The 56,751-nt window shown below is 63.6% G+C and carries 52 protein-coding genes and 1 pseudogene (2 of these 53 only partly in view); 25 read left to right on the top strand and 28 right to left on the bottom strand.

Going from position 1 to position 56,751, the window contains the following annotated elements; translation table 11 throughout:
* Positions 1-380: the 5' portion of an NUDIX hydrolase gene (locus AC0L2O_RS01315; protein WP_473368418.1), read on the bottom strand. The gene continues 85 nt to the left of window position 1, outside the view; 380 of the gene's 465 nt are visible here — the first part of the coding sequence; the start codon lies at positions 378-380; its stop codon lies beyond the left edge, outside the window.
* A gap of 131 nt (positions 381-511) precedes the next feature.
* Here AC0L2O_RS01315 and AC0L2O_RS01310 point away from each other — a divergent pair, with 131 nt between their 5' ends.
* Positions 512-1,546 (top strand): L,D-transpeptidase family protein, encoded by a 1,035-nt coding sequence (locus tag AC0L2O_RS01310; RefSeq protein WP_473368417.1) that lies wholly within the window; start codon positions 512-514, stop codon positions 1,544-1,546.
* A 32-nt stretch (positions 1,547-1,578) separates the two neighbouring features.
* Here the strand turns inward: AC0L2O_RS01310 and AC0L2O_RS01305 are convergent, their stop codons facing one another.
* From AC0L2O_RS01305 to AC0L2O_RS01290, 4 genes are all read right to left on the bottom strand, one after another.
* Positions 1,579-2,529 carry a lytic transglycosylase domain-containing protein gene (locus tag AC0L2O_RS01305; RefSeq protein WP_473368416.1) on the bottom strand — a complete coding sequence of 317 codons (951 nt, stop codon included), beginning with the start codon at positions 2,527-2,529 and terminating at the stop codon, positions 1,579-1,581.
* Positions 2,530-2,737: 208 nt separating this feature from the next.
* Entirely contained in the window at positions 2,738-3,013 is a 276-nt protein-coding gene (locus AC0L2O_RS01300; RefSeq protein WP_369725592.1) for a hypothetical protein, read from the bottom strand.
* A gap of 77 nt (positions 3,014-3,090) precedes the next feature.
* Complete coding sequence (locus tag AC0L2O_RS01295) at positions 3,091-3,948, bottom strand: VOC family protein (protein WP_473368415.1); 858 nt, start codon at positions 3,946-3,948, stop codon at positions 3,091-3,093.
* Between the two features lie 160 nt (positions 3,949-4,108).
* Complete coding sequence (locus AC0L2O_RS01290) at positions 4,109-5,302, bottom strand: urate hydroxylase PuuD (protein WP_473368414.1); 1,194 nt, start codon at positions 5,300-5,302, stop codon at positions 4,109-4,111.
* A gap of 202 nt (positions 5,303-5,504) precedes the next feature.
* Here AC0L2O_RS01290 and AC0L2O_RS01285 point away from each other — a divergent pair, with 202 nt between their 5' ends.
* Positions 5,505-6,821, top strand: coding sequence for a PQQ-dependent sugar dehydrogenase (locus tag AC0L2O_RS01285; protein WP_473368663.1), 1,317 nt, complete (start codon positions 5,505-5,507; stop codon positions 6,819-6,821).
* Positions 6,822-6,982: 161 nt separating this feature from the next.
* Here AC0L2O_RS01285 and AC0L2O_RS01280 read toward each other — a convergent pair whose 3' ends face one another.
* Genes AC0L2O_RS01280 through AC0L2O_RS01270 form a run of 3 tightly spaced genes read right to left on the bottom strand, consistent with a single transcriptional unit; the run spans position 6,983 to position 9,170 of the window.
* The gene (locus AC0L2O_RS01280; protein WP_473368413.1) at positions 6,983-7,783 is read right to left on the bottom strand and encodes an SDR family NAD(P)-dependent oxidoreductase; all 801 of its coding nucleotides are present in this window, start codon (positions 7,781-7,783) and stop codon (positions 6,983-6,985) included.
* Position 7,784: 1 nt separating this feature from the next.
* The gene (locus AC0L2O_RS01275; RefSeq protein ID WP_369725588.1) at positions 7,785-8,339 is read right to left on the bottom strand and encodes a carboxymuconolactone decarboxylase family protein; all 555 of its coding nucleotides are present in this window, start codon (positions 8,337-8,339) and stop codon (positions 7,785-7,787) included.
* An 18-nt stretch (positions 8,340-8,357) separates the two neighbouring features.
* The gene (locus AC0L2O_RS01270) at positions 8,358-9,170 is read right to left on the bottom strand and encodes an SDR family NAD(P)-dependent oxidoreductase (protein WP_409189693.1); all 813 of its coding nucleotides are present in this window, start codon (positions 9,168-9,170) and stop codon (positions 8,358-8,360) included.
* 243 nt (positions 9,171-9,413) lie between these two features.
* Here AC0L2O_RS01270 and AC0L2O_RS01265 point away from each other — a divergent pair, with 243 nt between their 5' ends.
* Genes AC0L2O_RS01265 through cyoD form a run of 4 tightly spaced genes read left to right on the top strand, consistent with a single transcriptional unit; the run spans position 9,414 to position 13,258 of the window.
* Positions 9,414-10,247: a cytochrome ubiquinol oxidase subunit II family protein gene (locus tag AC0L2O_RS01265; protein WP_473368412.1), complete on the top strand. Its 834-nt coding sequence runs from the start codon at positions 9,414-9,416 to the stop codon at positions 10,245-10,247.
* A complete protein-coding gene (cyoB, locus tag AC0L2O_RS01260) occupies positions 10,237-12,237 on the top strand; it encodes a cytochrome o ubiquinol oxidase subunit I (RefSeq protein ID WP_473368411.1) in 2,001 nt (666 codons plus the stop codon). Before AC0L2O_RS01265 ends, cyoB begins: the two co-directional genes overlap by 11 nt.
* A complete protein-coding gene (locus AC0L2O_RS01255; RefSeq protein ID WP_369725584.1) occupies positions 12,237-12,878 on the top strand; it encodes a cytochrome (ubi)quinol oxidase subunit III in 642 nt (213 codons plus the stop codon). The genes cyoB and AC0L2O_RS01255 overlap by 1 nt, the downstream gene beginning before the upstream one ends.
* Positions 12,875-13,258: a cytochrome o ubiquinol oxidase subunit IV gene (gene cyoD / locus AC0L2O_RS01250; RefSeq protein WP_473368410.1), complete on the top strand. Its 384-nt coding sequence runs from the start codon at positions 12,875-12,877 to the stop codon at positions 13,256-13,258. The genes AC0L2O_RS01255 and cyoD overlap by 4 nt, the downstream gene beginning before the upstream one ends.
* A gap of 242 nt (positions 13,259-13,500) precedes the next feature.
* Here the strand turns inward: cyoD and AC0L2O_RS01245 are convergent, their stop codons facing one another.
* A complete protein-coding gene (locus AC0L2O_RS01245) occupies positions 13,501-14,289 on the bottom strand; it encodes a thermonuclease family protein (protein ID WP_473368409.1) in 789 nt (262 codons plus the stop codon).
* A gap of 204 nt (positions 14,290-14,493) precedes the next feature.
* Here AC0L2O_RS01245 and AC0L2O_RS01240 point away from each other — a divergent pair, with 204 nt between their 5' ends.
* From AC0L2O_RS01240 to AC0L2O_RS01220, 5 genes are all read left to right on the top strand, one after another.
* A complete protein-coding gene (locus tag AC0L2O_RS01240) occupies positions 14,494-16,092 on the top strand; it encodes a GMC family oxidoreductase (protein ID WP_473368408.1) in 1,599 nt (532 codons plus the stop codon).
* Between the two features lie 7 nt (positions 16,093-16,099).
* Positions 16,100-16,549, top strand: a complete 450-nt coding sequence (locus tag AC0L2O_RS01235) for a hypothetical protein (RefSeq protein ID WP_473368407.1) — start codon at positions 16,100-16,102, stop codon at positions 16,547-16,549.
* Positions 16,550-16,636: 87 nt separating this feature from the next.
* A complete protein-coding gene (locus AC0L2O_RS01230; protein ID WP_473368406.1) occupies positions 16,637-17,656 on the top strand; it encodes a S1C family serine protease in 1,020 nt (339 codons plus the stop codon).
* 351 nt (positions 17,657-18,007) lie between these two features.
* Positions 18,008-18,709, top strand: coding sequence for a cysteine hydrolase family protein (locus AC0L2O_RS01225; protein WP_473368405.1), 702 nt, complete (start codon positions 18,008-18,010; stop codon positions 18,707-18,709).
* A gap of 10 nt (positions 18,710-18,719) precedes the next feature.
* Positions 18,720-20,387, top strand: coding sequence for a regulator (locus AC0L2O_RS01220; protein WP_473368404.1), 1,668 nt, complete (start codon positions 18,720-18,722; stop codon positions 20,385-20,387).
* Between the two features lie 140 nt (positions 20,388-20,527).
* Here AC0L2O_RS01220 and AC0L2O_RS01215 read toward each other — a convergent pair whose 3' ends face one another.
* Positions 20,528-21,079 carry a TetR/AcrR family transcriptional regulator gene (locus AC0L2O_RS01215; RefSeq protein WP_473368403.1) on the bottom strand — a complete coding sequence of 184 codons (552 nt, stop codon included), beginning with the start codon at positions 21,077-21,079 and terminating at the stop codon, positions 20,528-20,530.
* Positions 21,080-21,193: 114 nt separating this feature from the next.
* Between AC0L2O_RS01215 and AC0L2O_RS01210 the strand changes: the two genes are divergently transcribed.
* Together AC0L2O_RS01210 and AC0L2O_RS01205 are read left to right on the top strand one after the other, a co-directional pair.
* Positions 21,194-22,051 carry an oxidoreductase gene (locus AC0L2O_RS01210; RefSeq protein ID WP_473368402.1) on the top strand — a complete coding sequence of 286 codons (858 nt, stop codon included), beginning with the start codon at positions 21,194-21,196 and terminating at the stop codon, positions 22,049-22,051.
* A gap of 54 nt (positions 22,052-22,105) precedes the next feature.
* Positions 22,106-23,110, top strand: a complete 1,005-nt coding sequence (locus AC0L2O_RS01205; protein WP_473368401.1) for an NADP-dependent oxidoreductase — start codon at positions 22,106-22,108, stop codon at positions 23,108-23,110.
* Positions 23,111-23,134: 24 nt separating this feature from the next.
* Here the strand turns inward: AC0L2O_RS01205 and AC0L2O_RS01200 are convergent, their stop codons facing one another.
* From AC0L2O_RS01200 to AC0L2O_RS01155, 10 genes are all read right to left on the bottom strand, one after another.
* Complete coding sequence (locus AC0L2O_RS01200; protein WP_369725574.1) at positions 23,135-23,959, bottom strand: carbohydrate ABC transporter permease; 825 nt, start codon at positions 23,957-23,959, stop codon at positions 23,135-23,137.
* Entirely contained in the window at positions 23,956-24,891 is a 936-nt protein-coding gene (locus tag AC0L2O_RS01195) for a carbohydrate ABC transporter permease (RefSeq protein WP_473368400.1), read from the bottom strand. Before AC0L2O_RS01195 ends, AC0L2O_RS01200 begins: the two co-directional genes overlap by 4 nt.
* Positions 24,888-26,213 carry an ABC transporter substrate-binding protein gene (locus tag AC0L2O_RS01190; RefSeq protein WP_473368399.1) on the bottom strand — a complete coding sequence of 442 codons (1,326 nt, stop codon included), beginning with the start codon at positions 26,211-26,213 and terminating at the stop codon, positions 24,888-24,890. The genes AC0L2O_RS01195 and AC0L2O_RS01190 overlap by 4 nt, the downstream gene beginning before the upstream one ends.
* Before the next feature lie 80 nt (positions 26,214-26,293).
* Positions 26,294-27,073: a sulfur oxidation c-type cytochrome SoxA gene (soxA, locus tag AC0L2O_RS01185; RefSeq protein ID WP_473368398.1), complete on the bottom strand. Its 780-nt coding sequence runs from the start codon at positions 27,071-27,073 to the stop codon at positions 26,294-26,296.
* Entirely contained in the window at positions 27,070-27,390 is a 321-nt protein-coding gene (soxZ, locus tag AC0L2O_RS01180) for a thiosulfate oxidation carrier complex protein SoxZ (RefSeq protein WP_369725570.1), read from the bottom strand. The genes soxA and soxZ overlap by 4 nt, the downstream gene beginning before the upstream one ends.
* Positions 27,390-27,857, bottom strand: coding sequence for a SoxY-related AACIE arm protein (locus AC0L2O_RS01175; RefSeq protein ID WP_409189683.1), 468 nt, complete (start codon positions 27,855-27,857; stop codon positions 27,390-27,392). The genes soxZ and AC0L2O_RS01175 overlap by 1 nt, the downstream gene beginning before the upstream one ends.
* An 8-nt stretch (positions 27,858-27,865) precedes the next feature.
* On the bottom strand, positions 27,866-28,318 hold the full coding sequence (gene soxX, locus AC0L2O_RS01170; RefSeq protein WP_369725568.1) for a sulfur oxidation c-type cytochrome SoxX: 453 nt from the start codon (positions 28,316-28,318) through the stop codon (positions 27,866-27,868).
* Entirely contained in the window at positions 28,311-29,594 is a 1,284-nt protein-coding gene (locus AC0L2O_RS01165) for an FCSD flavin-binding domain-containing protein (RefSeq protein WP_473368662.1), read from the bottom strand. The genes soxX and AC0L2O_RS01165 overlap by 8 nt, the downstream gene beginning before the upstream one ends.
* Positions 29,595-29,642: 48 nt before the next feature.
* On the bottom strand, positions 29,643-31,826 hold the full coding sequence (locus tag AC0L2O_RS01160; RefSeq protein ID WP_409189682.1) for a xanthine dehydrogenase family protein molybdopterin-binding subunit: 2,184 nt from the start codon (positions 31,824-31,826) through the stop codon (positions 29,643-29,645).
* Positions 31,827-31,835: 9 nt separating this feature from the next.
* Complete coding sequence (locus AC0L2O_RS01155; RefSeq protein WP_473368397.1) at positions 31,836-32,285, bottom strand: (2Fe-2S)-binding protein; 450 nt, start codon at positions 32,283-32,285, stop codon at positions 31,836-31,838.
* Positions 32,286-32,516: 231 nt separating this feature from the next.
* Here AC0L2O_RS01155 and AC0L2O_RS01150 point away from each other — a divergent pair, with 231 nt between their 5' ends.
* Positions 32,517-34,136 (top strand): B12-binding domain-containing radical SAM protein, encoded by a 1,620-nt coding sequence (locus AC0L2O_RS01150; RefSeq protein WP_473368396.1) that lies wholly within the window; start codon positions 32,517-32,519, stop codon positions 34,134-34,136.
* Between the two features lie 10 nt (positions 34,137-34,146).
* Here AC0L2O_RS01150 and AC0L2O_RS01145 read toward each other — a convergent pair whose 3' ends face one another.
* Positions 34,147-35,535 (bottom strand): MFS transporter, encoded by a 1,389-nt coding sequence (locus AC0L2O_RS01145; RefSeq protein ID WP_473368661.1) that lies wholly within the window; start codon positions 35,533-35,535, stop codon positions 34,147-34,149.
* A gap of 492 nt (positions 35,536-36,027) precedes the next feature.
* Here AC0L2O_RS01145 and AC0L2O_RS01140 point away from each other — a divergent pair, with 492 nt between their 5' ends.
* Entirely contained in the window at positions 36,028-36,996 is a 969-nt protein-coding gene (locus tag AC0L2O_RS01140; RefSeq protein ID WP_473368395.1) for an ABC transporter substrate-binding protein, read from the top strand.
* Positions 36,997-37,111: 115 nt separating this feature from the next.
* On the opposite strand, the gene AC0L2O_RS01135 is transcribed toward AC0L2O_RS01140, so the two are convergent.
* Positions 37,112-38,014 carry a heme-binding protein gene (locus AC0L2O_RS01135; protein ID WP_473368394.1) on the bottom strand — a complete coding sequence of 301 codons (903 nt, stop codon included), beginning with the start codon at positions 38,012-38,014 and terminating at the stop codon, positions 37,112-37,114.
* Positions 38,015-38,529: 515 nt separating this feature from the next.
* Between AC0L2O_RS01135 and AC0L2O_RS01130 the strand changes: the two genes are divergently transcribed.
* A complete protein-coding gene (locus AC0L2O_RS01130) occupies positions 38,530-39,621 on the top strand; it encodes a phosphatase PAP2 family protein (protein WP_473368393.1) in 1,092 nt (363 codons plus the stop codon).
* 113 nt (positions 39,622-39,734) lie between these two features.
* Here AC0L2O_RS01130 and AC0L2O_RS01125 read toward each other — a convergent pair whose 3' ends face one another.
* The gene (locus tag AC0L2O_RS01125; RefSeq protein WP_473368660.1) at positions 39,735-40,478 is read right to left on the bottom strand and encodes an SDR family NAD(P)-dependent oxidoreductase; all 744 of its coding nucleotides are present in this window, start codon (positions 40,476-40,478) and stop codon (positions 39,735-39,737) included.
* 140 nt (positions 40,479-40,618) lie between these two features.
* Between AC0L2O_RS01125 and AC0L2O_RS01120 the strand changes: the two genes are divergently transcribed.
* From AC0L2O_RS01120 to AC0L2O_RS01100, 5 genes and pseudogenes are all read left to right on the top strand, one after another.
* The gene (locus AC0L2O_RS01120; RefSeq protein WP_369725559.1) at positions 40,619-41,389 is read left to right on the top strand and encodes a methyltransferase domain-containing protein; all 771 of its coding nucleotides are present in this window, start codon (positions 40,619-40,621) and stop codon (positions 41,387-41,389) included.
* Positions 41,390-41,588: 199 nt separating this feature from the next.
* Positions 41,589-42,590: a DctP family TRAP transporter solute-binding subunit gene (locus tag AC0L2O_RS01115; RefSeq protein ID WP_473368392.1), complete on the top strand. Its 1,002-nt coding sequence runs from the start codon at positions 41,589-41,591 to the stop codon at positions 42,588-42,590.
* Between the two features lie 67 nt (positions 42,591-42,657).
* Positions 42,658-43,194: pseudogene (locus AC0L2O_RS01110) on the top strand (TRAP transporter small permease); the annotation flags it as partial.
* 243 nt (positions 43,195-43,437) lie between these two features.
* Entirely contained in the window at positions 43,438-44,721 is a 1,284-nt protein-coding gene (locus AC0L2O_RS01105; RefSeq protein WP_369726483.1) for a TRAP transporter large permease, read from the top strand.
* 255 nt (positions 44,722-44,976) lie between these two features.
* A complete protein-coding gene (locus AC0L2O_RS01100; protein ID WP_473368391.1) occupies positions 44,977-46,905 on the top strand; it encodes an alkyl/aryl-sulfatase in 1,929 nt (642 codons plus the stop codon).
* A 162-nt stretch (positions 46,906-47,067) separates the two neighbouring features.
* Here AC0L2O_RS01100 and AC0L2O_RS01095 read toward each other — a convergent pair whose 3' ends face one another.
* On the bottom strand, positions 47,068-48,138 hold the full coding sequence (locus tag AC0L2O_RS01095) for a glycosyltransferase family 4 protein (protein WP_473368390.1): 1,071 nt from the start codon (positions 48,136-48,138) through the stop codon (positions 47,068-47,070).
* 283 nt (positions 48,139-48,421) lie between these two features.
* Here AC0L2O_RS01095 and AC0L2O_RS01090 point away from each other — a divergent pair, with 283 nt between their 5' ends.
* From AC0L2O_RS01090 to AC0L2O_RS01075, 4 genes are read left to right on the top strand one after another with little or no spacing between them, the layout of a single operon-like run.
* On the top strand, positions 48,422-50,185 hold the full coding sequence (locus AC0L2O_RS01090) for an ABC transporter ATP-binding protein (RefSeq protein ID WP_409189674.1): 1,764 nt from the start codon (positions 48,422-48,424) through the stop codon (positions 50,183-50,185).
* A gap of 59 nt (positions 50,186-50,244) precedes the next feature.
* Complete coding sequence (locus AC0L2O_RS01085; protein ID WP_369725555.1) at positions 50,245-52,449, top strand: amylo-alpha-1,6-glucosidase; 2,205 nt, start codon at positions 50,245-50,247, stop codon at positions 52,447-52,449.
* A gap of 22 nt (positions 52,450-52,471) precedes the next feature.
* Positions 52,472-52,993: a PRC-barrel domain-containing protein gene (locus AC0L2O_RS01080; RefSeq protein ID WP_473368389.1), complete on the top strand. Its 522-nt coding sequence runs from the start codon at positions 52,472-52,474 to the stop codon at positions 52,991-52,993.
* Between the two features lie 23 nt (positions 52,994-53,016).
* Entirely contained in the window at positions 53,017-54,312 is a 1,296-nt protein-coding gene (locus tag AC0L2O_RS01075) for an MFS transporter (protein ID WP_369725553.1), read from the top strand.
* A gap of 64 nt (positions 54,313-54,376) precedes the next feature.
* On the opposite strand, the gene AC0L2O_RS01070 is transcribed toward AC0L2O_RS01075, so the two are convergent.
* The 4 genes from AC0L2O_RS01070 to fixL form a co-directional block, all read right to left on the bottom strand.
* Positions 54,377-55,075 (bottom strand): helix-turn-helix domain-containing protein, encoded by a 699-nt coding sequence (locus tag AC0L2O_RS01070; RefSeq protein ID WP_473368388.1) that lies wholly within the window; start codon positions 55,073-55,075, stop codon positions 54,377-54,379.
* Positions 55,076-55,178: 103 nt separating this feature from the next.
* A complete protein-coding gene (locus AC0L2O_RS01065; protein ID WP_409189670.1) occupies positions 55,179-55,568 on the bottom strand; it encodes a response regulator in 390 nt (129 codons plus the stop codon).
* 79 nt (positions 55,569-55,647) lie between these two features.
* Positions 55,648-56,265: a response regulator FixJ gene (gene fixJ / locus AC0L2O_RS01060; protein ID WP_409189669.1), complete on the bottom strand. Its 618-nt coding sequence runs from the start codon at positions 56,263-56,265 to the stop codon at positions 55,648-55,650.
* 3 nt (positions 56,266-56,268) lie between these two features.
* Positions 56,269-56,751, bottom strand: partial view of a sensor protein FixL gene (gene fixL / locus AC0L2O_RS01055; protein ID WP_369725550.1) — the 3' end only. The gene runs 1,035 nt beyond the window's last position; only the last 483 of its 1,518 coding nucleotides appear in the window; its start codon lies beyond the right edge, outside the window — the gene reads right to left on this strand; it ends in the stop codon at positions 56,269-56,271.

Here is a 56,751-nt window from a genome sequence, read left to right as displayed (position 1 = left end):
AACCATTCCGCCCGATCGACCTCCGGGAAACTTTGCCGCTTGCCGCTGCGTGGCGGCCATTCGATGTCGAACATGTTGCTGCGAATGCTGCCCACGTCGACATCAAATTCTGCGGCGAAAGCGGTGACGATCTTGCCGCCGCGCTGCTTGACCTGACCGAGCGCGACCAGCGGCACCGTCAGCTCTACTCCGAGCTCTTCGAAAAATTCCCGTCGCGCGGTTGCCTCGGCATCCCCTTCGTCGGCGAACTCGCCCTTCGGGATCGACCAGGCGCCGAGGTCCTTGTTGCGCCAGAACGGCCCGCCGGGATGAACAAGCAGGACCTCGAGGCCTGTAGGCCGGCTTCGGTAGGCGATGATCCCGGCGCTTCTCGACGGCATCGCAGGTTCCTTCGGATCATGGCGGCTTCGCCGGGAAAGCCTGGAACTGTGCATGTCAACGCAAGTTGGTAGCTCGAGGATACACCGGCTGGCTCTTCGCGAGCAGGTCGGGCGATCGCGAGAGACGCAGGATGTCCCGAGTTCTTGCCGCGCTGGTACTCTGGCTTGTTGCCGCAACGCCCGCGCTCGCGGCTCGCCTTGACGCCGCCGCGATCAACGAGGCGGCTCTGCCGACGAAGCTGCCCGGTCGTGACAAGCCCAACGCATCGATTGCGAAGCTGGAGATCCTGCTCGACCGTGCCCGCTTCTCTCCCGGCGAGATCGACGGCAAGCTCGGCGAGAACGCGCAGAAGGCGCTTACTGCGTTTGCCGAGGCCAACGGCCTGACTTTCGACAAGGCGATCACGCCGGAACTCTGGGACAAGCTTGCCGCGACCGCCGACGGCCCTGTCATCGTCGATTACAGGATCGCGGATGCCGACGTGAAGGGACCATTCCTCAAGAAACTACCGACGAGGATGGAGCAGATGAAAAGCCTGCCCGCGCTCAGCTATACCAGCCCGCGCGAGGCGCTCGCCGAGAAATTCCACATGAGCGAGGAGCTGCTCGCAACGATCAATCCCGGCAGGAAATTTGACAGACCCGGTGAGACCATCGCCGTTGCGAATGTTGTCCCAAAGCCCGATCCGATGCCGGTCGCGCGCATCGAGGTCGACAAGACGCGACAGACGCTGAAGGCATTCGATGCGTCGGGACAGCTGCTCGCCTTCTATCCGGCGACGGTCGGGAGCTCCGAGAAGCCGACGCCGAGCGGAACGCTGAAAGTGACAGACGCGCATGAAAACCCGACCTACCGCTACAATCCGGATTACAAGTTTGCCGGCGTCAAATCCAGGAAGCCCTTCACGATCAAGCCCGGGCCGAACAATCCGGTCGGCTCATACTGGATCAATTTGTCGGCGCACGGCTATGGCATTCACGGCACCGCTTATCCCGGCAAGATCAGCAAGTCCGAATCGCACGGCTGCGTGCGACTGACCAATTGGGACGCGCATACGCTTGGCGCGAGCGTCAAGCGCGGCACGCCGGTGGCTTTCCTGGACGCGCCGACCGAAGCCTCATCCAAGGTGTCGCAACAGGCAACGACGAAAAGCCCGCCGAACTGACGACGGGCTCATCGTGTCGTTCCGCCGGCGGCTTAGCTGGCGGAACGTTCGCGCGACGCGACGTGGATTGCGCGAGCCCGTGCGTTCTTGCCGGCGGCCCGCGTCGCCACGATGCTGCGTGCCTTGCCGCGAGCCGACGCATTCTTCCTGAGCAAGGACGCGAACCGCTTGCGTGCGCGGTTGGTGATCGCGGCCTCCGCATTGCGAATGATGGTGGTGACCGCCGGCGCCAGGTTCACCGGAACCCAGGCGACGTCCTTCGTCTTCGAGAGGTTTCCGACACCTTCGCAGGGTGCTTCGCGCGGCAGGTCGATCCGGATCGCCAGGGCCGCAGAACGCTCGGTCCAATCCTCCGCTTTGGTGCCGGTGATGATCCGGACATAGTCGCGCGTCTCGCGCGGCAGCTCGCTTTCCTTGGCGAGCCATTTCTGGATGCGGCCGGGGCCTGCGTTGTAGGCGGCCGCGGCGAGGCCGAGATTGCCGAAATCGTCGCGGAGCTTGCGCAGGAACTTTGCCGACGCGGGTAGCGCCTTCATGGCATCGAAGGGATCATCGAGACCGACTTCTGCTGCCGTCTGCGGCATGAACTGCGCGACGCCTTGCGCGCCTGCCTGGCTGACCTCGTCGGAGCGAAATCGGCTCTCCTGCCAGAGCAGGCGGGCGAAGAACGGCACTGGAATGCCGCTCTGCTCGGCCGCTTCCCTGAGCGCGTGGCAGAATTGTTCAGTCGGCGAAGCCGACGGTTGCGCGGCGGTTTCATCCGCGCGCGCCGGCTCGATTGGCTCCGCATACGACGCCCGCGCATTCGCGAGCTCGATCGCCTGTACGCTTGCGAGGAAGAGTTCGGCGAGTGGGACCAGTGAAGATCCACGATCGGCTTTGGGGGGGGCGTTGTCGACATGTGAGGCTTGCGAGGGCGGCGGCGAGCCGACGTCGCACATCAGAGCCAGAAACGCAGCGCAAGCCGCGACGAGAAATCGCATCTCGGTCAAAGTCCTCGAACTGTGGGGGGAACAACCGGCGTGCGCCGGTGACAAGGACTTATTAACCGCAATTGCGGCGAAGCTGCGATTCCGGAAGACGGCCCGGTGTTAGTACGGTGTTCCCGCAGCAGAAAGTGCGATCCCGCCCGCTGATCCGGAACCCGGGCAATATAAGGTTCCAGGCGTAATGACTGAAGACGGGTGTTGCTTACGCCTTCGGAAAGTCCTTGCGCATCGCGATCTCGGCAGCATCGCCGGGCGACAGCACGGTCTGTTCGAACGCCGCTTGCGGCGGCGTCATGATGTCGTAGAGCGAGATGCCCTTGATCGGCTTTTCCATGAGTTCGCGGACGCAATCGGCGAGCGTGCCGTTGTAGACGAGATAGGGCGGACCTCTGTCCTTCTGCCTCTCGCCTTTCAGCGACGGCCACTTCTTCAGTTCGGCCGGCGCGTCATAGGCGATCGGCGAGCCCTCTTTAAACATGCGCTTGGTCCCGGCGGCGTGGATAGCTGAAATCCTAGGGCCGGCGCGGTAAACGCTTGTTAAAGAATTAGCTCAAATCAGCCGGCAATGAAGGCGAGCAGGGTGCCGTTGGCTTTGGCCGGCGGCACGCAGATGGCCGCCCCGCTACGCCCGCCCGCTGAACCCAGCGCCTTCTCGGTCGCCGCGAGATCGCCGCTGACAAGAACCAGCGCCGCGCCGCCGCGCTCCGAGAGGCCCGCGAGCGGCACGCCGGGATAGCGTTTCCCGAGCTGGTCCAGTGTCAGATAAACGAAGTCGGCACGATCACCGCCGGAGGGCACGGTCACCGCGCCGTCGGCTTCCGCCGCGGGTTCGCGATCGATCAGTCGACCCAGATGCGCAGCTTCCTTTGCGGGCTGCGGCGTTGCGATCAACGTCTGCTTGATCCGCTTCGCCGCATTGGCGTGTGCCATCAGTTCGGGTATCCAAACCGTTTCGCGCGTCTTGTGCTGGCAGGCGAAGATGCGCACGCCGCCGGGCGCTTCAGCGGTCGGCCACATGAAGGTGCGGAATTTTGCGGCGGAGACCGTGCCGTTTGGCAGCATCACCGGCCGTTCGAAGTCGGTCGGGCCGATCGGCTCGAGCCCGCGCGCGCGGATCTCCTCGGCGCCGGCGGCGGAATCGACCGCGGTGAAGGCGATGCGCTCGATGCCCTCGCCGCGCTGGTCGAGAAAGGCGCGCGCCGGCGCGTTGTGTTCGGTCGCGGCGAGCACGCCGAGCAGCTCCATATAGTCCGGGTCGAACATGATCGTGTAATTGCCGGTGCCCATATGCGCGCTATGGGTGCCGCGCGGCGAGATCGTAAAGCCGAGCTTTCTGTAGTTCTCGGCAGCCTTGTCGAGGTCTTTCACCATGACCACGGCGTGGTCGATACCGATGACGTTCTTGAGGGCCACTGTGATGTCCTTAGGCGCAAATGCAAACTGACTTTCGACGGCCCAACGCGGCCGCCCGCCTTATCTACGCCCGATAGGCGCTCAAGTCATTTTGAAATCGCCGGCAGATGCGGAATTTCGTTCCGCGAAACGCCGCATCGACGCGCCGCGATCGATGGCGTCAGTGATCCTGCTCGCTGAGATAGGCGGCGAGGATGGCGCGCTCCTCGCTGGTCATCTCGGTGATGTTGCCCGGCGGCATTGCGTTGGACCAGGCGGCGACGCGGCCGATCAGGCGGATGTTGCGATGGATATGCTCGGGCGCGTCGAGCAGGATGCCCTTCGGCGCGGTCACGATGCCGGCCCAGACCGGCTCGGCCGCGTGGCACATGCTGCATCGGGACATCACGATCTCCTCGACATCGGCGACCGTGGGCTGCGCCGACAGCGCGCCCGTCTTCACCTCGCGGGGGCCGGCGGCGGAGAGAAAGAAAATCGCGATCGCTCCCGCCGCCGCGATGCCCCACACCCACCACGGCGATTTGCGGCCGGCGTGCCGCTCGTTGAAGAAGTGGCGGATCACCGGCCCGAGCGCCAGCACGATCGCGACGATGATCCAGTTGAAGCGGGTAGCGTAGAGCAGGGGATAGTGGTTGCTGATCATCAGCACGATCACCGGGAGCGTCAGATAGTTGTTGTGGACCGAGCGCTCCTTGCTGGTCTTGCCGAGTTTCGGATCCGGCGCCTGTCCCGCGATCAGTGCTGCCACGATCTTCTTCTGGTTCGGGATGATCAGCGCGAACACGTTGGCGACCATGATGGTGCCGATGATCGCCGCGATCTGGTTGAAGGCGCCGCGGCCGCTCAGCACATGCGTGAACACATAGGTCAGCGCGACCAGGAACAGATAACCGCCAATGGCGAAGGGCAGCTCGCGCTGCGCCAGCCCGGTGCGGCAGGCGATCTCGTAAAGCAGCCAGGCCAGCGCCAAACTTGAGAAGCTGAACAGCCCGGCCTGGAGCGGCGTGAGGTCGAGGATCGATCTGTCGACCAGGAACAGATCGGCATCGAGATAGTAGACCACCACCATCAGCGCAAAGCCGGACAGCCAGGTGGTGTAGGCCTCCCATTTGAACCAGGTCAGCTCTTCCGGCATCTGACTCGGGGCCACCAGATATTTCATGATCCGGTAGAAGCCGCCGCCATGGACCTGCCAGGCTTCGCCCTGCACGCCGTCCGGCAGGTCAGATTTCGGCTTCAAGCTGAGGTCGAGATGGATGAAGTAGAACGAACTGCCGATCCAGCCGATCGCCGCCACCACATGCAGCCAGCGCAGCAGCAGGCTCACCCATTCCGATAAGATCGATCCCCACATGATCACCCCATCAATCGCGACATCGATGCCGCAGCTTTGATGACCGCAACCGGCGGTCGTCCCCTTACAATGTGTCGCACCGATCCGCAGTGTTTTCCAGTACGATGGACCCGGGCTGTTGCACATCGTGCGGGCATGAGCTGACGTGGGATTTGGCAGTGAAGTCCGGGAGGAAGATGACGTGAGGATTCATGTTTCGCTCATGATCGTGCCAACCTGGCTTTTCGCAGCCTGCGCCGGCGCGCAAGCAGAACCCGTGCTGCAAGGCAAGGACGCGTACGGCAGCTGGCACGCCGACAAGCCCGGCATGGTCAGGCTGATCCGCCCGCAGGATCTGGCCAAACCCGGCGCCACGCCGTCGGTCGCCAACCCCACGCGCGTGACGGCGCGCGGCAGTGCCACGCCGCTCGTGCCGGAAGGATTCAGGATCGAGCTTTTGGCTGATGGCCTGTCCGACCCGCGCGTGCTGCGTGTCGCGCCCAATGGCGATATCTTCGTTGCCGAGACCGGGTCAGGGCGTATTCGCGTGCTGCGTCTCGGGGAGGGCGGCACCAAGGTCGCAACCAACGAGGTCTATGCCAGCGGACTCACCCGTCCCTTCGGCATCGCCTTCTTCCCGAGCGGCGACAACCCGCAATGGGTCTATGTCGCCAACGCCGGCAATGTGGTCCGCTTTCCCTATCATGCCGGCGATCTGAAGGCGTCAGCCAAGCCCGATGTCGTGGTGGCAAACCTGGCGCAGGGATCGGGCCATTCCACCCGCGACATCGTGTTCACGCCTGATGGCAAGCGCATGCTGGTGTCGGTCGGTTCCGCCAGCAACGACGGCGAAGGCATGGGTAACCCGCCCGGCGGGCTCGAGGCGTGGTCACGCACCCAGCCGCTCGGTGCGTCCTGGGGCTACGAGGCCGAGCGCGCCGCGGTGCTCGCTTTCAATCCCGAAGGGAAGGACCGCAAAGTCTATGCGACCGGCATCCGCAACTGCGTCGGCCTTGCCATCCAGCCGCAGATCGGGCTGCTCTGGTGCTCGACCAACGAGCGCGATGGCCTCGGCGACGATCTGGTGCCCGACTACGTCACCAGCGTGAAGGAGGGCGCGTTCTATGGCTGGCCGTGGTTTTACATTGGCAACAACGAAGACCCGCGCCACGCCGGCGCACGACCGGACCTCAAGGACAAGGTGACGATTCCGGACGTGCTGGTGCAGGCGCACTCGGCCTCCCTCGGCATGACCTTCTACCAGGGCACGCAGTTTCCGTCCGAGTATCAAGGCGACGCCTTCGCCGCCGAGCACGGCTCCTGGAATCGCTCCAAGCGCACCGGCTACAAGGTGATCCGCATCCGGATCAAAGACGGCAAGCCGACCGGGGAGTACGAGGACTTTGTCACGGGCTTCGTCGTCAACGACACGCAGGTGTGGGGACGGCCGGTCGGGATCGCGGTGGCCAAGGATGGATCGCTGCTGATCTCGGAGGACGCCGGCGGCACGATCTGGCGGGTGACGCGCGCGCCGCAGTGAGCGAGGTCCCTTCGTCTCTCCCCGCGTGCGGGGAGAGGCCGGAATTTGCGAGAGCAAATTCCGGGTGAGGGGGACTCTCCGCGAGTCCAACTGCCATTGTGATTGCGGAAGCAGCCCCTCACCCCAACCCTCTCCCCGTAAGAACGGGGAGAGGGAGAAGACTACCCCCGTCTCACACTCGCGCCACCATCCACCGGCAGCGTGACACCCGTAATAAAATTCGCTTCATCCGACGCCAGGAACAACGCGGCGTTTGCGACGTCCCATGCTGTCCCCATCTTCTTTCGCAGCGGCACCTTGCTGTCGCGCTCGGCTTCGACTTCGGCGCGGGTCTTGGACCATTCGCGGGCGCGAGTATCGACCGCCATCGGCGTGTTCATCAGGCCCGGCAAAATGACGTTGGCGCGGATGCCATACTCGGCGTTCTGATAGGCGAGCTGTTCGGTGAAGGCGATCATCGCCGACTTCGTTGCCTTGTAGGCGACATAGGGATAGGTGGTGATCGCAGCCATCGAGGAGATGTTGATGATGACACCGCCGTTCAGCGCGCGCATCATCGGGATCACCTCTTTCGCCGTCAGAATGCAGCTCTTCAGATTGATGGCGACGACGCGGTCGAAGGCTTCTTCGGTCAGCTGAAGCAATTCGGCGTCGCCGCCGGACAGGCTGACGCCGACATTGTTGTGCAGCACGTCGATCCGGCCCCAGCGCGATTGCGCGTCCGCCACCATCGCCTTGATGTCCGAGGATTTGGTGACATCGGCCCTGAAGGCGGCTGCAGTGCCGCGTTCGGCGGCGATCATCGCCGCGGTTTCCTGCGCCGATTCCAGATGATGATCCACGCACAGCACTTTCGCGCCCTCGCGCGCGAAGGTCAGCGCCGTGGCACGGCCGTTGCCCATGCCTTCGCCGGGGCTCTGGCCGGCGCCGACGACGATCGCGATCTTGTCTTTCAAGCGCATGTCAGTTCACTCCCGGGATCGGGTACTGCTGGAGTACCTCTTTGTAGGTTGACTCGTTGTCGATCTTCATGGTGGCGAGCACGCGCACCACGCCGCAATAGAAAGCGATAGTCAGCACGAGATCGACCATGTGCTCGTCGGAGAGATGTGTCTTGATCTCGGCGAAGGTCGAATCCGACATCGCAAGCTGGCGCACCATCTCGCGGGCGCCTTTCAGGATCGCGCTCGCCAGCGGCTCGAGCTTCGACGGCTTGCCTTCGGTCTCCGCGATCAGGCCCGCGATATCCTCGTCGGTGACGCCGAATTCCTTGCCGATCTTCACGTGATGGGTGAATTCGTATTCCGACTTCTCCATCCAGCCGACCTGGAGGATCGCAAGCTCCCGCAGGCGCGGGTCGAGCTTGCTTTCGAAGCGGATATAGCCGCCGACGCCGTTGAAGGCGCGCGCCATCTCCGGTGAATTGACCAGGAGCTTGTGCAGGTTGGTGTTGCGCTTGAGCATATCGCGGTATTCGGGCGCGACCTGGTCGGCCTCGAGATAGGGCAAGCGGGCCATCCCTGTGTTTCCTCCTTGCTAGTGTTCTTGTGACTCGCGTTCGGGCGCTTGCAGCGTCACGCCACCGTCGACCACCAGCACCTGGCCGGTGATATAGCGCGCAAAGTTGCCGAGCAGGAATTTGACGGCGTGGCCGATGTCCCAGCCGGTGCCTTCGACTCTCAGCACGGAAGCTTTGGCGCGCTGGGCCCGGGCCTGCTCGCTCATGCCCCGCGCATAGACCATCGGCGTGTAGATCGGCCCCGGGCAGATGCAGTTGACGCGGATGTTGTCGCGGCCGTGATCGACCGCCATCGCCCGGGTCAGGCCGATAATGGCCGCTTTCGAGGTGGTGTAGCTCGTGAGCCCCCGCGGCCGCAGTGCCGAGATCGAGGAGATGTTGACGATCGCGCCGCCTTTGGCGGTTTTGATCATTGCGGGGATCGCGTGCTTCGACAGCAGGAACATGGTTTCAACATTGACCTGCATGACGCGCCGATATTGCTCCGGCGTCTCATCCACCACGCTGCCGCGGCTGCCGATGCCGACATTGTTGTCGAGGAAATCGAGCCGGCCCCAGCGATCCAGCGCGGCTTCGACCAGCGCCCTGCAGTCGTTCTCGCTGGTGACATCGCCGCCATGCGCCGCGGCCGTGCCGCCTTCGGCTGCGATCATCTCCACCGTGCGCTCGGCGAGCTTGAGGTCGCGATCGGCGACCAGCACCTTTGCGCCGGCGCGGGCGAGCAGGATGGCTGCGGCGCGACCGTTGCCGATCCCGTCGCCTGCGGCGCCGCCGCCGCTGATCAATGCCACCTTGCCGGTGAGGCCGGCATCGTCCTCAGGGCCTTGCATGGCGTTTCTTCCCTTTGCCGTCTCGTTGTTTTTTTTCGACGATAGCAACCGGGCGCGGGGGTGAGAAGGCCGACTGTCCCGCGCCCATGTCATTGACATCGCATGGAATTGCATGCCGCCGCGCGAGATGATGGACGATTGAGCAGCGTCATTAGGAACCGACCTCGCGCACTCGCGTTTGCTGCCGGGGCCTTTCTCGCGCTAGGCTCTCCCCAGGGGCTTCCCAACCGCCAGTGGTTGCCGATGAATCTGCTCGATCCGCAAGGGCCCGTCGCTGCGGCCAACAGCACGATCCTGGTCGATTCCGTCTTCATCATGCTCGCGATTGTGGTGCCGACCATCATCGCGATCCTGGCCTTCGCGTTCTGGTTTCGCGCCTCCAATCCGAGAGCGCAATTTCAGCCCGACTTCGTCTACTCCGGTCGCGTCGAAATGGTGGTGTGGGCGATCCCCGCGCTGACCGTGATCCTGCTCGGCGGCGTCGCCTGGATCGGTTCGCATCAACTTGATCCCGCAGCGCCCGTGCCAGGGACTGGCAGCCCGGTGCGGATCCAGGCGGTCTCGCTCGACTGGAAATGGCTGTTCATCTATCCGGACCAGCGCATCGCCACCGTCAATACATTGACGGTTCCGGCCGGCGCCGAGCTGAATTTCCAGCTGACGTCCTCAAGCGTGATGAACGTGTTCTTCATTCCGCAGCTCGGCAGCATGATCTACACCATGAACGGGATGGTGACGAAGCTGAACCTGCGCGCCGACAACGAAGGCAAGCTGCAAGGCCTGTCAGCGCATTTCTCCGGCGACGGCTTTCCCGACATGATGTTCGACGTCAATGTGATCTCGCCGCTTGCGTTCCCGGATTGGGTGGCGAACACCGCGAAGTCGGACGCCGTCCTCAACGAGGACAGCTACAAGAAGCTGATGCAGCAGGGCATCGAGAAGGGCAGGCCGACCTATCGGCTGGATGATCCCCGGCTGTTCGACCTGATTTCGAACCAGCACATTCCGCCAGGGCCGGGCCCGGAGTTGATGTCCGAGGCTGGCCGGTCGCAGAGTGGAGGAGACCATGCTCGGTAAGCTCGATTGGTCGGCGATCCCGTTCGACCAGCCGATCCCGCTGATCGCAGGCGCCGTGGTGCTGGTTGCGATCCTCGCCGTGCTGGGCTGGGTCGTGGTGAAAGGACATCTGCCCTATCTCTGGCACGAATGGATCACCAGCGTCGATCACAAGCGCATTGGCGTCATGTACATCCTGCTCGCCTCGGTGATGCTGCTGCGCGGCGGCAGCGACGCCATCATGATGCGGATCCAGCAGGCGATCGCCTATCAGTCGCAGGGCTATCTGCCGCCGGAGCACTACAACCAGATCTTCTCGGCGCACGGCACCATCATGATCTTCTTCGTGGCCATGCCATTCGTGATCGGGCTGATGAACCTCGTCGTGCCGCTCCAGCTCGGCGTCCGCGACGTCGCGTTTCCGACGCTCAATTCAGTCGGCTTCTGGCTCACTGCGACCGGCGCGTTGCTCGTCAACCTCTCGCTCGTGATCGGGGAGTTCGCGCGCACCGGCTGGCTCGCCTTTCCGCCGCTGTCGGAATTGTCCTACTCGCCCGGCGTTGGCGTTGACTATTATGCATGGTCGCTGCAGATCTCGGGCGTTGGCACGCTGGTCGCCGGCATCAATCTCGTGACGACTGTGCTGAAGCTGCGCACCAAGGGCATGAACTACCTGCGCATGCCGATGTTCTGCTGGACCACGCTGGCCTCGAACCTCCTGATCGTCGCGGCCTTCCCGATCCTCACCGCCACGCTCGCGATGCTGCTGCTGGACCGTTATCTCGGCTTCCACTTCTTTACCAACGAAGCCGGCGGCAACGTCATGATGTTCATGAATCTGATCTGGGCCTGGGGACATCCCGAAGTCTACATCCTCGTGCTGCCCGCGTTCGGCATCTACTCCGAGGTGGTGTCGACCTTCTCCGGTAAGGCGCTGTTCGGCTATCGCTCGATGGTGCTCGCCACCATGGCGATTTGCGTGATCTCTTTCATGGTCTGGCTGCATCACTTTTTCACGATGGGCGCGGGGCCCGACGTCAACGCGATCTTCGGCATCGCCAGCATGGTCATCGCGGTGCCGACGGGAGTGAAGATCTACAATTGGCTGTTCACGATGTACGGCGGCCGGATCCGCTTCACCACACCGATGCTGTGGTCCGTCGGCTTCATGGTGACCTTCATCATCGGCGGCTTGACCGGCGTGCTGGTCGCGGTGCCGCCGGCCGACTTCATGCTCCACAACAGCATGTTCCTGGTGGCGCACTTCCACAACGTCATCATCGGCGGCGTGCTGTTCGGTGCATTCGCCGGGTTCGAATACTGGTTTCCGAAGGCGTTTGGCTTTCGCCTCGACGAGCGCTGGGGCAAGATCGGGTTCTGGTTCACCTTTCTCGGCTTCTACGTCACCTTCATGCCGCTCTACATCGCCGGCATGCTCGGCATGACCAGGCGGATGCAGCACTATGACGTCGCGGCCTGGCGGCCCTGGATGATCATCGCGGCGTTTGGCATGGCGCTGCTCTCGATCGGTGTCCTGAGCCAGGTCATGCAGGTCGTGGTCAGCATCCGCAACCGTGAAAGCCTACGCGACCGCACCGGCGATCCCTGGGACGGACGCTCGCTGGAATGGGCGACCTCGTCGCCGCCGCCGGTGTTCAATTTCGCCTTCAGTCCGGATGTGCGCGGCGAGGATGCCTATTGGGATTTGAAGGCCCATGCCAAACAGCAATTGCTCGAGAACCCTGAGCCGGAGTATCGGGACATCGAGATGCCCCGGAACTCGCCCACCGGATTTGTCTGCGCGTTCTTTGCCACCATCATGGGCTTTTCGCTGATCTGGCATATCTGGTGGTTGGTGATTGTGGGCGGCATCGGCGCGTTCGCGACCTTCGTCGTGTTCGCCTGGCGCGATCATGACGAATACGTCATTCCGGCCGCGGAAGTCGCCCGCGTCGACCGCATCAATCGCGAGGAACGACGCAACCTCGTCAGCATGGCGGGGGCGGTCTGATGTCGATGACGGCAACGGTCGGCCGTGCCCACGCCGATCCCCATCATATCGGCCGCGCTGCCGAGCACGAAGGGCCGGCGCCGAAGCGCATCGTCACGGCTTACGGCTTCTGGATATTCCTGCTCTCCGACATCGTGATGTTCTCTTGCTTCTTCGCGGCTTACGCGGTGCTGTCCGGGCAGACCGCCGGCGGCCCGAAAGGCTCCGAGATATTCGATCAGAAGAACGTCGCCATCGAGACGGTCTGCCTGCTGCTGTCGAGCTTCACATGTGGCATGGCCAGCATTGCGGCCGATGTGCGCAACCGGCTCTGGTTCTATCTCAGCATGGCCGTGACTTGCGCGCTCGGGCTCATATTCCTGTCGATCGAGTTCCGCGAGTTCGCCGACCTCGTCGCGCGCGGCTATGGTCCGTCGCGTAGCGCGTTCCTGACCGCGTTCTTCTCGCTGGTCGGCTGCCACGGGCTGCACGTCTCGGCGGGTGTGCTGTGGCTCCTCACCATGATGGCGCAGGTCTTCGCAAAAGGCTTTCGCGCCGACATCCTGCGCCGGATGATGTGCTTCGCACTGTTCTGGCACGCGCTCGACATCATCTGGGTTGCGGTGTTTTCGGTGGTCTATCTGCTTGGGAGTGGCGCATGAGCGATCAGACGCACATCGAACATGACCTCGCCCCCGGCGAAGCCGAAGAACACAGTGTCGGCGCCAGGAGCCTCGGTTACGTCGTCGGCCTCGGCCTCGCACTGCTGCTCACGGCAACCTCGTTCTTCATCGCCGGCACCAATCTGGTCTGGCAGCCTTCCATCCCGGTCGCGTTGATCGTGCTCGCGATCGCGCAGATGGGCGTGCATCTGGTATTCTTCCTGCACATCACCACGGGCCCGGACAATACCAACAACGTGCTGGCGCTGGCCTTTGGGCTCCTGATCGTCTTCCTGGTGGTTGGCGGTTCGGTCTGGATCATGTCGCATCTGAACGCCAACATGCCGCCGATGGACCAGATCATGCGGATGCGGATGTAGGGGCGCCCATAAAGAAGGCCGCCTGTCGTGGACAAGCGGCCCAAGTCTAGGGAGGAAACGCCCGTGCAAAGACAATCGGGCCGGAGCCGGATCGTCTGCCAAGGATGCGCTAGCGCAAGCGCTACCGCATGCGCCTAGAAATGCAGCAACTCTCGATAGAGTTCAATTCCGGATCAATACTGTCTCCAGCGACCCCCTCACGAGCGCGTGAGGAGATTCGTCGCTTGAACCCTCGCTGACCCTTATTTGGGGCGGCGGCAATTGTAGGCTTTGCGGAAGCCTGCGGCCTGCGCGTCGTCCTCGGAGCAGAACCAACGGTCCGGCTTCGTGGTCGCGGCGTAGCTCGGGCAGCCCCTCAAATGGTAGATGCCGATGTTGCCGGTGACCCGCGCGCGCACCGCGAGCTTGCCCTTGATGCCGCAGCTTGGCGGCATCGCCAGGTCGTCCGGAAACAGCGCCGCACGAATCTCCTTGTCGCGGTCGGAGCGGCAGGCGGCGCCCAGCAGGGGGCCGTCCTTCTTGCCGGTCCGGAATTCTTGCGGCGCAACAAAGCAGCCCTTCCAGATGCCGGCCGAGGCGGTCCTGGCGTCGGCGGCCGCCGGCTTGAGGTTGGCCTTGATCGGCTCGCGCGCGATCGCGAAGCCGAGCCTGATGAGCTGCTCGTTCAAGCTGACCTTGTCGCCCTCCGCCGTACAGATCGCCCGGTGCCGTTTGCCAAAGTTCTTCTCGGGGCCGACATCGTCGCAGCGCACGGAGCGTCCGCCGATCAGCTTCGACAGCTGGTCGCGGGCCTCGATGCCGCAGGTCCAGGGATCGGCGTGGTCATCGATGCAGACCTGGTCCAGTTCGGGTGCGTCGACGCCGTCGAGCCGGTAGGTGACGTCGCCAAGCTGGATCGAGTTGGCGTCCCGGACGGTCGCGGCTGCGGTCAGCGCGGAGGCTGGTCCGGACACGGCCAGAAATCCTGACAGCGCGAGACATGAAACGAGCGCGAACGCGCGGACGGCGGCAAAGGAATTTCGGAAGGACATGCGGTCTCGCTATCGATGGCTCTTGCGCCTCGTTCCTAGCATCCGGAACCGGCAACACCAATGGTCTGCGCCCAGCGAAGTGCGACATACCAGCCTCGCGGCTTTACTCAGCCGTCGCTCTGATCCTATCGTTTGCGATAAGCCTTGCGAGCCGTGATGGCTGAATCGCCCGGAAAGCGGCGAGGGCGGGAGGACGATGATTCGATGAAAGACCCTGTGGACGTCCTGATCATCGGCGCCGGCGCTTCGGGCGCCGCGGTCGCGTGGTCGCTGGCCGAGACCAAGATGCACATTCTCTGCCTGGAGCAGGGCGGCTGGATGAATCCAGCGGAATATCCGAGCACGGGCCGGGACTGGGAAGCCAAGTTCTTCGGCGAGTGGTCGTCGAGCCCGAACATCCGTGGCCGGCCTGAGGACTATCCGATCAACGACGACAATTCGCCGATCAAGGTCGTGAACTACAATGCGGTCGGCGGCTCGACGGTGATGTACACCGCGCACTGGCCGCGGCTGCACCCCTCCGATTTCAAGGTGAAGACCCTCGACGGCGTCGCCGACGACTGGTCGATCGGGTACGACATGCTGACGCCGTTCTTCGAAGAGAACGACCGGATGATGGGCACGTCGGGGCTGTCGGGCGATCCGCTGTCGCCGCTGACGCATCCGCCGATGCCGCAACAGCCGCTCGGGTTGTCAGGTGCGATCATCGGCAAGGCGATGAACAAGCTCGGCTGGCACTGGTGGCCGTCCGATACCACGGTCGCGACCATGGACTATGAAGGCCGGGCGCGTTGCATCAATCTCGGCCATTGCACGCCCGCCTGTGCGCAAGGCGCAAAATCCTCCACCGACATCACCTATTGGCCGCATGCGATCCGCGCCGGCGTCGAACTACGCACTCATTGTCGCGTGCGGGAGATCACGACCGACGAGAACGGCATGGCTTCGGGCGTGGTCTATTACGACAAGGACGGCGTCGAGCAGTTTCAGCCGGCGCACGTCGTCATCATTGCCTGCAACGGCGTCGGCACGCCACGGCTGCTGCTGAACTCGGCGTCCGGCCGCTTCCCGAACGGCCTGGCGAATTCGTCGGGCCTTGTCGGCAAGAACCTGATGTTTCATCCCTATGCGCAGATCTACGGCTATGTGACGGAGCCGACCGACAGCAACCGCGCGCCGCCGACGTGCCTGTGGAGCAAGGAGTGGTACGACACGGATTTGTCGCGTGGCTTCGTGCGCGGCTACGGCGTCCAGTTCGTGCGTGGCGCAGGGCCGGTGTTCGAGGCGGTCGTGAGTGAGCAGAAGGGCATTTTGCCGTGGGGCGCGGATCATCACCGCGTCTTCCGCAAGCTGAACGGCCATCGGCTCGGCTTTTCCGCGATCTGCGAGGACCTGCCGGAAGAGCACAATCGCGTCACGCTCGATCCGGTCCTCAAGGACAGCAACGGCATTCCCGCGCCCAGGATCGACTACACGATCAGCGAGAATAGCCGGAAGATGATGGACCACGCGCTTGCGCGCGGCCGCGAGGTCCTGGAAACTGCGGGCGCGACCGACATCTGCGTCAATGCGCCGATCCCGTGGGGCGGCTGGCACCTGCTCGGCACCGCGCGGATGGGTACCGACCCTGAACGTTCCGTGGTCAATGAATGGGGCCGCTCGCACGACGTGAAGAATCTCTTCATCGTCGACGGCAGCGTCTTCGTCACCTCGGGCGGGGTCAATCCGACCTCCACCATCCAGGCCCTCGCGCTCTACGTCGCCGACCAGATGAAGCAGCGCCTCGCCAATTTGTTCGATTGAGGCCGTCATGTCCGCAGACAATCCACTCACGCCGCCACAGCGCGACGATCTCCGCACCATCGCTGCGATGATCGTGCCCGCGAGCGAGGAGTACAAGGTGCCAGGCGCGGACGACCCCGCCATCCAGGCCGACATCCTGGCCACGCTCGGCCGCGACAGCGTGCTGGTGCGACAGGCGCTGGACCATCTCGTGCGGCTCGCCGGCCAGCCGCTCGCCGAACTCGATGCCGCCAGGCGCGATGCAGTGGCGCAGGCGTTTCGCAGTTCCGGTGGTGCGGCGGCCGCAACTCTCGTTCGCGTGGTGCTGCAATGCTATTACCGCGACGACCGCGTGCTGCGCTCGCTTGGGCTGGAGCTGCGCGCGCCGTTCCCCAAGGGTTATGTGCTGGAGGATGGCGACTGGTCGCTGCTCGACCCGGTGAAGGCCAGAGGCGGCACCCTGCGACGAGCACCCTAGCCAACGGTGTAGCCTTGTGCCCCCAAACCGGCCACTTGCGCGAGAGGAAACAGGCCACCATTTGTGTGGGCCTCAAGGACTCTTGCCATGTTGGATTTGACCTCAGACATCGCCGATGACGCATCGTCATCGCGAGCGGCGGCGGCTGCTCCGGTCGATCACCGGGCCCTGCTGGACGCCTATTCCAATGCCGTCATCGACGTGACCGATCGCGTCGGCCCTGCCGTCGTGCGCGTCGAGACCGGGCCAAAGGTGCCGAACGGCCGCGAGCGCGGCGGGCTCGGCTCCGGCATCGTGATCTCGCCGGACGGCCTCGTCCTCACCAACAGCCACGTGGTCGGCTCCTCTAAGGAGATCCGGCTGCGGGACGTCGAGGGCAATGTCGGCGACGCCAGGGTGCTCGGTGTCGATCCCGATACCGATCTGGCACTGCTGCGTGCCAACGGGGTGCGCGACTTGCCCTATGCGTCGCTCGGCAACTCCAAGACCTTGCGCCGTGGCCAGCTCGTGATCGCGATCGGCAATCCGCTCGGCTTTGAATCGACCGTCACCGCCGGCGTGGTCTCGGCGCTCGGGCGCTCGATCCGCTCGGTGAGCGGCCGCACCATCGAGGACGTGATCCAGACCGATGCGGCGCTCAATCCCGGCAATTCCGGCGGGCCGCTGCTGTCGTCGAACGCCGAGGTGGTCGGCATCAACACCGCCATCATCAGCGGTGCGCAAGGCATCTGCTTCGCGGTGGCCAGCAACACCGCGCAATTCGTGCTGTCGGAGATCATCCGCCACGGCTATGTCCGCCGCGCCTATGTCGGTGTCGCCGGGCAGACCGCGCCGATCCCGCGGCGGCACGCGGTGCTGGCCGGGGTCGACAACAAGATGGGCGCGCTGCTTGCCCAGATCGAGCCGGACGGGCCGGCGGCGAAAGCGGGCCTGCTGCCGGGCGACGTCGTGATCAGGCTCGACGGCGTCGAGATCAACGGCGTCGACGATCTGGTCCGCGTGCTCGACCGCGACCGCATCGGCCGGCGGCTCGCTATGGATGTGCTGCGGCTCGGCCGCCTGCGGGCGATCGACATCGACCCCGTCGAGCGCAAGCCGACGCGCTAGCGCCGAAGCTCCGCACGTCGTTCCCGAGCGACGCGCAGCATCGGTCCCGGAATCCATATGTCACCTCAAATATTGCGGTCCGATGGACGCTCAGATGCGCAATGCGCATCACAGCTCGCGAACTTCGTCGCGTCCGGGAATGACCGCGGAAGAGAGTTCGCGGTCGCTCATCCTCTAGGCAAATGCCCGTCACAAAGCCGTCGCACAGGGAATAAGCAGCCGTCAGGTCCCGGCGTAAGTTTCTGAGCACGCATGGGATTCTCTCCCGCCGGGCGCCGGCTTGCAATTGTACACAATGGCACGGCGTTTGCAGAACTCCTCGCAAAGAGAGTTCTCGTGGAGGCCTGTGTTATGTTGAGCTCGAGCAAGCCGACACAGGGCGTCATCAGCGCTGAGCCCGAGCCAATCAAGCTCGACTGGGCGAGCACCGCGCTCCTCATCATCGACATGCAGCGCGATTTCATGGAGCCCGGCGGCTTCGGCGAGACGCTGGGTAACGACGTCAGCCAGCTCGCCCGCGCAGTGAAACCGATCGGTGCGCTGCTGAAAGCCGCGCGCGACACCGGCATGCTGGTAATCCACACGCGCGAAGGCCATCTGCCCGATCTCTCCGATGCGCCGCCCGCGAAAGTCGAGCGCGGCGCGCCGAGCCTTCGCATCGGCGATCCCGGCCCGATGGGGCGCATTCTCATTCGCGGCGAAGCCGGCCACGACATCATCCCCGAACTCTATCCGCTCGACAGCGAAGTGGTGATCGACAAGCCCGGCAAGGGCGCGTTCTACGCCACCGAGCTGACCGACGTGCTGGAGAAATACGGCATCGAGAACCTTCTGGTGTGCGGGGTCACCACGGAAGTGTGCGTCAACACCACCGTGCGCGAGGCCAACGACCGCGGCTATCGCTGCGTCGTCATCTCCGACGGCTGTGCATCCTACTTTCCCGAGTTTCACGAGATGGGCCTGAAGATGATCAAGGCCCAGGGCGGCATCTTCGGCTGGGTCGCAAGCTCAGCCGCAGTTCTGGAGGCAATGAAGATTTCCACATCAGTTTAGGGGCATCACCATGAGCACGAGTATGACGGGGACGGCCGGCAAATCTGATCTGAACACATCCGGGTTCAAGCCGGCACTATGGACACCGGGCGACTGGAACGCCTTTTTCGGCTTCGGCACCAATATCCTCGTCAACATGCTGGTGCTCACGGGCCTGTTGCGCTTCGTGTTGAAGATGCCGGACAGTCTCGTGTTCGGCCGCATCCTGCCAGCGCTCGGGCTGATGATGTGCCTCTCCACCTTTTATTACGCCTACCTCGCCTATCGTCTCGCGCAGAAGACCGGCCGCAGCGACGTCTGCGCGCTGCCCTCGGGCGTCAGCGTGCCGCACATGTTCATCGTCACCTTCGTGATCATGCTGCCGATCACGATCAAGACCGGTGATCCCTTGAAGGGCTGGTCGGCCGGCCTGGTCTGGGTGTTCTTCCAGAGCTTTATCCTCATGATCGGCGGCTTCATCGCCCCCTTCATCCGAAAAATCACGCCGCGCGCGGCGCTGCTCGGCACGCTCGCCGGCGTCTCCGTCACCTTCATCTCGATGCGACCGGCGTTGGAAATGTACATGACGCCGCAGATCGGGCTGGTCTGCTTCGCCATCATTCTGGTGAGCTGGTTCGGCGGCGTGAAATATCCAAAGAGCATTCCGGCGGGCCTGATCGCGATCGCGGTCGGCATGATCATCGCCTGGGGCTCGAACCTGTTCGGGCTCAATCTGGGTGGATTGAGCGTCAAGGGCGTCGGCGATGCCTTCGCCAGTTTCGGCTTCTCGGTGCCGATCCCGGCGGTGGGGCAGGTATTCTCCGGCTTCGAATTCCTCGGCGTCATCCTGGTCACGGCGATTCCGTTCGGCATCTATGACCTCGTCGAGGCCATGGACAATGTCGAGAGCGCGGAAGCCGCCGGCGACGAATATCCGACCACGCGCGTGCTCACCGCCGACGGCATCGTCAGCCTGATCGGCTGCCTGATGGGCAATCCCTTCATCAACGCGGTCTATATCGGCCATCCCGGCTGGAAGGCGATGGGCGGCCGCATCGGCTACTCGGCTGCGACCGGCATCATGGTGGTGGTGCTGGCGTGGTTCGGCATCATCTCGGTGCTGCTGGCGCTGGTGCCGGTGGTCGCGATCTCGCCGATCCTGCTTTATATCGGCATGCTCATCGGTGCGCAGGCGTTTCAGACCACGCCGGTCAAGCATGCGCCCGCGATCGTGCTGGCGCTGACGCCACATCTCGCCGCCTGGGCCAAGCTCCAGATCGACACCATGCTGGGCTCGACCATGAATGCGGCTGCGACCGTCGGCGGCATGGCGGCCGACAAGGCCGACGCGGTCAAGGCCGCCGCGATCGCCGCCCTGCCGCAGCAGGGCGTGTTCTACCACGGGCTCGAGATCATGGGCGGCGGCTCCATCCTCGGCGGCCTGATCCTGGGTGCGATCGGCGTCTTCATCATCGAACGCGATTTCGAGAAGGCTTCGGCCTTCGCGCTGGTCGGTGCGGTCCTGACCTATTTTGGCTTCATGCACGGTGAGGCGGTCGGTATCGGTGGAGGCTTCGGCGTCACGCCATCTGTGGCTTTCGCTTACGCCGTGATGGCGGCAGGCTTGTACGTTCTCGGCCGGCGTAGCAGCGAGCACTATATCTCGCATGCGGAAATGCACGCGGCGCCGGCGGAATAGGGCAGGCAAAGCATGAGATGCGGCCGGGCGTCGTGTCGCCCGGCCGATTTCTTGTCGGCGTCCGGTGGGCCGTTCGAGCGATGCCATCCATCGAATAATGGCGGGTCAACGGCGGGTCAACCTTCCTCCGCGCGGTGCGATCAATCGCCTAGCTGATTTCTGGTCGCGCGCAAAATATCGTCCGACAGCTTGGGATCGTTCACGGCGCGGGCCAGCACGAGTGCCCCGACCAGAGAGGCGGCGATCGCGAGCGCCTTCTCTTCGCGCTGCCGCGGTTTTAGCGTTAACGCCATGCGTCCACTCAGCAGCCCGATCATGCCGCGCACGCCGGCGGTGAAACGCTCTCTCACACCGGCGCTTTGGCGCGGCATCTCGCAAGACAGGGCCGCGAAAGGACAACCGCTTCCTAAATTGTCGCGATGCCCCGCCGAGAGGTATTCGGAAAAATAATCGCCGAGCGTAAATCCGTCGGGCACCTCTCGCCCTTTGGCGATGATGGCGTGGGCGACCGCTTCCTCGACAAGCCGTTCCTTGGAGCCGAACTGACTGTACAGGCTGCCATGGGTCATCCCGGCGGCGTCGGCCAGCGCGTCCACCCCCATGCCGGAGATGCCGCGCTCTCGCATCAGGCGGGAGGCGGCCTCAAGGATACGCTCGCGATTTTTGGCCGCCTGTTCCTTTGAAACGCGCATGTCGCAAATCCTTGATTCCGGGCCTTGACAATTATAATGGCGATCGTCATGTATATCAATAGTTACGATCGTAATCAAAGCAGTTCGGGGCTGGCACCCTTACAGGAGAAGCTCGTGAATAGGATCAACACAAGGGTCGCTCTCGTTACCGGCGCCTCATCAGGCATTGGCGAAGCCACCGCGGAGCGGCTCGCGAAAGCCGGTTACAAGGTCTACGGCACCAGCAGACGAGGCGCACAGGCCGGCCGGCGGCCGTTCGAGATGCTTGCCCTCGATGTGACCAGCGATGAATCCGTTGAAGCCGCGGTCAGTGAAGTGATGCGGCGCGACGGCCACATCGATCTGCTCGTGAACAATGCCGGCTTCGGTGTTGCGCCTGCCGGAGCTGAAGAGAGGTCGATCGATCAGGCCCGATCGATTTTCGAGACGAATTTTTTCGGATTGGTCCGGATGACGCGCGCCGTCGTGCCTCACATGCGACGCCAGGGGAGCGGTCGTATCATCAACATCGGCTCCGTGCTTGGCTTTCTGCCGATGCCTTATGGCGCGCTCTATGCCGCGACCAAGCACGCGGTCGAAGGTTATTCGGAATCGCTCGACCATGAGCTGCGGACGAGAGGCATCCGGGTCTCGGTCATCGAGCCTGCGTACACGAAGACGTCCTTCGACGCGAACTTCATGGAGCCGGACGCCAAGCTCGAGGAGTATCGCGAGGCTCGCGCGGGCGTCATCAAGCGGGTGAACGAGGTGATGACAACGGCCGAGCACCCGGAGGTCGTGGCCGACACCGTTCTGAAAGCGGCGAGCGCAACGCATCCGAAACTCCGCTACGCGGCCGGCAAGCTTGCGAACCGCCTGCGGCTGCTTCGCAGATTTGCCCCCGCTAGTCTGGTGGACGCCGGGATCCGCAAAGACCTGCGGCTCGATACTGTAGCCGCATCGCAGCCTGCGCGCGCCGTCCGCGCGTTCTGACGGCAGGCGGCACTTGCTCACATCCGAGACCCGAAAAACCGCACATAGGCAAACATGCGAGCACTCGTCCTAAAGCGTTATGGCAGGCCAGACCAGGTCGCGTTCGCGGATATGCCTCGGCCGGTGCCGAAGCCGAACGAGATTCTCGTTCAAGTCCGCGCGGTCGGTTTGAACCCGATCGATAACATGATTCCGAAAGGAGCCTTCAAGCCCATTCTTCGGTTTCAGCTTCCGGCCACGCTGGGTAGCGACCTCGCAGGTGTAGTAGTGGAGATCGGAAGTCGCGTCACCCGCTTCAAGCCGGGCGATGCCGTGTTCGCCAGCATCTTCGACCTAAGCGGCACGGGTGCTCTCGCTGAGTTCGCAACGGTGCCCGAGAATGTGGCCGCGCTCAAACCGGAAAATCTGGACTTCGCGCAGGCGGCCTCAATGCCCATGGTGGGACTAACGTCCTGGCAAGCGCTCAAGGAACGAGCACGGCTGCAGCCCGGCCAAAAGGTATTCATCCCGGCAGGTGCGGGCGGCATTGGGACTATCGCGATTCAGCTCGCGAAATATCTTGGCGTGAAAGTGGGGACGACCACGAGTACCGGAAACCTGGATCTTGTACGGAGCCTTGGAGCCGATGAGGTGATCGACTACAAGAAGCAGCAATTTGAGGATGTTCTGCGCGGCTACGATGCGGTGCTGGGCACGTTGAAGGGCGACACAATCGAGAAATCCCTTCAGATCTTGAAGCCCGGGAGCACAATCGTCTCCCTCGTCGGACCACCCGACGCGGCGTTCGCTCGCGCCCGCGGCATGAATGTCTTCATGGTGTTTCTGTTCGGCTTGCTGAGCCGCAAAATAATTCGGCGTGCCAAGGCTAGCCGTGTGGCGTATTCGTTCCTGTTCGTACACCCGGACGGCAGCCAACTCGCAGAGCTGGGCAAGCTTCTCGGGGCTGGGCACGTCCGGCCGGTGATCGACAAGGTCTTTGCGTTCGAACAGGCAAAGGAGGCGCTTGCATATCTCGAGACGGGGCGAGCCAAGGGAAAGGTCGTCGTGCAGGTCGGATAAAGGCCCGATCGGGATCAGCAGCGATCATCCGCCCTTGACGGCACCCGCAGTTAGCCCGGCGACGATCTGTCGCTGGGCCAACACGGTCAGCAGCAGCACCGGGAAGGTGACGATCAGCGCGGCCGCGGCCAGCGGGCCCCAGCTCAGCTGGTCGAACGAGATCATGTTGTAGACGGCAACGGGCAAAGTGCGTGTCTCCCGGCCCGCCAGCACAATACCGAAGACGAAATTGTTCCAGGAGAAGATCACCGCGAGGATGAAGGCAACCGCGATGCCGGGTTTCGCGATCGGCAGCGCGACATGCCGAAACACCTGCCAGCGCGTGGCGCCGTCAATGAACGCTGCTTCTTCCAGCTCCAGCGGCGTTGTCTCGAAATAGCCGATCATGATCCAGATCACGATCGGCACGGTCACCACCAGATGGATGATGATCTGCGGCACCAGAGTGCCGAGCAAGCCAAGCCACTGGAACAGCAGAAACAGCGGGATCAGGTAGGACAGTCCCGGCGTGATCCGGGCGATCAGGATCACGATCGCGGATTTATGCGCAGCCATGCGCGCGATGCCGTAGCCGGCGGGGACACCGGTGAGCAGTGCAAGCACGGTCGCGCTGCCGGTCACGATCACGCTGTTGATGAAATAGGTCAGGAAGCGATTGGAGGCGAGCACGTCCGCATAGTTCTTCCAGGCGAAATGTTCGGGGATGAACACCGGCGGGTAGGCGGCATTGTCGATCTCGAATTTGAGCGACAGCGAAGCCATCCAGAGGAAGAACAGGATCGCGGGCGACACGATGACGAGCACCGCGAACCACAGCCCGATCCGGCCGAGAAGGCTGCGCAGGTTCATGCCCCGTCTCCCGTCTCGGTCCACAGCATGCGCTGGCGGAAGTAAAGCATCACGGCGGCCAACACGACGATCAACAGGAAGAAGATGACCGCGATCGCCGAGCCATAGCCGATGTCGTAATAGGCGAAGGCGACGCTATAGAGATAGAGGTTGATGGTCTCCGACGCTGAGCCGGGGCCGCCCTGGGTGATTGCGAAGATGATGTCAAAGCTCTTCACCGCGTCGATCATCCGGATCATGCCGGCGACGAACAAGAATGGCATGATCAGCGGCAGCGTGATGAAGCGAAACACCTGCCAGAAATTGGCGCCGTCGATCTGCGCGCTCTCGTAAGGTTCGGTCGGTATGGCAGCGAGGCCGCCGAGCACGATCAGCATGACGAGGGGTGTCCATTGCCAGGTCTCGACCAGGACCAGCGACGGGATCACCGTTGCCGGATGAAACACCCAGAGCTGCGGCGGGATCCCGACCAGCGACAGCAGGTAGTTCAGCACGCCGAGCTGCGGATGGAACATCATTGTCCAGACCAGCGCGATCGCGACGGGCGTCGCCATCATGGGCATGATGAAGACGCCGCGCAGGAAGCCGCGGCCGGCAAACTTCTGGTGAAAAACCACCGCCGCGAGCGTGCCCAGAACCAGCGGCAGCAGCACCGAGAGCAGAGTGTAGACCATCGTGTGGCCGACCGCCTCGATAAAGCGGGGATCACTGGGTAGCCGCAGATAGTTGGAGAGACCGACGAAGGTGGTCGGCGCGCCGACCTTCCACTCGTTCAGGCTCATCCAGATCGTGAACAGCCACGGGAAGATGATGATGGCGAGCACGACGACCAGCGCCGGCACCACGAAGGGCCAATAGGACGGCCGACGCAATGGCTTATCCGCCGCGGCGTCTTGCGCCGCGGCGGGGGACGTCTGTGTTATCGCGCTCACGCTTTTTCGCTGCGCTCCAGGATCGGGCGGAATTGCTCGTGCGCCTTCTTCAGCTCCGTCGCGGGATCCGCGCCCGACAAGGTCGCGGTCAGTGCGGCACCGACGAGGTCGCGGAATTCGGCGACTGGGATCACGACGGGCAGTCCGAGCTTGCTGATCTTGCCGGAATCGATCACCGATTGCAGCCACTCCTTGGGCATCTTCACGCCCTTCTGGACCTCGGCATCGTTCAGGATCGAGTTGCGGAACGGCACGCCACCGCCGGCCTGCAACAGCCGAGCGCCCTGCTGCTTCGAGACGATCCACTGGCACAGCAGATAGGCCGCTTCCTTGTTTTTACTCGCGGCGGCAATACCGACGCCGTCGCCATAGGTGGCCGAATACTGCCCCTTTGGTCCGGCCGGGACCACGGTATAGCCGACTTTGCCGACCACGCGCGAGGCGGTCGGATCCTCGAGCGGCGGCGCCCAGCCGACACCGTCGATCCACATCGCCGAACGTCCTTGTGTGAAGGAGGCCATCGACTCCATCCAGTTGAAGCCGGCAACGCCGGGAGGTGCCGACTTCGTCAGTAGCGTCTGGTACAGCTTGGTCGCGGCAACGGCTTCCGGGCCATCCGTCAGGATGTTGCCTTTGGCATCGAGGAATTCGCCGCCGTAGTCGAGGAAGAAGTTGGTCCACAAGGTCATGTTGGCGTTGCGCAAGCCACGTCCGACGAAGCCGAAAGTGCCTTCCTTGGCGTCGGTAAGCTTCTCCGCGGCCGCAACCATCTCATCGAGGGTCTTGGGGACGGCGACACCCTTTTTCTGGAACAGCTCCTTGTTGTAGTAGAGAATGAAATAGTCGACCGACCAGGGCAGTGACAGCATCTGGCCCTTGTCGTTCTTGGCGTATTGCAGGCCGGCAGCCGAGAAATCGCCCTCGACCAGGTCGGGCGCGGTCAGCGTCGGATCCTTCATGAAGGGGGTCATGTCGGCGAGCCAACCAGCCTTCTCGAACTGACGCTTCTGCACGTGATAGCTGACATGGACCACGTCGAAGCTCGGTCGCCCCGAGGTGAGCTCGATGACGCATTTCTGGCGCTGCTGCTGCTCGGGAATCTGCTCGGATTCGACCTGGATGCCGGTGAGTTCGGTAAATTCCTTGACGTATTTTTGTAAGTTATCGCCGCGCGGTCCCTTGGCGAGGATCACCTCTAGTTTGGTCCCGGCGTATTTCTTCCAGTTCACCTCGGCGCGCGCGGGAAGCCCGGTGAGGCTGAGCGCGCCTGCCGCCGCCGTCCCCGTCAAAAGCGTGCGGCGCGAGATCTTATGGTCAGCCACTTTAGTCCCTCCCTATGATTCAATTCTTTGAGAGGATACTAGCGTCCGTGCCGCGCCTGCCTAGCCCTAATCTCTGCGGATCATGGTCGCACAGCCGGCGTCTCCACGGGCATGCCGCGCGCCCGTGACATCAGATAGAGCTCGAGCGCGACAAGTTCGGGCGAACCATAGTCGTAGGCCTGGGCGCGGACACCGCTCATGCAGCTGCGCAAGCGCCGCTCCAGCGATCCCAGTGTCTGCCATTCCAGCCGATACAGCGGGTAGCCCGTCGGCTGTCCCTGGGTGATCGGCGCCCCCGCGAGGCGCTTGTCAAAGTTGTCGTCGTGGCAATTGGCGCAGGCCAGGTTGAGCTGGCCCTCGCGCTGCATGTAGAGATCGCGGCCCTGGTCGAGGAAAGGCTTTGCTTGCGGATCATCGCCCGCCGTGATCGCGGCGCCGCGCGACTGATGCGCAACGAAGGCGGACAGCGCCAGCAGGTCGCGGCCTTCGTAAGGCAGCGGTGTTGCTTCCTGATGATTGGCGCGGCAGAGATTGATGCGCTGATCGATCGTGACAGGCCGTCCGAGCGCCTTGTCGAAGGCGGGATAGCGCGCCGCGACGCCGTTCATGCTGGTCCGAGCATCGCCATGGCAGTCCGCGCAGGCTTTGTCGGCGTTCCCGGCTTTCTTGGTCCACAGCGCCTCGCCCTCGATCACGAACAGCATGCCGGGATTGGAGCTGTCGTCGTCCTGGATCGCGCGCGTTTCGGGCCCCATGAAGGCATAGCCGGAGCGGCGTGCCTCCAGCGGAATCTCGCCGGCGAGCAGGGCCGGGGTCGTGGCGAACAGGGCCGCCACCGCTATTGCGCGCCAGAAAGTCATTCGACCGTGATCGATGCCGATGCGGTGGACGAATAGCCGTTGTCGCCGATCCATTCGAACTCGAACCTGCCGCTCTCCTTCGCAACCGTGAAGAAAGACAAGTAGGGATTGGCCGCGATCGCGGGAAACAGATCGGCGCGAAAGATTTCGGTGCCGTTGTAGCGGCAGATGAAGCTCGTGATGATGTCGCGTGGTACGAGCGCGCCGTCCATCGTGTGCCGGAAGCCGGTTTCCATGATGTGCGAGGTCAGCGTGCGGATCTCGATGATGTCGCCGCGTTTTGCGCGTGCGGGAACGTTGATGAGGGCTGCGGCCATCAGTTTACCTCTTCGGTGCAGGCAGCCAGCGTCACGACGACATCGACTGTGACCTGCCAGAAGGTGTCGTCGGAGAGGCGGGCGATCGCGACCACCTTCTGGGTGTCGGCCAGCCGGATCCTGGTCGAGACCTGGGCGTGACCGGCCCAGGGGCCGAGATGGAAATTGCCAATGTTCGGCTGCGGGTTCTTTTCGTTAAACACATGGATGCTCTTGACGTAGTCCTCCGCCGTCATCGGGCTTGCAACACTGATCGTCATCGGGACCGTATTGCCGTTCTCGACCAGCGGCGGAATGTCGAGCTTGACCTTGCCTGTGCGGATCGGCGCTTCACCGACGACATTGCGGATCGCGCTGTTGAGCATGGCGGGCGTGGCCGCGAGCGGCCGCAGCGTGACGACCGGAATCGTCCCGGCGGCCGTGACGCTTCCTGCGAGCGTCAAAAACTGTCGTCGCGTGGTTCGCATGAACAGTCCTAGTCCCGAAGCGTTGCAAGGTAGGCCACGATGTCCTCGATCTCGCCGGCCGATAGTATCGGCTTGCCGGCAAAATTGCGCCCGACGCGGATGAGCCCGTCCGTGCGGTAATAGGACGGCATGATGGTCTCAGCGTTGAAGCGCGACGCATCCACCAACCGAAGCCGCAACTGGCTCGTCGACCAGCGGTTCCCCGCGCCCGTGAGATCGGGCGCGAGATCGCCCTGGAACCGTGTTTCCGGGAACGGCCCGGAATGGCAGAGGATGCAGGTCGTGGTGCGTGCCAATACCAGAGCGCGGCCACCTGCGGCATCGCCGGGCGCGCCTGTCAGCGATTTCGGAATGCCGTCGCCTACGATCTTGTAGGGCGTGGACACCTGCGCCGCCGCATCGACGGCGAATGCGAAGCTCGCTGCGATCAACACGGCGATACGGAAAATCGATCTAGCCAAAGGTGTCCGCCGTGATGGTTTGAAACCAGCCCTCCGCCTCGGCCGCCTCGCGGGCGCGCAGCTCGCGCGGCGCATCGACAGGGCTGGTCGCGCCGCCCTCGACTTCGGCAAAGATGTCGCCCCTGGGCTGATAGTTGCCGGCGAGCGAGAAGCCGTAACCGGGCGCGACGGTGTTGTAGCAGACGCCCGTGAGCCGTGGCACCTCTGGCGTGCGGCCTGCGAGGAGGCTGGCGATCGCGCCGGCGCAAGCCTTGCCTTGCGCGCTGGCGGCCGAGGCTGATTTGGGAATGCCGCCGCCGAGGCAGGCGTCACCGATCACGTGGATGTTCGGGATGAGTTTCGACTCGAAAGTGACGGGATCGATCGGGCACCAGCCGGTCGCATCCGCAGCGCCGGCGAGCTCGGCGATGCGTCCGGCGCGCTGCGGCGGAATCACATTGGCGACGTCGGGGGTGTAGTTGCCGAACTCGGTGATGATGGTTCTGGTCGAGGAATCCACGGAAGTGACGCGGCCGCCTTGCGACAGCGCCACCCGCTCGATCATGTCGCCATAGAGCTCCTTCCACGCCTTCTCGAACAGCCGCTGCTGTGAAAAATTGTCCTTGGCATCGAGGATCAGGACCTTCGAGCGCCGCTTGTTCGGCTTGAGATAATGCGCGATCAGGCTGGCGCGTTCGTAAGGCGCGGGCGGGCAGCGCGAGGGATTGGCGGGGATCGCAATCGCGACCGTGCCGCCGTCGTCCATCGCTTCCAACTGCCGGCGCAGCAGCGCTGTCTGTGCACCGGCCTTCCAGGCGTGCGGCATCGTTTCCGACGCGGCTTCGTCGTAGCCAGGCAGCGCCTCGACATGAAAGTCGATGCCGGGTGATAGCACGAGACGGTCGTAGGGCAGGGCGACGCCATCGGCTGTCGTAACGCTGCGCTGCTGCGGCTCGATGGTGGTCACGGCTTCGCCGATCACGATGACGCCCTCGGCGGCAATTTTGTCATAGCCAAACTGCTGCGCTTCGAGATCACGCAGGCCCGCAATCACTTCGTTGCTGAAAGGGCAGGAGGTGAAGACCGCGTTGCGTTCGATCAGGATGACCTGAAGGTCCTGCTGCACACGCTTCAGAGCACGGGCGCAGGCCGCGCCGCCAAAGCCGCCGCCGACCACGACGACGCGGCCTGCGGATTGCGCACGCGAAAGCGAGGGCCCCGCCAATGCGGCCGCCGCTGCGGTGATGCCCAGTAAGGCATTCCGCCGTGTCACCGGGCGCGTGGTCATCAGGATCATCCAGACAAGAGGCTGCGACGGCATTCTTGCGCCGCCGCAGCCGATCTCTCAAGCGAAGGTGATGTTCTGGTCGCGCAGCGGCACGGAGCGGATGCGCTTGCCTGTCGCCGCGAAATAGGCGTTGAGCACCGCGGGTCCGGCAACGCCGATGGTTGGCTCGCCGACGCCGCCCCAGAAGCCGCCGCTCGGCATCACGATCGACTCCACCTTCGGCATCGCAGCCATCCGCATCGAGTCATAGGTGTCGAAATTGGTCTGCTCGATGGCGCCGTCCTTGACGGTGCAGCCGCCGTAGAACAGCCCGCTGAGGCCGTACACGAACGAGCCCGCAATCTGGCGCTCGATCTGGGCTGGATTGACGGCGTAGCCCGGATCGGTCGCCGCGACGATGCGATGCACCTTGATCTTGGTGCCGTCGGTCACCGAGATTTCCGCAGCCGCCGCGACGTAGCTGCCGTAGGAGGCGAAGTGCGCGAGCCCGCGGAAGACGCCCTGCGGCGGTGGCGTGCCCCAGCCGATCTTCTCGGCCACGGCCTCCAGCACTGCAAGATGCTTCGGGTGGTCCTTCATCAGCTTGCGCCGGAACTCCAGCGGGTCCTGGCCTGCCGCCTGCGCCAGTTCGTCCATGAAGCATTCGACATAGATCGCGTTCTGGTTGACGTTCACACCGCGCCAGAAGCCCGGGATGATGTGCGGGTTGCGCATGGAGTGCTCGATCAGGAGATTGGGGACCGAGTATCCGAACGGCGCGTCACCCTTGGCATTGAGGCCGGCGAAAGTCGCGGGATCCATGCCGTTGACCAGCGCTTCCGGCCGCAGGCTTGCAAGGATCGACTGGCCGGAGATCCGCATATGGAATGCCGTCAGATTGTTGTCGGCATCAAAACCCGCGGTCAGCTTGCATTGCGTGATCGGATGGTAGCGGCCATGCGTCATGTCCTCTTCGCGCGTCCATAGCAGCTTGATCGGCGTGCCTGGCATCTGCTTGGCGATCAGCACCGCCTGCCGTACGTAGTCGGTCTGGCCCCGCCGGCCGAAACCGCCGCCCAGCAGCAGCTTGTTAACGTCGCATTTCTCGGCCGGAAGCTCGGACGCTTCCAATGTCGCAGCGAAGGCCGCCTCGCCATTCTGCGTGCCGCACCAGACCTCGCACTTGTCCGCCGTGTAGAGCGCGGTGGCGTTCATCGGCTCGAGCGTGGCGTGGTTCTGGTAGGGATAGTTGTAGGTGGCTTCGATCGTCTTCGCCGCGCCGGCCAGTGCTGCCTTGGCGTCGCCGTTGGAATTGCCGACATAGGCCGGGCCGCTGTCGAGGCCTTCCGCCAGCCACTTTGCGATCGAGGCGCTCGAGACCTTCTTGTTCTCGCCTTCGTCCCAGACGATCGGCAGTGCATCGAGCGCGCTCTTGGCGTGCCAGAAGGTGTCGGCCACGACCGCCACCGCGCTGTCGCCGACCTTCACGACCTTCTTCACACCCTTCATGCCGGTGATCTTGGCTTCGTCATAGCTCTTCAGCTTGCCGCCGGTGACGGGACAATCCTTGATCGCGGCGTTGAGCATGCCCGGCAGCTTGACGTCGATGCCGTAGACGGTAGTGCCGGTGACCTTGTCCGGCGTGTCGAGCCGCTTGACGCCCTTGCCGATCAGCTTCCAGTCCTTGGGGTCCTTCAGCTTGACGTCGGCGGGCGGCGCCAGCTTTGCTGCGGCCTCGGCAACCTTGCCGTAGGTCGTGGTCTTGCCCGATGGCGTATGAGTGATGACGCTGTTGGCGGCCGTGCATTCGGAGGCCGGCACCTTCCAGTCATTGGCCGCCGCCTGGATCAGCATCATGCGCGCGGTGGCGCCGCCCTTGCGCACATAGTCGTGCGAGGCGCGGATGCCGCGGCTGCCGCCGGTCGAAAAGTCGCCCCAGATGCGCCTGCGGGCGACGTTCTGTCCGGGCGAGGGGAATTCAGTCGTGACCTTCGTCCAGTCGCATTCGAGTTCCTCGACGACGAGCTGGGCGAGGCCGGTGAGCGAGCCCTGACCCATCTCGGAGCGCGCAATACGGATCACGACGGTGTCGTCGGGCTTGATCACGACCCAGGCGTTGATCTCGGGCGATCCGTCTGCCGCGCGGACCACGGCCGGACCGCCGAAGGGAAGATCGAGGCCGATCGCCAGGCCAGCGCCGAGCGCGGTGCTGCCGATGACGAAGGCGCGGCGGTTCATTCGGGGTGAAACATGCTTGTTCATGGCAGCTCCTTACGCGCTTGCGATCGTGTGGATCGCTTCGCGCACCTGTTGGAAGGTGCCGCAGCGGCAGATGTTGGTGATGGACTCGTCGATGTCGGAGTCGGTCGGTTTCGGGTTCTCGTTCAGGAGTGCCGCAACCGCCATGATCATGCCGCTCTGGCAATAGCCGCATTGCGGAACGTCCTGGGCGATCCAGGCTTCCTGCACCTTGTGCAGCGTGGCGCCGGAGGCGAGCCCCTCGATCGTGGTGATCTTCTTGCCCTCGGCCTCGCTGACCGTGACCCCACAGGAGCGCATGGCGACACCGTCCATGTGAACCGTGCAGGCGCCGCATTGTGCAATGCCGCAGCCATATTTGGTGCCGGTCAGGCCAGCATTCTCGCGGATCGCCCAGAGCAGCGGGGTATCCGGCTCGACGTCGAGCGAGAAGGTTTTTCCGTTGATTGTCAGGTTTGCCATCGCAAGTCCCCTAGATTGGCCCGATCCATCGATCGGACTCGCGCGCAATGTGTCCGGCAAACCGGAACTGTTCAAATCAACAGTCTGAGGGTGGCAGCCGAAGATTCGCCCCGCCAGTGCCGCGGTCTGGGGCGACATCAAAGCTTCAGCCGCGAGCGACGGTTTGTTCCTTTTCTAGGGGTGCAACACGGAGATGCTCTGCTACACTGGGTCGAAGCCAAAAGGGGTTCCATGAAGGTGCAGCGGCGTTGCAACGTACTGATGCTCTATCCGCTGTTCACGGCGGAGTCGTTCTGGAGCTTTGGCGAATCCTGCAAATTGATGGGTGTCCGACGCCCGGCTGCGCCGTTAGGCCTGATCACGGTCGCCGCGATGTTGCCCGAGAGCTGGACGGTCCGCCTGATCGATTGCAACACGCAAGCCTTCGACGACGACGATCTCGCCTGGGCCGACGTCGTCTTCACCGGCGGAATGCTGCCGCAACAGGCCGACACGCTGCGCCTGATCGAACTATGCCGCGCAGCGGGCAAGCCGGTGGTGGTCGGTGGTCCCGATCCGACGTCCAGTCCACACGTCTACGAACGGGCCGACTTCCGGGTGCTCGGTGAAGCCGAAAGCGTCCTCGACGAATTCATTGCGGCCTGGGACAGCGGCGCGCGCTCCGGCGTTTTCACCGCGCCGAAATTCCAGGCCGACGTCACCAGGACGCCGGTGCCGCGTTTCGATCTGCTGAAATTCGAGGACTATCTCTATCTCGGTGTGCAATATTCGCGCGGCTGTCCGTTCACCTGCGAGTTCTGCGACATCATCGAGCTTTATGGCCGCGTGCCGCGGACCAAGACGAACGAGCAGATGCTGATCGAGCTCGATACGCTCTACAACATGGGCTATCGCGGCCATCTCGATTTCGTCGACGACAATTTCATCGGCAACAAGAAGTCGCTCAGACTGTTCCTGCCGCAGCTGGCCGAATGGCAGCGCGCGCACGGCTATCCCTTCGAACTTTCGACCGAGGCCTCGGTCAACCTCGCCGACGATCCCGAGCTGCTGGAGCTGATGGGCGCGGCCAATTTCTTCGCCGTCTTCGTCGGCATCGAGAGTCCGGATCCCGCGACGCTGGTCGCAATGCGGAAGAAGCAGAACACACGGCGCAACATCGCCGAGAGCATCCACAAGATCTACGCCGCGGGCATGCTGGTCACCGCCGGCTTCATCGTCGGCTTCGACAACGAGAAGGTCTCGATGGCGGATGCCATGGTCGACTTCATCGAGGAAGCCGCTATTCCCGTCGCCATGGTCGGCCTGCTCTATGCCTTGCCGAACACGCAGCTCACGCGCCGCCTCGCCACGGAAGGCCGGCTGCATGCGGACCACGATCTGGCATCGACCACGGGCGGCGACCAGTGCACCGGCGGCATCAATTTCGATCCGGTGCGGCCGTTGCGCGATATCCTGACGGACTACAAGACCGTGCTGGAGCGCGTCTATAGTCCGGCCGCCTATGCCGGCCGTGTCGACAAACTGATGACGTTGCTCGACCGCTCCAGGCAGCGCCACGAACTCACCGAGGGCGACATCCGTGCCAAGGTCGGCGCGATGGAGACGGTACATCGCGTGGTCACCGCCATTCCCGAGGCGCGCGGACCGCTCTGGCAGACCTTCATGAACTGCGCCAAGCGCGACACGTCGTCGGCGCGAATCGCGGTGCAGATGATCGCCGCCTATGCGCATCTCGGACCGTTCTCGCGCAAGGTCATCGATGCCATCGATGTGCGTCTGGCCGAGCTGGACGATCAGACGGTGGTCCCGCCGGCGACTGCCGACGCACCGGCAGCGCGGCACCTCGCTTGACCTGACGGTTCTATTTCACCGCGAGCCGCAAAAAGCTCATCACGCTGCCGAGCGCGCCGAAGCCTGCGCCCAGCGCCAGCGCGACTGTCGCGCCGTTATGGCCGGCCACGGCGAAGCAGGCCGCGGCGACCGCCGCGCCCGTGGTCTGTCCGATCAGGCGCGCGGTGGCGACGATGCCCGAGGCGCTGCCGCTGCGATGTGGCGGCGCGCTTGACATCACCGCCTTCATGTTCGGCGCCTGGAAGAAGCCGAAGCCCATGCCGCAGATCGCCATTCGCCAGATGATGTCGGGAATGCCCGGATTGGCCGGCAGCATCGCGAGCAGGGCCATGCCCAGTCCGAGCAGCACCAGCCCAATGCCGCCCAAAAGGCCGGCCGCGTAGCGATCGGACAGGCGGCCGGCGATCGGCGCCATGATCCCGACCACCAGCGGCCATGGCGTCATGAAGAAACCGGTCTCGACCTGCGAGCGCCCGAGCACATCCTCGAAATAGAACGGCAGCGAGACGAAGGCGAGGCCCTGGACCGCGAAGGAGCAGACCGCAGTCGCGGCCGACAGTGCGAACATCGGCCGGCTGAACAGGTCGATCGGCAGCATCGGTGCGGGATGGTCGGCGTGACGGCGCATCAGGACGAAGCCGAGTACCAGCGCCGCAACCAGCTCGATCGCCACCATGGCAGGCGACAGATTATGCGCGGCGCTGCCGATCCCCGTGATGAACAGGCCGAGGCAGGCCGAGGCGAGGGCGGCGCCGAGAAAATCGAAGCCGTGATCCGCCCGCGGCGTCTTCGGCAGCATCGCAAACCCGATGCCGATGGCCACGAGGCCAAAGGGGATGTTGACCGCGAACAGCCACGGCCACGGACCGACCGCGAGGATGGCGGAGGCGATCGAGGGTCCGAAGGTGAAGGCGGTCGCGACCACCATCGCGTTGTGGCCGAAGCCGCGGCCCTGCATCCGGCCGGGATAGACGAAGCGCACTAGCGCGGTGTTGACGCTCATGATGCCGCTCGCGCCGAGGCCTTGCAGCGTGCGCGCCACCAGCAGGCTCTCCAGCGACCAGGCGACCGCGCAGAGCAGCGATGCCACGGTGAACAGGATCAGGCCGCCGAGATAGATGCGCTGGTGTCCGACGATCTCGCCAAGCGCGCCGAGCGGCAGCAGCGTCGCGACCAGTGCGATCTGATAGACGTTGACGACCCAGACCGATTGCTCCGGGCTGACATGCAGATCGGCCGCGATGGCGGGCAGCGCAATGTTGGCGATCGCGGTATCGAGCGAGGCCATTGCCAGCGCGGTGAAGATCGCGGCAATGGCCCAGCGCCGCCGCTCCGTTGGCAGGCCGTCTGAAGCTGTGCGTTCGGGCTCGCGCGCGGCGGCAGGTAGTGTCATTGTCATTGCCTGCGCGTGCTCCGGCAGCTGGGCTTCGATGGTCTGTCCGGCATGTACTACGCCCAACGCTGCTTCCACAGGCATATGGTTGCATGCTGTGTATGCGCGAAGGTCAGTCGATCGCGCCGGCTGCAGTATGCGGTCGGGCATGCGAGCCTGAGCCCTCAAAACAAAAAGATCGAAAACAACCCCATGCACAGTAGAAGCAGCCTTGATCGGTAAGGGATTTTCGAATTGTGCCGTGACAACATTCTTCACCGCGACGATGTTGACTCGTCGGGCAAAACACCGGCACGATGTGATCCTGGCAAAAAGGCTGGTGTGTGCGCTTGAACGCGCAATGTCCGCCGCTGGAGATGGGAGCGGCCATCGCATATGGGGCCAATTTCTCTGTGGCGATCCTTCGAGACGCCCGCCTTTGGCGGGCCCTCAGGATGAAGACCGGGTGTGCGGCAGCAGACTACATTGAATCGGCACCATCCGCTCAGGAGTGAGGAATTGAAGCGCCGCGACGTCATCGTGTTGCTGGGTTTGTCGATGGCATCGCCAGCCGCAGCGCAGATGCCGCAGCCGACTTTGGGATTGCTCAGCTTCAGCGAATTGGCGGATTGGGCCATCAAGCCTTTTCGGGCCGGTCTCGAGCAGGGTGGCTACATTGAAGGCAGGAACCTGACGATCGTCTATCGTTCGGCGGAGAAACAGTTCGACCATTTGCCGGCTTTGGCGGCCCAGCTCGTAGAGAGCCGGGTGTCTGTTATCTTTGCGACCGGCTCGCCGGTGCCTGCGCGAGCGGCGAAAGCGGCCACGACGTCGATTCCGATCGTCTTTGCCTATGGCGGCGACCCGGTCGGCGACGGTCTTGTTGCGAGCTTCAGCCGTCCTGGAGGCAATGTCACCGGCGCAACCTTCATCGGCACCGAGCTCGTGTCGAAGCGGATGGGCATTTTGCGTGAAATCATGCCCGAGGTTTCAGATGTCGCGTTGCTGGTGAATCCCAAAGGCACGCTGGCCGATGTGCAGATCAAGGAGGCGACAGCCGCAGCTCAATCCCTGGGATTGACGCTGCATGTCGTGAATGTCTCCAGCGAGAGCGAGTTCGATGACGCTTTTGCGACGATGCGCAAGTTGAAAGTCGGAGCATTCCTGTCCAGCACTGATCCTCTGTTCGGATTCAGTGGCCGCAATCTGCACATCGAAAAGGGACTTGGAGCCGGGATACCGCCCATTTGCGTAGGAAACGTCGATGTCGCTGACGGATGCCTGTTCAGCTACGGTCCCAACCTGTCGGACACGTGGCGACAGGCGGGTGTCTACGTTACGCGCATCCTCAAGGGTGAAAAACCCGCTGACTTGCCGGTCGTGCAGCCCACCAAGTTCGATCTCGTCATCAATCTCAAGGTCGCTACGCAGCTCGGCATCCATGTTCCGCCGACGCTGATCGCTCGTGCCGAGCAGGTCATCGAATGAAGGCGGGGGCGCGGTGCGGTGTTGGCGCGAATAGCCGATCGGTTCTATGACGCGATGTCAGATTCGGAAAAGGCGCCCGGAGAACGACGCGTCGCGTTTCTCCGGGCGATGACTGTCACTTGACGGGTGGAAGGCCGGATACCGCAGCGGGCAACGGATTGTTCAGGCACTTGGGGTGGCCGAATCCGCTGGCGCTTTGACCGACGCCGCCCTGTCCGTTCGGCGCCTGACCCGTGCCGCCGGTACCGTCTCCGTTCGCGGCAATGTCGAAAATGATGTTGTCGGGATGGCTTGCATCGGCCACGCCCCCGACCCCCTGGAGTTCGTCGAATCCAAGGGCATGGCGGGTTCGCCACGCCACCATGTGGTCGGTGCAGGACGTATCGCCGCTGACGCCGACAGCGCCCACGCGCTGCCCGGCCTTGTAGAGCGCGAGCCCGCCGCCGAACACGTTCACGCCGCCGACGCGCTTGCCGATCATCGGGTCCGCGGTCGTGCCGAAGGCCTGGCTGTTGACCGGCGCCGGATTGAAATTGGCCTGCGTGACGCCGCTAAAGCCGGGGTGATTGCCATACGCAACCTCGGTGTCGACCGGATTGCTGTGCTGGAGGCCGTAGAGGCTGCCGCCGGGTTGAACGGCCGAGAACAGATTGGCCGTCGACAAAGCAAGGCCGGTCGGAAACGCACTTCCGGCGGGAGTCGCGTTGTGACCGAGGCTGAAATCATTGGCCGTGTTGGCTTTCTGCGCCGAAATCACGCGGCTGCCCAGCCATTGCGACGTGAACTGGCTGCCCGAGAATGCGACGGCGCAAACCGTGCCGTCCCGGTCGACGATTGTGCCCCACATGTTGAAACCAAGTCCGCCATTCGCGCCGCCTGTGGGCGTGATGGCACCGACCAGCGCCGAACGAAGCTGCGACAGATTGGGCAGCGAGCCGCAGTCTGCGAGAGCGGGACCGGCAACAAGCGTGAGGACGGCACTGAGGGAATATGAAAGCGCGCGCGGCTGGATTTTCATTGATTGCTCCTCTGCGTGATGAAATGCATGGGACGAGCGGATGATGCGGAGCAAGCCCGCATCTATTTTGGTCTGAAAGAGTTCGGTGAGGTTCACGCCCAGATCGAATTCAGAACGTCAGCAACCCTTACGTGAGACTTGCTGAAACAGTTTTGCCATGTGACGGGGTACCGTTGCGCGATCAGGATTTTGCAAGTGAGTGAGTTTTTGCTTTTCTTACAGATCGCGTTGATCGAGGGCGGGTGTTGCCAGACCTCTACCAATCGTTCCGTGATGGTGCCGCTTCTGCAGACACGTCAACATTGTCTCAACTCGCTTTGACCCTACCGGCGAGATCGCCTTTTCCCGCTTGCGAGCGAGATTTCACAGCAGGAACGCAGCCGACAACGTTTTGGAAACGCATTTTTCACCAACAATAACGGTAGCGCCAATCGTGAGATGCAACTCTACAGCGTAGGCGCTAAACTTGTGGGAGAACTGTCGTAAATTGCACGTGCGTTGGAATGGAAATTGGAATGTTCGGTGCGCCGCCTTTTGCGAGAGCAAATTGTGCTGTCAAGGAGGAGCGGCGCTTCCTCGCTCACGCCGAACGACGGATTGCGAACAGGTTGCTACTGGTCAACTGGAGCCTTGTGGCTGGATGTGCGCTGGCGCTCTGCATCGGGCTTGCCGTTTCAACCTTCACACTGGAAGGTTTGATGACGACGGAGGTCCTCACAGCTCCGGCGCTGGCGGTGGCCGGGTTGTGGCTCATGCGGTGGGGCTGGGGCGAGCGGCCGGCGTTCACCATGATCGCATTTGCGCAGATGGGTTGTTTCGTGATGTTCGCAGCGCCGCTGTCCTACATCGGCTTGGGCGCGGGGATGCCGCTGCAAGACGCGAGATTTGCCGAGCTTGACCGATTGCTTGGCCTGGATTGGCCTGCATATTTCCATTTTGCGATGGCCCGTCCGGAATTGCTGCTCTATGCCAAGGTCTTTTACGCAATGATCCTCATGCCGGCCTTCGGCGTCCCGGTTGTACTGGGGCTGACGGGGCAGTATATCCGTCTGCAGCAGTTCGTGATGGCGTCAACATTGGCGCTCTCCGTGGTGATTGTCGTCTCCTCCCTGCTTCCGGCGGTCGGAACCTATTTCGAGTTCGGGCTGCCCTCCGATACCGAGCTATTCCACGCGAACGGATATGGAGGACAGGCACGCGAGATACCGATGCTGCGCGATGGCACGTTGCGAGCTCTCAACATCGCGAAGCTCGGCGGCATCCTCACCTTCCCGAGCTTTCACGCTGCCACGGCACTTCTCAGCATCTGGAGCTTATGGAGCATTTGGTGGCTGCGGCCTGCCCTACTGATGCTGAATGCGGGAATGCTCGTGGCCACTCCGCTCGTCGGGGGGCATTACTTCGTGGATGTGATCGCGGGCGTATCGGTGGCTGCGCTGACGATCCAGGCATCGAAAGGCCTGACCGCGGTCTTCGTCGCAAGTCCGCTGGCGGTCTCGACGCCGCCGAAATCGGCGGCACCGGGCTGGCGGGTCGCGCTTGCCTTTGCCGCCATGTTTGTGCGGCCGCGCCGCCGCAACATGTCCCGGGATGCGATACGCCTATGAACGCCGGCTCTTGGCCCTCCACCGATACGCCAGCCCAATCTGGCGGCGTCCGCAGCCGAGAGCAGATCCGACATAGGCGTCTTCGCGGCTGATCGCTTAGCCGCCCCCGCGCCTCAAAACTGATACCGCCGCAAGCCGCCATCCACCGGGATCACCGTGCCCGTGATGTAGCGCGCCACCGGTGAGGCCAGAAACACCGCGAGTGCTGCCAGATCCTCCGGCTCGCCCCAATAGCCGACCGGGATCTCCTCTTCGGCAAAGCGCTCGCGATAGTCCGGCGGATAGTTGCGGCGAATCTGCTCGCTCATGATGCGGCCGGGCGGGATGCAGTTGATGGTGATGCCGTGCTCCCCGATCTCGCGCGACAGGCCCTTGGCCCAGGCGTGCACGGCAGCCTTGGCCGCGAATGCGGCGTTGAGGCCTTCCGGCTCGGACTTGCCGGTGATGTTGACGATACGGCCCCATTTGCGTGCGATCATTTGAGGCAACAGCGCATGCGCGATGCGGCGGTAGCTCGTGAAGTTCAGCGCGATCGCGTCGTCCCATTGGCTGTCGGGCGCATCAACCGGCAGCGGCCGGCTGCCGCCGGCATTATTGATGAGAATGTCGACATGGCCGAGCTCCCCGAGTGCGAAGGCCGCGATCCTTTCCGCCGCGTCCTTGGCCATCACATCTTGCGCGAACGGTGTGATCAATCCGCCGCCGATTTCCTGCGCCAGCTCTGCGAGCAGGTCGGTCCGCCGTGCCACGCCCACCACGCGGACGCCTTCTGAAGCCAAGCCCTTGGCGATGGCGCGGCCGATGCCGATGCTGGCTCCGGTAACGACAGCGGTTTTCGATTTGAGCCCGAGGTCCATGGTCACACGCTCTCTTGGTTGGTTCTTATTGCCGTTCGTTTCCTGCCCTGTCCGTGACGGGTTGATTTGCCCGACCGGGACGAGCAGTGGTAACCAAGAGAGACAGTGAAGGAAACACCAAAAAGAAAAGGCGCCAGCCGATGGTCTGGGATCCGCAGCAATATCTCAAATTCTCCGGCCACCGACTCCGGCCCGCAGTCGACCTGTTGATGCGGATTCCGGATTTTGCCCCGCGTGAGATAGCCGATCTTGGCGCCGGTGCCGGCAACGTCACGAAACTGATCAAGGAGCGCTGGCCGGATGCCACGGTGACCGGCGTCGAGGGCTCGGCCGAGATGGTAGCCGCGGGCCGGAAGGCGGCGCCGGACGTGCAATGGTCACATGAGGACCTGGGCCACTGGCATCCCGCCGGGCAATACGATTTGATTTACTCCAATGCCGCACTGCACTGGCTGCCCAATCACGCGGCACTGTTTCCATCGGTGATGGCAAAGGTCGCGCCCGGCGGCGTGCTCGCGGTGCAGATGCCGCGCAACTTCCTGGCCCCTTCGCATGTGCTGATCGGCGAGACCGCGCTGAACGGCCCCTGGCGGTCCAAGGTCGAACATCTCGTCACCCCGCCGCCGGTCGAAGCGCCGGCGTTCTATCACGACCTGCTTTTGCCCTTGTCGCAGAACATCGACATCTGGGAGACCGAATATCTCCAGGTGCTCGAAGGTGAGAACCCGGTGAAAGAATGGACCAAGGGCACCTGGCTGACGCGCTATCTCGACGTGCTCGAGGGCAATGAGAGGATCGCTTTCGAAGCCGCTTACGGCGAGCGGGTCGCAAAAGCCTATCCGAAGAATGCGGCGGGACAGACGCTGTTCCCGTTCCGGCGGCTGTTCATCGTCGCGCAACGCAAAGGTTAATTGCGCCGCCGCAATGCGACATAAGCGCTCGCTTCCTCGGGCCGGAGCGGGCGCCGGGTTGCGTATCCAACAGCGATCAAGCTAGCCTAGCTGCGGCAAATTGGGCTTAGGTCTAGTTGTTCGGTTGGTCGATTGCTGCCACTACTGAAATCGGAAAACAAAAAGAACCCGGTTTTAGAGGTTGTTGGGAGGTTACTTCATGCGCAAGCTGCTTCTTGCAGTCGCGGCCACGGCTATTCTCGTGGCTGCGCCTGCCGTCCAGGCCCAGAGCCCGATCATCATCAAGTTCAGCCACGTCGTCGCCAATGACACGCCGAAAGGCAAGGGCGCGCTCAAGTTCAAGGAACTCGCCGAGAAGTACACCGACGGCAAGGTCAAGATCGAAGTCTATCCGAACTCCTCGCTCTACAAGGACAAGGAGGAGATCGAGGCGCTGCAGCTCGGCTCGGTGCAGATGCTCGCGCCCTCGACCGCGAAGTTCGCGCCGCTCGGCATCAAGGAGTTCGAGGCGCTCGACTTGCCCTGGCTGTTCAAGGACGAACAGACCTATTCGAATGCGATGAAGGGCACGATCGGCAAGTGGCTGTTCCAGAAGTTGGAGGCCAAGGGCATCACCGGGCTCGCTTACTGGGACAACGGCTTCCACATGGTGTCGGCGAACCGCTCGCTGGCGAAGCCGGAGGATTTCAAGGGCCTGAAATTCCGTATCTCCGGATCGAAGATCGCCGACCAGTATTTCCGCATCCTTGGCGCGATCCCGCAGATCATGGCGTTCTCCGAAGTCTACCAGGCGCTCCAGACCGGTGTGGTCGACGGCTGCGAGAACACGGCGTCCAATTACTGGACGCAGAAGTTCTACGAGGTGCAGAAGGACATCACCGTGTCCTATCACGCGCATCTGCAATATGCGGTGATCGTCAACTCGAAATTCTGGTCCGGCCTGCCGCCGGACATCCGCGCCCAGCTCGACAAGGCCATGGCGGAGGCGACCGAGTACACCAACTCGATCGCGCGCCAGGAGAACGACGAGGCGCTGGCCGAGATCAAGAAGACGGGCAAGACCACGCTGCATTATCTGACTGACGCCGATCGCAAGGCGTGGCAGGAAGCGATGCAGCCGACTTACAAATGGGCCAAGGGCCGGGTCGGGCAGGAAGTGCTCGATCTTCTTGCCAAGGAACTCGACGTCAAGATGAATTGACGCGCGTTCCGGGGAGACAACAACGCAAACGGTCGGGAGTGAATGCTCCCGGCCGTTTCGCATCGATATGGGGGACTTGATCTTGCTTCGCGTGCTCAACCGTACGCTCAACCATCTGGAAGAATGGCTGATCGCGGCGCTCATTGCGGCTGCAACCGGCCTGATCTTCGTCGCCGTGGTGCACCGCTACGGCGCCGGCGAATCAATCGTTTTCTCGCGATGGGCCGCCGCGCACGGGCTGACCTGGCTCGCCACACTGTCGATGGCGGTGTTCACCTTCCTGTCCGAGCTGGATCTCTCCTGGGCGCAGGAGCTCTGCATCTACATGTTCATCTGGATGGCGAAGTTCGGCGCGGCCTATGGCGTGCGCACCGGCATCCATGTCGGGGTCGATCTCCTCGTCAACCGCCTGCCCGAACATTCGCGCAAGCAGGTGATCCTGTTCTCGCTGCTCTGCGGCGCGCTGTTCACCGGCATGATCGCCGCCTTCGGCGTCTCCTTCGTGCGCGAGATGTTCCACACCGGACAGCAGTCCAACGATTTGGAAGCACCGATGTGGTTCGTCTATCTGGCGATCCCGCTCGGCTCGGGGCTGATGTGCTTCCGCTTCCTTCAGGTCTCCTGGTTTTATTTCTGGACCGGCGAGCTGCCGCATCATGACGAGACCCGGGTCGAGGGCGTGGAGGCCGATATTTCGCCCGCGCTGCATCCGCAGCCGGCGGGTGCCGCAACCAGGGCGGCTGGGCGAAAAGTCTCGCCGCTCGGCGTCATCCTGATCCTGGCGCCGATCCTGATCTTTGCGATGTGCCTCGCCGAGAAATCGGGTGTGGTCGTGCTGCCGCACTGGCTGCGCGCGGTCACGGTGTTCGCGTTATTGATCGCGCTGATGCTGACCGGCATCCCGGTCTCGATCGCGCTCGGTCTCACCGTGATGACGTTCCTGTTCACGCTGACGACGGTGCCGATCGAAGCGGTCTCGATGAAGCTGTTCACCGGCATCGAGGGCTTCGAGATCATGGCGATCCCGTTCTTCATCCTCGCCGGCAATTTCCTCACCCATGGCGGCGTCGCGCGACGCATGATCAATTTCGCGACCTCGTTGATCGGGCACTGGCACGGCGGCCTCGGGCTCGCCGGCATCGTCGCCTGCGCGATGTTCGCGCTGGTCTGCGGATCGAGCGTCGCAACCGTGGCGGCGATCGGCGCCATCGTCCTGCCCGAGATGGTCCGTCACGGCTATCCGATGCGCTTCGGCGCCGGCATCATCACGGTGGCGGGGTCGCTCGGTATCCTGATGCTGCCGTCGATTCCGAAGATCGTCTACGCGGTCTCGACGAACACCTCGATCGGCGCGCTGTTCGTCGCGGGCCTCTTGCCCGGCATGCTGCTGACAACCATGCTCTGCATCGTGACCTGGTGGCTGGCACGCAAGCGCGACTATCCGCGGATGCCGAAGGCGAGCTGGGGCGAGACGCTGCACGCCTTCCGCGAGAGCATCTGGGGATTGATGCTCGTCGTCATCATCATCGGCGGCATCTACAGCGGCCTGTTCACCGCCACCGAGGCGGCCGCCATGGCTGCGGTCTACTCCTTCATCATCGCCGTGTTCGTCTACAAGGCGATCAAGATGGTGGACGTGCCGCGGGTGCTGCTGCGTGCCGCCAACACCAGCGCGATGCTGCTCTACATCGTCACCAACGCGGTGCTGTTCTCCTTCGTGCTCTCCAACGAGAACCTGCCGGCGACGCTCGCCGACTGGATCGCGGCGCAGAATCTCGGCTGGGTCGGCTTCCTGCTGGTGGTCAACGTGTTGCTGCTGCTCGCCGGCAACTTCATGGAGCCGAACTCGATCATCCTGATCATGGCCCCGATCCTGGCGCCGGCGGCCAAGAAGCTCGGCATCGACCTCGTGCATTTCGGCATCGTGATGGACGTCAACATGGAGGTCGGCCTCTGCCATCCGCCTGTCGGCTTGAACCTCTACGTGGCATCCATGATAGCGCGCATGCGCATCACCGATCTGGCCGGCGCGGTGATGCCATGGCTGCTGACGATGCTCGGCTTCCTCGTCATCGTGACCTATTGGCCGGATCTGACGCTATGGCTGCCACGGGTGCTGGGGATGCATTAGCGCGCCGCGAAGACGGTGCACCCTCGCCCCTTGTGGGAGAGGGTGGCTTCGCGACAGCGAAGCCGGGTGAGGGGTCTCTATCCTCACGAACAGCCTTGCGAGTGGAGACATACCCCTCATCCGGCGCTTCGCGCCACCTTCTCCCACAGGGGAGAAGGGAAGAGAGCGCCTGTGCGCTTCGCTTCGCCCTCCTCACGATGGCAATCACCCGCAAGATGCGGTTAGATGCCTGCAAAGGCCGGGAGGAAACAAATCATGACAGAGACCAGCAGCAAGCCGAAGGACGCGACGCCGTCCGTGATTGCGCAGCAAACGGCGATGTTGAACGCGTTGCCGTTTTCCGACACGCGGGATTTCGACGATGCCGCGCGCGGCTTTCTCGGCACCGTCGAGAACGCGAAGGTCACCAATGCGCAGGGGCGGACGGTGTGGAGCCTCGAGCCGTACGGCTTCCTCGCGGCCGAGCAGTCACCGTCGACGGTCAATCCCAGCCTGTGGCGCCAGTCGCGCCTCAACATGCATCACGGCCTGTTCGAGGTCGTGCCGGGCGTTTATCAGGTGCGCGGGCTCGACATTGCCAACATGACGCTGATCGAGGGCGACAGCGGTGTCATCGTGGTCGACACCCTGACCTCGATCGAAGGCGCGCGCGCTGCGCTTGATCTCTACTATAAGCATCGCGGCACCCGGCCGGTCGCGGCTGTGATCTTCACGCACACTCATACCGATCACTGGGGCGGTGCGCGCGGAGTGCTGGCGGAGGATGCGCTGGCGACGGACCGGGTGCCGATCATCGCGCCGAACCTGTTCATGGAGCACGCGGTCTCCGAGAACATCATCGCGGGGCCGGCGATGCTGCGCCGCGCGCAATATCAATTCGGTCCGTTCCTTGCCAAGGGTGTGCGCGGGCAGGTCGATTGCGGCCTCGGCAAGTCGATGGCGGCCGGTTCGGTCGCGCTGCTGCGGCCGACCGACCTGATCATGGCGACCGGCGACGAGCGCGTGATCGACGGCGTCGAATTCCATTTCCAGATGGCGCCGAACAGCGAGGCGCCCGCCGAGATGCACTTCTTCATCCCGCGCTACAAGCTGTTGAACCTCGCGGAAAACTGCACCCATAATTTCCACAATCTGCTGCCGTTCCGCGGCGCCGATGTGCGCGACGCGCTGGCCTGGTCGAAATATCTGGGCGAAGCCCTGCTGCTCTGGGACGGCAAGGCGGAGGCGATGTGCGGTCAGCATCACTGGCCGGTGTGGGGCCGCGAGCGCATCGGCAGCATGATCCGGCAGCAGCGCGATCTCTACAAATTCGCGCACGACCAGACCATCCGCCTGATGAACCACGGCCTCACCGCGGCCGAGATTGCCGAGACGATCCAGCTGCCGAAGAGCCTGGAGGGGGCCTGGCACGGCCGCGGCTATTACGGCCACATCCGGCACAATGTGAAAGCGATCTATCAGAAATATCTGGGCTGGTACGACGCCAACCCGGTCAATCTCCATCCGCTGCCGCCGGTGGAGTCCGGCAAAAAGTATGTCGAGTATATGGGCGGCGCGGATGCCATCCTTGCTCGCGCGCGGAAGGATTTTGACAAGGGCGAATTCCGCTTCGTGGCGCAGGCGCTGGGCCATCTGGTCTTTGCCGAGCCGGACAATGCGGCGGCGCGCGCGCTATTGGCTGATACGCTGGAGCAACTCGGCTATACCGCCGAGAGCGCGACCTGGCGCAATGCCTATCTGTTCGGCGCGCAGGAATTGCGCGAGGGCATGCCGAAGGCGGCGCCGCGCCCGCCGATGCCGCGCGAGACGCTCGCGGCACTGCGCACCGGGCAGCTGTGGGACGTGCTCGGCATTCGTCTCAACGGCCCCAAGGCCGAAGGCAAGCACATCGTCCTGAACTGGAGCTTCTCCGATACCGGCGAGAGCTTCGTGCTCAATTTGGAGAACTCGGCGTTGACCTATAGCGAAGGCGTGCAGGCGGAAAATGCCGATGCCAGCTTCACGCTGGCGCGGTCGACGCTCGACGAGGTGATCGCGAAGCTGACGAGCTTTCCGGAAGCCGTTGCCGCCGGCAAGGTCAAGCTCGCCGGAAACCCGATGCGGCTCGCCGAACTGATGGGCCTGATGGACGAATTCCCGCGCATGTTCGAGATCGTTGAGCCGAAGCGGGCCGTGGTGGTGTAGGGCGCTGTTGCAAAATTCAGCGTCGTCCCGGCGAAGGCCGGGACCCATAACCCCAGGGAGACGTCGTAGGGCGAGACTGGTCACTCCGAGTCTTCGCCAAACGGCGTCCTGTGGTTATGGGTCACGGATCTGCGCTTCGCTTGTCCGGGACGACAGCGACGGTTACTCCGCGCTGCTCACCAGCTTGATCCGCGGCGCCTGGGCCTCGGTCAGGCTGCGATACGCCGCCAGATAATCCAGCGCCATCCGGCGCGCCGTGAAGCGCGACTCGAACTGCCTGCGGATCGCGGCGCGGTCCAGTTGCGCAAGGCGCTTGACGACGCCCACCGCGCTCATGACGTCCTCGACCACGAAGCCGGTGAGGCCCTCGTCGATGATCTCCGGCACCGAGCCGCGGTTGAAGGCAACGACCGGCGTGCCGCAGGCCATGGCCTCGATCATCACCAGGCCGAACGGTTCCGGCCAGTCGATCGGCAGCAGCAGCCCGAGCGCGCCGCTCAGGAATTCCGACTTCTCGTGATCGCTGATCTCGCCGATGAATTCCACCAGCGGATTGTTCTCGATCATCGGGCGGATCAGCTCGTCATAATAATCCTGATCGGCGCGATCGACCTTGGCCGCGATCTTCAGCGGAATGCCGGATTGGACCGCGATCTTGATGGCGCGGTCGACGCCCTTTTCCGGCGCGATGCGACCGAGCACGGCGAGATATTCCTGCTTCACAAGCTTCGGCGTCAGCAGCTTCTCCGGCAATCCGTGGTGAATGGTCCTGATCCAATTGGCCTGCGGCACCGGCCGACGCTGCGCGTTGGAAATCGAGATCACCGGGACCTTCGAGAAATTGTGGAACACGGGCTGGTGCTCGGGCAGGTCGAGCCGGCCGTGCAGTGTGGTCAGGAACGGCGTCGGCTGCCGGTAGAATAGCGACCAAGGATAATAGTCCAGATGGAAGTGGAGGAAGTCGAACTCCTCGTCGTCACATTTCTGCCGCACCCGCTCCAGCATCACCATATGGAGCGCATTGGCGTCGCGCACGGAACCGTCGAGGCGGAGCGCCGTCGGCCAGGGTGCATCGAGTTTCCCGGAGGTCTGCGAATCGCCGCTTGCGAACAGCGTCACGTCGTGCCCCAGGGCAACCAGCTCTTCCGTCAACCAGTGCACCACCCGTTCGGTGCCGCCATAAAGCTTGGGTGGAACAGCCTCCGTCAACGGAGCTACCTGCGCGATGCGCATCTCACCATCTCCTCTGCGATCATGAACGTTGAAACCCCCGCCGTGTCGGGCACCGGCATGCCAATCAGGGAACGTTTACGCAGTTGCGAAGTTCCTTTCCACGAACGTTACTTCTTCGACACAGTGCAGCGTCGTCGCGATGATGCCATCTCCCGCTCTCAGATCGTCCGCATCCGCGTGTCGTGATGGCTTTGCCCGGGAACCGAGGCGAAGCGGTCGATGTTCAATCGACCAGTAAGAAAATTCGACATCATTTCCGATGTCATAACGGGGTCGCAGCCATATGGATCAACTCTCTGGATACGCACGCCGGCCGTTGGCCTTTGTGTTGCGCTATCTCCGGCACCGCCTCGCGTCGCATCTCGTGATCCTGACGGCTGTAGTTGCAGCGGTTGCCTGTTCGGTGGGCACGCAGTACGGCGTCAAATCCTTGGTCGACAGTTTGTCAGCCGGGGCCTCGCATGGCGGAAGCGTATGGCTGTCATTCATTTTCCTCATGTCGCTCATCGCCGCCGACAATTTCCTGTGGCGGATCGCAAGCTGGACCGCGAGCTTCACCTTCGTCCGCGTCACCGGCGATCTGCGCCGTGACATTTTTCGTCATCTCACCGGGCACGCACCGAGCTATTTCTCGGACCGCATGCCTGGCATGCTGACCAGCCGCATTACCGCCACATCGAACGCCGTGTTCACCGTCGAGAACATGGTGGTATGGAATGTGCTGCCGCCGTGCATCGCCACATTTGCGGCCATCGCCCTGATTGGAACCGTCAGTCCTTATATGGCGCTCGGGCTGATCGTGATCGCCGGCGGGATGGTAGTCGCGATGTTCCGCCTTGCCGCGGCCGGCAAGCCGCTCCACGACGATTTTGCCGACAAGGCGGCCGTTGTCGACGGCGAGATGATCGACGTCATCAGCAACATGCCGCTGGTCCGCGCGTTTTGCGGCATCGGCCACGAGCACGAGCGCTTCGACGCCACCGTCAATCGGGAAGTGACCGCGCGCGGGCGCAGCCTGCGTTACCTGGAGAAGCTGCGGCTCTTTCACGCCGGCGTGACCGTGGTTCTGACGATCGCCTTGATGGCGTGGGCGATCTCGCTGTGGCAGGACGGCGAGGCGACCACCGGCGATGTCGTCCTGGTCTGCACGCTCGGCCTCTCTATCCTCAGTGCCACCCGTGATCTCGCGGTCGCCCTGGTCGACGTCACCCAGCACGTCGCCCGGCTGACCGAAGCCATCGCAACGCTGCTGGTGCCGCACGAGTTGCGCGATCACCCCGCGGCCGAGCCGCTGGTGAAGAGCGGCGCCGCGATTGTGTTCAACAATGTCACCTTCGGCTATCCCGCCGGCGAGAAGATCTTTGAGCGGTTCAGTCTGCGCCTCCAGCCCGGCCAGCGCGTTGGCCTGGTCGGTCAGTCCGGCGGCGGCAAGTCGACGTTGTTCACGCTGCTGCAGCGCTTCTACGATACCGACGAGGGCAGCATCACCATCGACGGGCAAGACATTTCCAAGGTGACGCAGCAGAGCCTGCGCGAGGCCATCTCGGTCGTGCCGCAGGATATTTCGCTATTCCACCGTTCCATTCGCGAGAACATCCGCTACGGCCGGCCCAATGCGACCGACGACGAGGTGTTGCGCGCCGCGATCGCGGCTCGCTGCGATTTCATCGACAGCCTGCCGGAAGGTCTCGATACCATGGTCGGCGACCGCGGCGTCAAGCTGTCGGGCGGCCAGCGCCAGCGCATTGCGATCGCGCGCGCATTCGTGAAGGATGCGCCGATCCTGCTGCTGGACGAGGCGACTGCTGCGCTCGATAGTGAATCTGAAGAGGCGATTCGCGAGGCGCTGTCGCGGCTCATGCGCGGCCGCACCGTCATCGCGATTGCCCATCGCCTGGCAACGCTGCGCAATTTCGACCGGGTCATCGTGCTGAAGGCCGGCAAAATCATCGAGGATGGCGCGCCCGACCGCCTGATGCAGGGCCACGGTCCCTACCGCGAGCTGGTGACGCAGGAAATGAGCCGGCTCTCGAAGTTCGCCGCGTAATCCAACATCTGCGTTTGCGTTGGTGGCGTTTCGAAACACAGGCCGCAGGGGAGCAGCCGATGGCAGCCGAGGTCGTATCCAAGTTCGTCTCCGTGACGCGGACCGCGGAACAGGTCGCGGAGCAGCCGTTCTATATTTCGATGACGGGGCCCTCGGCACGGCCGCGGCGCTCGCTCAAGCACGACGACACCTTCATCGTGCTCGACAGCCACGGCGACATCGGCGCGTCCGCCGGCGGTCCCGACGGCTTGTTCCACCACGATACGCGCTATCTCGCGCGGCTCGAGCTCGTGCTCAACGATCTCCAGCCGCTGCTGCTCGGCTCGAATCTGCGCGACGACAATTCCGCCCTGACGGTCGATCTCACCAACCCCGACATTTACCGCGACGGAAGCCTCGTGCTGCAAAAGGATCTGCTGCACATCGTGCGCACGATCTTTCTGTGGCGCGGCTCCGCCTATCAGCGCATCGGCGTGCAGAACCATGGCGACCGCCGCGCCAGCTTCGAATTGACATTGCTGTTCGACAATGACTTCGCCGATCTGTTTGAAGTCCGCGGCGAGCGGCGCGAGCGCCGCGGCACCGGGGCGAGCCGTCTGCTGGGGCCGACCGACGTGTTGTTCGACTATCGCGGCCTCGACGATGTCGAGCGCACCACGGGGCTGCATTTCGATCCGCGTCCGTCGCGGCTGTCGGTCAACGCGGCCACGTGGCAGCTCGAGCTCGATCCGCATCAGTCGAAGTCGGTGTTCGTCGCCGCATCCTGCAACCGGCCGCTGACGCAGAAGCCGGCGCGGTTTTTCCAGGGCCTGCTCGCCCATCGCCGCGAGATGCGTCAGTCAACCATGGGTGCCGCCAGCATCGAGACTTCCAATAACATCTTCAACGAGGTGCTGTGCCAGGCGATGGCCGACCTCAACATGCTGATGACGCAGACGCCGCAGGGGCGCTACCCCTATGCCGGCATTCCCTGGTATTCGACGACGTTCGGCCGCGACGGCCTGATCACCGCGCTGCAGATGCTGTGGGTCGACCCGCGGGTGGCGAAGGGCGTGCTGCGCCGGCTTGCGCATTTTCAGGCCAGGGCAGTCGACCCGCTCGCGGACGCAGCGCCCGGCAAGATCCTGCACGAGATGCGCGGCGGCGAGATGGCGGCGCTGCGCGAGGTGCCGTTCTCGCAATATTACGGCAGCGTGGATTCGACTGCATTGTTCGTCCTGCTCGCCGGCCGCTATTTCGAACGCACCGGCGACGAGAAGACCTTGGCCGAGCTGTGGCCTGCGATCGAGGCGGGGCTTGCCTGGATCGACGGTCCGGGCGACCCTGATCAGGACGGCTTTGTCGAATATCAGCGCGCGACGGAAAAGGGGCTCGCCAACCAGGGCTGGAAGGATTCCTACGACGCGATCTTCCATGCCGACGGCCAGCTCGCGGAAGGCAATATCGCGCTTGCTGAAGTCCAGGGCTACGTCTATGCCGCCAAGCAGCTCGCCGCCCGCTGCGCGCTGCGGCTCGGGAAACCGGACCGCGCCGCGAAACTGGAGGCGGAAGCCAAGGCGCTGGCCGAGCGCTTCGAGAAAGCGTTCTGGTGCGAGGAGCTCGGCATCTATGCGCTCGCGCTCGATGGCAGGAAGCAACCTTGCAAGGTGCGGACGTCGAATGCCGGGCAGGTGCTGTTCAGCGGCATGATCCGCGAGGATCGCGCGCGCCTGGTCGCCGCCGAGCTGATGCGGCCGCACTTCTTTTCCGGCTGGGGCATCCGCACGGTTGCGCAAGGCGAGGTGCGCTACAATCCGATGTCCTATCACGACGGCTCGATCTGGCCGCACGACAACGCGCTGATCGTGCTCGGATTTGCGCGTTACGGGCTCAAGCATTCGGTGGCGCACATCTTCAAGGGCCTGTTCGATGCGGCGGCCTATATGGATTTGCGTCGATTGCCGGAATTGTTTTGTGGCTTCCGGCGCGAGAAGCGGCGCGGACCGACGCTCTATCCGGTCGCCTGCGCGCCGCAGGCCTGGGCCAGCGCGACGCCGTTCACGCTGCTCGAGGCAGCGCTCGGCATCGAGTTCGATGCCGCCCGCAGCGAGATCCGGCTGCGCAATCCTCATCTGCCGGTGTTCCTGAACGAGGTCATCCTGCGCGACCTGCGATTGGGCGATTCCAGCGTCGACCTGCGCATCAGCCGGCACGGCGACGACGTGGCGCTGGAGGTGCTGCGTACACGCGGTCAGATCCAGGTGTCGATCGTGCTGGCGCGATAGCGAGGCGCCGCGAGGAGGGTGCATGCGTCCGATCGGTTGGTTGGTTTTGGGTGTCGCGATCGTCGCGGGTTTGACGGGCGTGGTGTCGCGCGCCGCCGAGCCGCAGGGCAAGGCACCAAGCGAGACCAGCGCGCCCTCGGCGGCGCAGCCGCCGGCCTCGGTGGTGCCGGTCACGCCGAAGGATGCAGCGCCGCCGCCGTCGGTGACGATCATCGGCGCAAGCGACGCGCATGGTGTGCTTGGCCGTGAGGTGCTCAGCTCGGCGAACGAAAATATGGGTCGCATCGTGGATGTCATCGTCGATCGGAACGGGCACGTGCGAGCCGCCGTGATCGATTTCGGCGGCTTCCTCGGCGTCGGCAGCCGCAAGATCGTGGTCGACTGGAACGCACTGCGTTTCGGCAAGATCGTCAACAAGAAGGACAGCATCACGCTGGAACTGACCAAGGCGCAGGTCGCGGCCGCGCCTGAATACAAGGAAGATGCCCCGATGGTCGTGCTTGGCGCGTCCGGCAGCTTGCAACCCCTGCAAGCGGTTCAGTGAGGCTTGGGAAGGAATGGCCGCCGGTGCTGTTGTCGAGCAAGCCGAACCATTCAGCCGGCGATCGTGACCGCCACGTCAAGCAAGACAACGTTGCCGGCCTGCAATCCGTCGCGGCCATTCCGGCACCGTCGCGCCGCAGCCTGCGCGGCCTCGACTGGTTCATCTTCTTTCTCGCCGACGTGCAGACCGGATTCGGTCCCTTCATCGCGGTCTATCTGACGACACAGAAATGGACCCAGGTCGAGATCGGCCTGGTGCTGTCGATCGGCGGCATCGTCGCCCTGATCGGCCAAATGCCGGGCGGCGCGATCATCGACGCCGCGCGATCCGAACGTCTGGTGGCCGGGCTTGCGATCGTCACCATCGGCTGCTGCGCGCTCGCTTATGCCGCGCTGCCGATCTTTCCCGTGGTGGTCGCTGCGGCGACATTGCATGCGGCGGCAAGCTGCGTGCTGGGGCCGGCGATCGCGGCGATCAGCCTCGGTCTCGTCGGCCCGTTCGCGATCGGCGAGCGCCTTGGGCGCAACGCCCGCTTCGCGTCGCTCGGCAATGGCGTTGCCGCCGCGGTGATGGGCACCGCCGGTTATCTCCTGTCGAGCCGCTCGGTGTTCCTCGTTACCTTCCTGCTCGCGATCCCGACCCTGATCGCGCTGTCGCGCATCCGCGAGGAGGAGGTCGACATCGCGCGCTGTCACGGCGAGATGCCCCGCGAGGCGGACGTGCAGGGCGACACCAATGTCTGGCACCTGCTCCGGCAACGGCCGCTCATCGTGTTCGCATTCAGCGTGCTGCTGCTGCAGCTTGCAAATGCTGCCATGATGCCGCTGATGGCGAGCGCGGTCACGGCGCGCTCGAGCCAATGGGCGACAGTCCTCGTCGCTTTCTGCATCGTCGTGCCGCAGGCGATCGTCGCGCTGTTGTCGCCAACCGTCGGGCGCAAGGCGCAGCTCTGGGGCCGCCGCCCGCTGCTGTTGATCGGGTTCGGTGCGCTGATGATTCGCGGCCTGCTGTTCGCAACCGTACGCGATCCCTATCTGCTCGTGCTGGTGCAGGCATTCGACGGGCTCACTGCGGCGGTGTTTGCGGTGATGATCCCGCTGATCGTGGCCGACGTCGCCTTCGGCAGCGGCCATTTCAATCTGGCCCAGGGCATCGTCGGCACCGCGACCGGCATTGGCGCTGCGCTGAGCACGTCGCTCGGGGGCTATGTCAGCGACAAGTTCGGCAATGCCACCGCTTTCGTGGGGCTGGCGAGCGTCGGTGCGGCAGGTTTTCTGCTGATCCTGCTGGTGATGCCGGAGACCCGGCGCACGGCTTGAGTGCGCAAACGAAATGCCGGCCGAAACGGGTTCGGCCGGCCAGAGTGAGGTGGGGAGGATAAAATCAGGCGTCGAGATTGTGCAGGCGGGCCCGGTTGCGCAGGACGATCTGGCGGGCGCCCGAGAAGCCCAGAGTGCCCTGGGCGTGAAGCTGCGACAACGCGCGCGACACGGTTTCCAGCGTGAGGCCGAGATAGTCGCCGATGTCACGCCGGCACATCGGCAGCGCCATCATGCCGGCAACCGCAAGGCGGCGATCCATTTCGAGCAGAAAGGTCGCAACGCGCTCCATCGCAGTCTTGCGTCCGAGCAGCAACATATGATCTTCGGCGTGACGCAGCTCGCCCGCCGTCATTGCCCACAGCTTGCGGGCGACCTGGACGTCGGTGCCGGCAGCCTTCTCGAGGCTGGCGCGCTTCACGAGGCGCACGCTGGTGTCGATGATTGCTTCGGCGGCGAGGCGGTGGGTGGGGCCGGATTCGAGGCCGAACACGTCGCCGGGAAGATGAAAGGAGCCGATCTGGCGGCGGCCGTCGGACAGAAGCTTGTAGCTGCGGACTGCGCCGGTGACGACCTGGTAGACATATTCGGCCGGCTCGTCCTCGCCGTAGATCTCTTCTTCCTTGCGGTAGGAAAATTCGGTGGCGACAAGGCCGACATGGCCCGTGATCGCGCCGAATTGGTCGGAGACGGGGCGAGGAGGAGCAATCTTGCCACCGATCTCGGTGTTGATCGCCTGGGTGTTGAGTGTCTGGGTCAGCATCTGCGCCATCTCCGTTGTGATGGTGCATTGGTACGCGGGATCGTCCGGTCCGGAAATTTCGCGCGATATCTTAAGGGGAGGGCCTTACGTAGAATCCCGTAGGTCAGGTGTCCCGCCTCTCCTGGATGGCGCGGCGGATGCGCTTGAGCAGGCTCTCGTCAAGAAGCGGCTTGAAAATCACGTCCTTGACGCCTGCCGCCGCAGCCCGAGCCGAGATATTCCCGTCCGGATAGCCGGTGATCAGGATCACCGGCGTGTCGCCATAGGACCGGCGCAGGCGGCCGGCGAGCTCGATGCCGTTGATGTCAGGCATCTTGTAGTCGATGACATAGCAGTCCGCGCCCTCCTCGACGCCGCTCGCGTTGAGCAGGGTGGTCGCATTCTTGAAGGTTCGCACGGCGAAGCCGTCGGTTTCCAGCAGGAAGCGCAGCGACCCAAGCACAGCGGCATCGTCGTCGACGACGTAGACAGTTGGCTTTGCGGGTGACGACATCAGGGGCCGCTCAGGATCGAGCTATCACAATCATAGCTGGCCCTGCTAGCACAGGCCGGCGCCAGCACCTTGACCTGCCTCAATCCTTCAGCATGCCGGCCCGCATCGCCAGCCGCACCAGTTCCGACAGGCTGTTGGCTTGCATCTTGGTCATCACGTTCGCGCGGTAGACTTCGATCGTACGCGGGCTGATGTCGTATTCGCGGGCGATCAGCTTGTTGGAGAGGCCCGCGACCAGCCCCTCCATGACCTGGCGCTCGCGCGGGCTCAAGGAAATGACGCGCGCGGCGACGTCCTGGGCGACGGCCTCGCTCCTGGCTGCAGGCTCAGCCTGGCGGATCGCGGATTCGATCATGATGATGAGGCGGTCATCCTCGAACGGTTTTTCCAGGAAATCGATCGCACCAAGCTTCATCGCCTCGACCGCGAGCGGCACGTCGCCGTGGCCGGTCATGATCACGATCGGAAACGGGCTCGACTGCGCCTTCATACGCTTGAGCAGCTCGATCCCGTCGAGGCCCGGCATCCGTATGTCGGAAACGACGCAGCCGAAGGTGAGGCCGGCGAGGGCGTCGAGGAAGCCCTGTGCGTTGTCGAACAGCGTGACGCCGAAGCCGGAGGAATCCAGCAGGAAATTCAGCGAGTCCCGCATCGCCTCGTCGTCGTCGATAACGTAGACATGTCCCTTGGTCGTCATAAATCAGCTCTCGTCGGCTGCCGGTAGGGTGAAGCGGAATGTTGCGCCGCCCGTTGCATTGCTCTCGGCCCACATCCGGCCGCCATGAGCCTCGATGATGGAGCGGCTGATGGACAATCCCACGCCCATGCCGGTCTCCTTGGTGGTGAAGAAGGTCTGAAACAGATTTGAAGCGACGTCGCCCTGGAAGCCGGATCCGGTGTCGGACACCTCCACCTCGATCATGTCGTCGGCGACGCGGCTGTTGGCGACCACGAGCTCGCGCCGGGGCGACTGCGCCATCGCTTCCAGCGCGTTGCGGAACAGATTGACCAGGACTTGCTGGATCTGCACGCGATCGGCGAGGACGAGATCTGCGTCGGGATCGAGATTGAAGCGAAGCTGCACGTTCTGCTCGCGCGCGCCGGCAAGTCCAAGCGCGCCGGCTTCCTCGATCAGCTTGGACAGACTCTCGACCCGCTTCTCGGATTCCCCGCGCGAGACGAA

It is taken from the genome of Bradyrhizobium sp. Kon10, from assembly GCF_055807395.1.
The sequence above is the reverse complement of the archived record's forward strand: the minus strand, read 5'-3'. Positions and strand labels throughout refer to the sequence as shown.

Excerpts from the sequence above, each read along its gene's own strand:
- AC0L2O_RS01135 (WP_473368394.1), bottom strand. The coding sequence starts at position 38,014 with ATGAAAATCCAGCCGCGCGCGCTTTCATATTCCCTCAGTGCCGTCCTC.
- AC0L2O_RS01200 (WP_369725574.1), bottom strand. The coding sequence starts at position 23,959 with ATGAACCTGCGCAGCCTTCTCGGCCGGATCGGGCTGTGGTTCGCGGTG.
- AC0L2O_RS01240 (WP_473368408.1), top strand. The coding sequence starts at position 14,494 with ATGAAAGACCCTGTGGACGTCCTGATCATCGGCGCCGGCGCTTCGGGC.
- AC0L2O_RS01305 (WP_473368416.1), bottom strand. The coding sequence starts at position 2,529 with ATGCGATTTCTCGTCGCGGCTTGCGCTGCGTTTCTGGCTCTGATGTGC.
- AC0L2O_RS01270 (WP_409189693.1), bottom strand. The coding sequence starts at position 9,170 with ATGCAAGGCCCTGAGGACGATGCCGGCCTCACCGGCAAGGTGGCATTG.
- AC0L2O_RS01090 (WP_409189674.1), top strand. The coding sequence starts at position 48,422 with ATGGATCAACTCTCTGGATACGCACGCCGGCCGTTGGCCTTTGTGTTG.
- AC0L2O_RS01220 (WP_473368404.1), top strand. The coding sequence starts at position 18,720 with ATGAGCACGAGTATGACGGGGACGGCCGGCAAATCTGATCTGAACACA.
- AC0L2O_RS01085 (WP_369725555.1), top strand. The coding sequence starts at position 50,245 with ATGGCAGCCGAGGTCGTATCCAAGTTCGTCTCCGTGACGCGGACCGCG.
- AC0L2O_RS01120 (WP_369725559.1), top strand. The coding sequence starts at position 40,619 with ATGGTCTGGGATCCGCAGCAATATCTCAAATTCTCCGGCCACCGACTC.
- AC0L2O_RS01235 (WP_473368407.1), top strand. The coding sequence starts at position 16,100 with ATGTCCGCAGACAATCCACTCACGCCGCCACAGCGCGACGATCTCCGC.
- AC0L2O_RS01225 (WP_473368405.1), top strand. The coding sequence starts at position 18,008 with ATGTTGAGCTCGAGCAAGCCGACACAGGGCGTCATCAGCGCTGAGCCC.
- AC0L2O_RS01280 (WP_473368413.1), bottom strand. The coding sequence starts at position 7,783 with ATGCGCTTGAAAGACAAGATCGCGATCGTCGTCGGCGCCGGCCAGAGC.
- AC0L2O_RS01095 (WP_473368390.1), bottom strand. The coding sequence starts at position 48,138 with ATGCGCATCGCGCAGGTAGCTCCGTTGACGGAGGCTGTTCCACCCAAG.
- AC0L2O_RS01130 (WP_473368393.1), top strand. The coding sequence starts at position 38,530 with ATGTTCGGTGCGCCGCCTTTTGCGAGAGCAAATTGTGCTGTCAAGGAG.
- AC0L2O_RS01230 (WP_473368406.1), top strand. The coding sequence starts at position 16,637 with ATGTTGGATTTGACCTCAGACATCGCCGATGACGCATCGTCATCGCGA.
- AC0L2O_RS01065 (WP_409189670.1), bottom strand. The coding sequence starts at position 55,568 with ATGTCGTCACCCGCAAAGCCAACTGTCTACGTCGTCGACGACGATGCC.
- AC0L2O_RS01310 (WP_473368417.1), top strand. The coding sequence starts at position 512 with ATGTCCCGAGTTCTTGCCGCGCTGGTACTCTGGCTTGTTGCCGCAACG.
- AC0L2O_RS01115 (WP_473368392.1), top strand. The coding sequence starts at position 41,589 with ATGCGCAAGCTGCTTCTTGCAGTCGCGGCCACGGCTATTCTCGTGGCT.
- AC0L2O_RS01285 (WP_473368663.1), top strand. The coding sequence starts at position 5,505 with ATGATCGTGCCAACCTGGCTTTTCGCAGCCTGCGCCGGCGCGCAAGCA.
- AC0L2O_RS01100 (WP_473368391.1), top strand. The coding sequence starts at position 44,977 with ATGACAGAGACCAGCAGCAAGCCGAAGGACGCGACGCCGTCCGTGATT.
- AC0L2O_RS01155 (WP_473368397.1), bottom strand. The coding sequence starts at position 32,285 with ATGGCAAACCTGACAATCAACGGAAAAACCTTCTCGCTCGACGTCGAG.
- AC0L2O_RS01150 (WP_473368396.1), top strand. The coding sequence starts at position 32,517 with ATGAAGGTGCAGCGGCGTTGCAACGTACTGATGCTCTATCCGCTGTTC.
- AC0L2O_RS01300 (WP_369725592.1), bottom strand. The coding sequence starts at position 3,013 with ATGTTTAAAGAGGGCTCGCCGATCGCCTATGACGCGCCGGCCGAACTG.
- AC0L2O_RS01080 (WP_473368389.1), top strand. The coding sequence starts at position 52,472 with ATGCGTCCGATCGGTTGGTTGGTTTTGGGTGTCGCGATCGTCGCGGGT.
- fixJ (WP_409189669.1), bottom strand. The coding sequence starts at position 56,265 with ATGACGACCAAGGGACATGTCTACGTTATCGACGACGACGAGGCGATG.
- AC0L2O_RS01160 (WP_409189682.1), bottom strand. The coding sequence starts at position 31,826 with ATGAACAAGCATGTTTCACCCCGAATGAACCGCCGCGCCTTCGTCATC.
- soxA (WP_473368398.1), bottom strand. The coding sequence starts at position 27,073 with ATGACTTTCTGGCGCGCAATAGCGGTGGCGGCCCTGTTCGCCACGACC.
- AC0L2O_RS01245 (WP_473368409.1), bottom strand. The coding sequence starts at position 14,289 with ATGTCCTTCCGAAATTCCTTTGCCGCCGTCCGCGCGTTCGCGCTCGTT.
- cyoB (WP_473368411.1), top strand. The coding sequence starts at position 10,237 with ATGCTCGGTAAGCTCGATTGGTCGGCGATCCCGTTCGACCAGCCGATC.
- AC0L2O_RS01290 (WP_473368414.1), bottom strand. The coding sequence starts at position 5,302 with ATGTGGGGATCGATCTTATCGGAATGGGTGAGCCTGCTGCTGCGCTGG.
- AC0L2O_RS01070 (WP_473368388.1), bottom strand. The coding sequence starts at position 55,075 with ATGCTGACCCAGACACTCAACACCCAGGCGATCAACACCGAGATCGGT.
- AC0L2O_RS01265 (WP_473368412.1), top strand. The coding sequence starts at position 9,414 with ATGAATCTGCTCGATCCGCAAGGGCCCGTCGCTGCGGCCAACAGCACG.
- AC0L2O_RS01165 (WP_473368662.1), bottom strand. The coding sequence starts at position 29,594 with ATGATCCTGATGACCACGCGCCCGGTGACACGGCGGAATGCCTTACTG.
- AC0L2O_RS01255 (WP_369725584.1), top strand. The coding sequence starts at position 12,237 with ATGTCGATGACGGCAACGGTCGGCCGTGCCCACGCCGATCCCCATCAT.
- AC0L2O_RS01215 (WP_473368403.1), bottom strand. The coding sequence starts at position 21,079 with ATGCGCGTTTCAAAGGAACAGGCGGCCAAAAATCGCGAGCGTATCCTT.
- AC0L2O_RS01145 (WP_473368661.1), bottom strand. The coding sequence starts at position 35,535 with ATGACAATGACACTACCTGCCGCCGCGCGCGAGCCCGAACGCACAGCT.
- AC0L2O_RS01175 (WP_409189683.1), bottom strand. The coding sequence starts at position 27,857 with ATGCGAACCACGCGACGACAGTTTTTGACGCTCGCAGGAAGCGTCACG.
- AC0L2O_RS01275 (WP_369725588.1), bottom strand. The coding sequence starts at position 8,339 with ATGGCCCGCTTGCCCTATCTCGAGGCCGACCAGGTCGCGCCCGAATAC.
- cyoD (WP_473368410.1), top strand. The coding sequence starts at position 12,875 with ATGAGCGATCAGACGCACATCGAACATGACCTCGCCCCCGGCGAAGCC.
- AC0L2O_RS01205 (WP_473368401.1), top strand. The coding sequence starts at position 22,106 with ATGCGAGCACTCGTCCTAAAGCGTTATGGCAGGCCAGACCAGGTCGCG.
- soxZ (WP_369725570.1), bottom strand. The coding sequence starts at position 27,390 with ATGGCCGCAGCCCTCATCAACGTTCCCGCACGCGCAAAACGCGGCGAC.
- AC0L2O_RS01125 (WP_473368660.1), bottom strand. The coding sequence starts at position 40,478 with ATGGACCTCGGGCTCAAATCGAAAACCGCTGTCGTTACCGGAGCCAGC.